Raw genomic sequence first — 54,377 nt, 5'->3', positions numbered from 1 at the left:
TAACACAAGCTCTATGGTAAAAATCATCAGAATGACAAAATCGATTTTATGCAGGATGGTGGCATTGTCTTTACCAAACTGAGTGGTCTCCAGACCTAAGGTCATGGCATTAAATAAAATGACCGCAATCAGAAAGTTCTGAAACCATTGGGCTTCAACGAGTGCCGTCAGTTTCGACATAAAGGAAGTAGAGGTTGTCATGGCTCTTTTTTAGGTAATTTTAAAAGTAAATTATGATGTCGGGAAAAAGCGGTTTTTTCAAGGCTTCCAGCTGCAGAGCACGCATAAAAATGAAAATAAAATCGACTTAGGGACTATTTCTTCCCAATTGAAATTCAGTCTGAAATCAATGCATTTGCTTATTGATTGGTGTGACATGAATACCTGACTATCTGTTTCTTCAAAATACAAGACATAACAATCCATCGGTAACTCAGTTATTATATGCCAGCTTATATCAAGGTTAATCTCAACAGGATTTTTTTATAACATGAATTCACTATTTAAGGTCGTTACGTGCATTTTCTTCTGTACTTTGGTTATGAATCTGGTTGCCTGTGGTGGAGGCTCTGACTCTGGTACGACACCGTTGGACTCGTCTGCTCAACCTTTCATGCCCGGCGAGCGACTGCAACTTGAAGCGATTTCCTCGACTAATACAGGGGTGTCGTATCCGTTAAGAATCTATTTGCCGCAAAATCGTACCGCCAACAAAACATATCCTGTGATTTACACGTTGGATGCTGAGTGGCGTTTTGAAACGATAGCCGATAGCCTGGATAAAAATAAGATGGAAGTGATCCTGGTCGGTGTAGAAAATTACGTAGATGAAGATTATCAGCACAGAGAGAGCTACTCACAGTGGCCCCTGGCAGAAGATTATTTTGCTTTTATTCGTAAAGAACTTGCGCCATATATAGAAACCCAATACCCAGTCAACCAAGCTGATCGGACAATTATGGGGCATTCTAATACCGGTTTGTTTGTTGGTCTGGTTTTGCTAATGGATGACCCTCATCAGCCATTTTTTCGCCGCCATGTGTCATTTGATGGCAGCTTCTGGGCGCATACCGAGTTGACCTCACAGATGGTTGATGACAGGCGGGCGCTAAGCCAGACTCTAAAGAGTCGCACTATTTTGGTTGGTGCCAATGGCAGAATTGGCAATGTCGTATATGTGCGTAAATTCGACTACTGGCTTGAACGCGCAAACTTCTCACAGCTGGATCTCACATATCTTGAATATGAACAAGAACATATTCCGGTGGTTGCATATTCGGTAGATGAAGTGCTGACTAGCTTGTATCGCTAATAACCACTGGTAGGGGCAAAGTTTGCATTCAGCCTACGCGCTCAAATGGCTATATAAATATGTCGTCAATAAATTTTAACTTTATGATTTAAAATAAATTAATATGAGTATAAGACTAGATAACACGCTTTGTGAGCAATTAGTTATTAAGGCTGATGAAAGTCCCAGAAAGCGCAGCCATTATAATTTACATCAGGCTCTTGATGAACCTGTGCAACGCTTGGCAATCGCACTAAAAAAAGGTTGAAAGTGATTTCGCCCAATGGGCGCCAGCAGAGGGCTGTGCACAGGTCGCGCACTTTTTAGATTGGGTAGACACGGCTTCCGTAGGTCAATCATACACATTGGCTCAATATTAAATCGGGCCAGTATCGCTGCATCTGACAATGCAAGTTGGTTAATACAGTCGTGAAACACCTTCGCTAATTGGATAACAGGCATTCAATATAGCGCTGTATTGGGTACGTCTGGCAGTTAAAATGAAGATATCAGAGACACAAAAACAGAGGTGAGTTTTCCCCATCTGTACATCCAACCAAGGAGACAACATGACACTGTGGCAGCTACTTTTATTTATTCCTGCCTGTTTTGCCCTCAATATGGCACCAGGCCCTAATAATTTATTGAGTATGAATAATGCGCGTTGTTACGGGTTCAGAACAGCGGTTATTGCAGGTGGTGGACGGATAGCCGCTTTTGCAATTATGATAGCGCTGGTGGCATCCGGTCTGGCAGTAGTTTTGTATGCCTCTGAAACGCTGTTCTTTACCATTAAAGTGGCTGGTGCCGCTTATTTACTCTGGCTTGCCATTGCACTTTGGCGATCAGAAGCCAGTCCACTGGCAGAGGTGGGCCTGAGTAAGAGCCGCCTTGGGTTGGTAAGGCAGGAGTTCCTGCTGGCAGCGGGCAACCCAAAGGCGATTTTGATATTTACTGCTTTTTTACCTCAATTTGTTGATAGTAAAGGGAGTGTGCGTGAGCAGCTATTCTCTCTGGGTTGCACTTTTCTGGTATTAGAGTTATGTGCTATTTCTATCTATGCCCTGTTTGGCCTATATCTGAGGCAATGGTTTTCTAAGCCGCACATGGTGAAGCGTTTCAATCGGGCATGCGCGGCATTTCTGGCGGTATCTGGAATAAATTTACTGTTTAGCAGGCAGTCTTAATTATCCTGAAAATCAAATACTAAAATAGGCGTCCAGGCGCTAAGATCTAACTGAGCGTTTGGTCATGAAGATGGCCAGTTCAGCGACCCCAACGGCCAGCAATGTTGCACTGAATTTAAAAATCATAAATGGGGTAAATGCGAGGATCAGCGCCATGTTGATGAGGCAAAGGACGGCAACTAACCACACAATCGCAAGCAGCTGGGTTTGGCTTCTATTTATTATTTCTGGTATTTGCATGGTTTTTAATGTGGTCAGCATGAGCATCTCCTGATTATTGTGTGAGAAAATTTGTATTTCATGGAGGTTAGTCGCAGCACGCTGGTGGTTTTTACAAATAATTTTATCTATTCTGCATTGTTTTATTTATCATTCTGATTCTTAAGCACTTTTAATTCTTATTCTAGTTATTAAATGATAGTGAATGAAAGCATTCAAATGTTTTGTAATGAATGTAAATTTGCGCCGACTAACAGAGCAGAATCAATACCAGGAATCGCTATGAAAAGCCTAAAAATGCTGTGTACTGCCTTGTGTCTGGCTATGTGCCAGAGTGCATTTGCAGTAGTTTTACCCTGTTTAGCCAGGTAAATGTGGTTAATGTTCGTCAAGGTGATGTTCTTAATAATGAGTTTATTGTAATAAACACCAAGTCATATCGACTAGTATAGGCAAGTTTATAGTGAGTGGAGCAGTATGCAGTGACTGAGCACATCAAGGAGCAGGACAGGTCGCACATTGTTGAGACGTTTTGGCCGCAGATCAGACGTGCGGCGAAGGGTTATGAGCAGCGCTCGGCGTTGTGTGAGGAGTTGTCTCAGGATATGGCCTTTGCACTTTGGCGGGCGCTGGGCAACTTTGACGGGCAATGTAAGTTAAACACTTATGTGTATCGGGTGATCCACAATGTAGCGGTTGATCATATTCGCAAGTACAGCAGGCAAAACGAAGATGAGTTGGCAGAGGAGCTGGTTCATAGCACTGATTCACCAGAAGTAAACATGCAACAACAGCAACAACAACAGCGGCTGGAAAGGGCTATTCAGCAGCTTCCTTTGAGTCACAGGCAGGTGATGATGCTAAAACTGGAAGGAATTGATACGGCTGAGATCAGTGATGTGCTGGGGATCAGCGAAGCTAACGTCGGGATCCGACTGCATCGTGCCAAAGCGCAACTCACAGAGCAACTAATGGAGAAAAACTAATGGATAATCATGATTTTTCGGATTTGGCGCAGCTTTGGCAGTCGACGCCTGCGTCCCCACCACCAGCATTGGAAAAATGCATTCAGCGTCATAAAAAGCAGCAGCTTCGACTCTTTTTTGGTATCGCTATTGAAACTTTCATCATGTTGTTAGTGGGTGTTTGGTTTGTACAGGCTTTGTTTGAGCCAACCCCTTTGGTCACACAACTTTGGCTCGGGTTTGGCTGCGTTTGGGGCGCAAGCATGTATGTAGTGGTGAATAGAAGTCGCATAACCAGCTTACGCATATTAAAAAATCAGCAGCTCTCACAGGCGCTGGAGGCGCATCAGCATCTGCTCAGGCAAGAGGCCTGGCGCTGGGATCTAAGCATAAAAGCCACTTTGCTATTTGCGCTGGTACTTGTGCTTTTGATTCTGGTTCAGTACGCGTTGAGCTCGATATTGTTGTCTAATGGCCTACTAGGCTTGCTGGTAGTGGCTGTCCTGTTACCTGTTTTTAAGGCCAAAAAACGCCGGGCACAGCAGGTATTGAAAAAACTGAGTGAGTAATTACTCAGTGTTTTTCGCAATTAAATTGCGTGTTCTCTGTTCTAAACTCATTTGCAAGCTTGGTGTGGTTATTGTGCGAATTCGCCAGCTCTGCCGATTGAATCGTTGTGGCTATCAGCGCTTCAAACAAGGCTAGCTGTCCAGCGGGTATCAATTGACTTTGTATGGCTTTTCGCTTGTTTGAGTCAAACAAGCGCTCGGCTAGCCAACCAATTAAATATATCAACGAAAGACAGCCACCGGCAGTTGCTATATTACCTTCTATTACGAGTGGTGTGTCCTGAACATTGCCTCCCAAACTTTGCAGGGCAGTCTTAGCATCTGGGTTTGTTGTCAAAGGCTTGCCCTTTAGTAAACCGAGCTCATGAAGGATGAATGAACCCGCACAAATCGAACCAATGAGTTGCTTATTTGGATCAAGATTCAATGCCGACATAAACTCGGCATTCTTCATGGCCGCTGGAATACCGCGCTTACCACTTGTGATAAGTACGGCATCTTGATCCGCCACTGCTGAAATGTGTCCGTCCGTTTTGACTTCTATTCCAAGGTGAGAGTGATGTTCAGGCTTGGTACCAAGTATGCTCACCGTCCAGCTATCGGCTGCTCGGCCAAGCAAGTCATACATAAGAAAGAAGTCCACATCCGTGAAATCATCAAACAAAACAATTCCGACTTTAAACATAGTATTCCTCCTTTGCATTACTTGGTTACGTGTTGACTAGCCATGCCGCTGTCACAAAGCAAGCAGAAGCGATTAAAATACCTGTGAACGGTACTTTAAACCAATATTTTACTGCCAACAGTAAGTAACTAATGCTTACAACCGATGGCAGAACTGAAAACCATATTGTGTCTGAGATAATATCAAAGTGGCTGATACACAAAGGAATGTAAAAGGCTGCAAATAACAACGCACCAAGGCTATGACTCGCGTTAAACCCGACCCAGGCTTGCCACATATTGGTTTGTTTGGTGATTCTGGGAGGGGTATTAAGCATGGCTTCTTTCACTTCCAGATTGCGGGGATCAAACTTATCAGAGAAGCAGGTATAAACCAGGTGAATCAACCCCAGAATGCCAAAAATTGATGCTCCTACAATGAATAATGCTTTTTCCATAATTTTTTGTTTCCCTGGCGCATAGCGCCTCACTCTGAGGCATCCCCAGAAATTAGATTTAAAGTCATGTGGTGTACGCGCGCGGCATTGTTTTAATTTACTTCGCTAAAAGCTAATTAGATAACAACACCATTTATGACTCCTCCATAGTACACGGTATGTTCAGAAAAAAATTGTCCCTAAATTAATAGTGGTGCACTTGGGTGATTGAAATCCCCACCAGCACCACAATTTTAGGGTGAGTGTCTTCCAAAAGCGTTTTCAAGCCAACGGCTTAACGCCCGTGTAAGTCAATCCCCATCAGGTATTTCAGCGAACTTACCTGATATTTTTTGACCTCTAATCTTATTTGAGTACCAATAGTAAAATGGAAACCCAAGTGTTCCAGACAAAGCTCCGCCAAGTGCTGAGGTAATGGGAGTAACAACTAAACCCACTATAGCCTGTTCAGGTTGTCCTGATTGCATTGCCGTGATAAAAACTAAAACCGCGCCGAGCAAGCCAGCACCAAACCCCAGAGTGGCGGATATAGTGATCACAGAAAGAAAGTCTAATTGGCTTCTAAAGCGTCTCTTCATTAATATTTCCAGAAACAAAATGGTTAGCAAATTGAGAATAATGTACGCGTTTTAGTAACTTGTTACCAGTGCCTATTTATCCAATGCCGGGGTTTTATTTTTTACGTGAAAACATCATGTTGCGAACAAACACATAAGTGTACAAGCCAATAACCGCCAGAAGCATAAAACTCATCACTAAAGGCCAATCTACTAAAAAGGATGAATAGGGCTTTTCTATATGATGAGGCGATGGGGCGTAGCCATCACCAAAGTAACCTCGAATGACAGCCAACGCTTTATCATGATCCAAACCACAGTAACTATTTGGCATTTCTAATGGACCATTTGCTTCTATTCGATTGGTAAACAGCAATGAACGGTTGGTGCCGCCGCTGACGTAAATATGTTCCCCGACAACACCTTTCCAGACGTTCAGCACTTTATGTTTTGTGGTGCTTGTGTCTGTCGGCTCGCCCGGCGCAACCAAAGCAACTATTTCACTTGCCTGTATTTGACCTATTACTAATTCTTTAAAGGCGGTGTCACTTTCTATTTTCCCACACACAATACTGAGTGCTTTGGCATCTATACAAACCAGAACACACAGCAATGTAGAATAAATTGAAACCAGAACTTTCTTCATTGGCGAAACTTTATGTATTGTCTTTGCCAAGACTTCTTACCACTAAAAAGTAATAAGATAGATATCCAACCCATGAAAACATAAAGGAGAGTAAACACCATACAATTTTTTGGGTCCTGGAAGTTTGTTTCGAAAATAAAGCCATTAAGACTGGCAAAATTGTAATACTAAGTAACACAGGAGTTATTAGTAACTGCCAAACACTGATACCCAAAAAGATCTCCTTAACTTAGATTTTTACGCAAACAGATAACACCGAATTCTGAGAGACCCCCAGATATTCATACCTAAAATCACCATGCGTGACGCCATCATCGTACACGAAATACCCAGAAAAAACTGCCCCTAAATTCGTTCCAGGTGTTTTGTTTCTTTAATGAAGGCAGTCGATACTTTGCCCGATAATAACCAACTTTTATTTACCAATTTCAATAAATGGACATGGCTGGAATATGGCAAACAGGTCGCCCTGGGAGCTACGAAAAAGTGGCTTTAGTTGCCTGTCCAAGATAGAGCGTCGTTACCTTAAACTTTTAGGCTCTGAGGCGATATCGTGTGGGAAGCGTCAAATGCAAAAGTTTAGCTGTTGACGACATAGTTTCTTGTTAGACGATATACTACCAGTGGGCTTTAACATACTTTAGTTTTCCTTGATGTTCAGTGATGTAGCTTGCCTCACCATTCTTGTACTCTATATTTTGCAGCGTGAACCTCAAACCATTACGAGTTCTCAATTCAAGGTTGAGCTTGCCGGATTCATATTCGCTATAAAACTTTACGGAATGTCCAGAGATTGGATCCCATTCAATACTGTTTACGTCGTATGTAATATGTTTGTTTTTCAACTCAACTGAAATCAGAGTAATTTCTATATCTGACATACCAGAAAATATTAGCTCAGAACACTCTGCATACGAGTCACGAGAGAGTGCAAAGAAGCTAGAGGCTATAATTATCACAATTACAGTAGTAAATTTACTCAAATTCATAGGCCTACTCTGGATGCTGGGAGTCGTCTATCGCTGAAAAATGGGATGCATAAATGCCTAGCCAAATTAGGAATGAAGTGACGCGAGTCAAGTTTTTTGCGTCCCATCATAATTGCTTTGTTAGTTTTCGAGTTTTGCGACAACCCAAGGTTCAATGCCTTCTTTTATTTTACTTTGTACTTCAAGTGGCAACTCGCTTAGAGGTACAGAAATAGTGCGATACTGTTCTGCTTCTCTCATGGCAAGTTTCTGCCAAATTTGAATATAAGCCTTTTCGTTTCTGACACCTAAAAACGAAGCATGTTTAACAGTTTCTGATTTACCGAATTTAGTAGATGCGTTTAAAAACTCTGCCGAAGTTACATTCTTATGGTTATTACAGCTTGTTAATAAGAGCAAACTAAAAAATATTGCAAGCAATTTACGCATAAATATCCCAAGAAAACTACCAATGTATTTAGCCTCAAGTTGTCGGAATATAAACCGACAAAACGCGCTGTATTACACCTCCTATAGTTCCATGGAATAAACGCATAGTAAACAATCTGTTGCAACTGTCAAAGTCATAGCTATGTGAAATTTGGACAAACTGGGCCGCAAAAACGTGATTAAACAACTAAGAGGGTACTGTCAAGGTCCGGTGTTGTGTGACTTGGAAAACCTGATTTGGATACGCTCCTAAGTTAGCGAAACCCTGGGTTGCTCGATAAAACAAGTGGGCAGAGCCTGCCTTGTTGCTGTTTTTCTCAGGTGTGGGTTTGCTGTTCTACTAGCTGGTAAATGCGGCTCAGTTCATTGATTAATTGGCTAATTTTTTCACCATCCGTAGAGTCCAATAGCACATTATCTAATTCAGATAGTAAGGCTCTTGCTTCTGACATCAGCTGCTCCCCCGCCCAGTAAACAGAATTTCTTTTTGTCGTCCTGAGATTTCATAAGACACCCTGCCCAGTGTTAATAAGCAGTTGCTTGGTACTTTCAAGTTTGTCCGCACTGCTCACAGGGCTACAGGCGAAAGAGCTGGGTGCTGAGGTTATCGAAAGGCCAAGTGAGTTGTCACTCGGCGCCTCTTATCTGAAATACAAATTCGCTGCCCTGGCCAAGTTGGCTGTTTACCTTGATTTCTGATTTGAGCAGTTTTAATAGTCTGGCGGTTATGGCCAGGCCGAGGCCAGCGTGGGTTTTTTTACAGCCTTTGCTGTTACTGGCCTGATAGCGCGCTTCAAAAATATAGGGTAGCTCTTTGGGACTGATCCCAACCCCTGTGTCCTGAACTGCGATATCGTAACCGCCATCCTTTGGATTTACGGCAATAGAGATAATGCCACCAGCCGGGGTGTGACGCAGTGCATTCTCTATTAAGTTACTCAGTACGCGTTCCAGTTTGGCAATGTCTGAGTACACCACATAGTCACATTCCGTGGGGGTGACGCGCAGGGTGATCTCAGCCTGCTGGGCTTTGAGGGCAAACTTGGCGAGCACATCGTATATGAGTTCACCCAGATTAAAGACCTCAAAATGCACCTGAGTATGTCCGGACTCCAGATGCGCCAGCTCGAAGATCTGGTCGATGAGATTTTTCAGTTGCGAGCAGTTTTTCAGGGCGATATTCATATAACGCTGCATGTCGCCGGTTGTCGCAGATCCTCGCTCAACCAGTTCAAGGTAGCCCTGTAAAGAGGCTAATGGCGTGCGCAAGTCATGTGACAGATGCGCCAGTAACTGGCGGCGTTGCTCATCTACCGCTGTTAGTTGGGACATCTGCTGATTGATGGTGTGCAGCATGGTGTTGATACCGTTGCCCAGCTGATGGATTTCATTATCCTGTTGCTGCCACTCAAGCATGGGTGCTTGTTTAATATCAAATTTATGCGCCTCAACGGTGCGAATGTACTGATTCAGACGCTTCAATGGTTTGGTCATAAAACGGAACAGCAACAGCAGGGTAATAAATAAAAGCAGCAAAAAGACACCCAGCCATACGGCTTGTTTTACCAGCTGATCAGAACTGTTGAGCTGCGCCACAATCGAGTCATAAATCGACGAACCAATAATAACGTACAGATATCCCTGCAACTTTTGTTCGTTATACACAGGCGCAACAGAAAAGATCTTTTGCCCTGTTAAAGCGCGCGGATCATCGCCATATACCGGGAGTCTGGCGGGGGCGTTGATCAGCTGTACCAGCGGGCTTAAATCAATCGATTCGCGTTTTACCTCACCAGGTTTGGCCGAATAGGTGAGCAGTTTGCCGCTGGGGTCAACAAAGTAGAATTCAAATGCCGGGCCCAACACCATCAGGGTATGAAACAGGTTCTCCAGCGCCTTATAGTCGTAGACTCCTTGCTGGAGTAGCGGGTTGTCCTGTGCTAGATGCTCAGCAAGCCCAATATGCAGTTGTTGCTCTGCCTGCGCGCGTGAAACCGATGACAGATTCTGGGTCCACCAGACAAACACCGACACGATAAGCATAAAAACGGCCGTGATTGTCAATGCGAGGCGGTGATAAAGAGAGAGAGTCATTGCATTTCCTGCTGTAGCGGTTTGGCATTAAGTTTGTAGCCCACACCCCACACGGTTTCTATGATCGTATGATCGGTAATTTGATCAAACTTGTTGCGAATGCGGTTAATATGGGAATTGACAGTGTGTTCATAGCCCAGATGATCATAGCCCCACACTGACTCCAAAAGCTGAGCCCGGGAAAACACCTGGTTAGGGTGGCGGGCAAAAAACAATACCAAATCAAACTCTGTGGCGGTGAGGTCTACGGGGGTTTGCTGTAAAGTCAGTTCATGAAAATGTGGGTCGATATGAAGCTGGCCAATCACTATCGGGCTGGGGGATGTTGCCGTTTGTTGCTGTGGTTCGCACAACAGCTTAATGTGTCTGAGCTGTGCCTTAACTCTGGCCTGAAATTCCCTGTAGCTGAAGGGCTTGCAGATATAGTCGTCGGCCCCCATTTCAAGGCCAATAATGCGGTCCATTTCACTGCTTTTCGATGTCATCATGATCACACTGACTTTGGGGTAGCGTGTTTTGATCTCCCGGCACAAGGTCAGGCCATCGACTTCTGGCAGCATGATATCGAGTATGACGATGGCATAATGATGATTGCTCAGATGTGGCATAACCCGCTCTCCACTGGCAAGGTGTTCGACGTCGAGATCCAGCTCGTTCAGGTGAACGCGCAGTAGCTCGGCAATATCGGCATCGTCTTCAACGATAAGCACTTTTTGCTGCATAGCAGGTCTCCGCACCGGTGGCTGACACCGGCTGTTCGCGCTCCGTAACCGCAACGGTCACGGAGCGGCTCGGAGACTACTTGGTTCTTGTAATGGTGACCGTCATCAGCGGGTTGTCGAACTTATGACTGCTCGTTAATACAGACGTTGTCAGTCCATCATCCATTCCAACCACACCAGGGTGCATAGCCACCTTGTTTAACGCTTCTCTGTCGGCACTAAATCCGGCGCCTCCATCCGCCGGGCCGGGTATGGTGCCCTGAGCTTCAGTATTGGCCTCTGTGCCCGCGTCGTAGGCATGTGTCGTGAACGTCATGGTTTGACCCACTGTCATTGCAGACACATCCAAAGCATTAAGACCGGTAAAGCCATCATTTGTATTCACCATCATGGAGATCAGAGATAACTTTTGCCCGTCAAGCGAGTCATGGGTCAGAGTTAGCTGGGCTTTTTGTCCCGGTGGTAAGGGGGCGGTTGCGCTCGCCTTACTCTGCACAACACCGAGTGCAAGCAGGTCGCTGTTATCGCCTCCCTCAGCCAGTACCTCCAGTGCATTGCTGGCCGGTTCGCCCACTTGCCAGAATTGCCCCTCCTGGTGCAGTGCAACTGCGATGGGAGACAAGGGCTGTGCGTAGGTCAGGTTTGTTGCCGTGATCGTTAACTCGACAGTCGTCGGGGTTGGGTCAGCCGGGTCGACCGGATCAACTGGGTCTGGATCGACAGGGGCAGGGTCATCGACCATTTGCATATCTTCATCCGGCATCGTAGTTGGCATAGGGTCGTCATTGTCACTGCCACACGCCGCCAAGACTAAGCAGGCTGCAGGCAGGGTAAGTCTGAGTAGTTTCATAATGGACCCCTTACTTAACCGTTACAGTCACTTTAGCAACTGGATTTAACCAGCGGTGAACGGTGTTGTGTAAATCGCTTTTACCGCCTGTCGAGTCGTCATCCCCCAGATTGCCGCGATGAATATGAACAAGCGTATTACTTTCTGTTTCTGTTACGCCGCTACCTTGAGTACCCGGATCGACACCCGGAGATGCGGGGATCCCTGGGGTATTGGGGGCGCCAGAGCCATTCACCACCAGCTCGTTGTTTGCCTCTGTTCCGGCATCATAAGCATTCAGGTAAATATGATATGTGCCAGGTGTGGTTGGAATGGGCCAGCTATTGAGGCCAACGAAACCGTCGTTAGTAGGCAGCATCATGGCGACAATTGATAGACGGTCGTTGCCCGCATCGGTTTCCAGGCTGGTCATTGTTGAAGCAACCGGGCCGAGCAGGCCTCCAGCCGGGTTTTCCATGGCGTTGGCATTGATACCCGTCAGTATTTCGCTCAGACCGGTTAGAGAACCACCTTCGGCCATCGCCTGAAGTGCTTCAGACGCTTGCTCTCCAGTTTGGAATAACATGGCGTTGCTGGTATGGGCACTCACCAGCAAGGGGGTAAAGTAGATCCCCTGTGTCAGGTTAGTGATCTTAACGTCCAGAGAAGCGGCGCTGGCTGTGCCAGATGCCAGTAAAATACCTGTGATGAGGGGGATGATGCGTGTTTTCATAATTTACTCTTGTTGTTTGGATTTGACCCTGACAAGCATGCAGGCAAATTATGGAAAATCGCTCCCGGAATTATCACAAAACCATCACAATGTTGTGACTTTTCTGTTTGGACCGGTTTTTAGGATGATTTTAGATTGAAATTTGATGCCAGAGCTGGTGGAAAAGCAAAAAGGTAAATTAGTGGTATGTATAAGAAGCTATACCGGGCTGATGCACTCGAACCTACAGGGGGCATATCCTTACGTTTAGTAGAATAAAGTTTGTGAACAGAGGGGGAGTTGTTTGAGTAAGAGCTGGGTAAAAGAATGTTTTAAATCAAGCTACCTGATAAGCCCGCCTGATAAGTGATTCGTTCAGCGGGCTTAAACTTCAGTGAGTGATTAGCACACCCAAGAAGTTTGTGTGCCTGGGCAGCGATGATCTGACCAGCAGTAGTAAGTTTGCTCTACACCACCAGCAACTTGTGGTGTCATGTTTGCAGGTACGCCCGCTTTGTCGTTAGATAGAGCTTTCATTGGTTTCTTTTTTAGTTTTAGTAACATAGTTATCTCCTTTGATTGTTACGATAATCAAACTAACATAGGATGAGTGTGAAAACAAAGTAAAATATTTAATTAATTTATCTGTGATACGCTTGGGTTGGTATTACCTAAAACAACTACAAGGAAACTGTGATGAAGCTTAATCTAAATAAAAAGCAGCTCAAACGTTTAACGTTCTCCGGCAAAGCGCTGGAAGGTCAAACACCGAATGTCGCTGGTGGCGCGGGTTCTTACTACGCTTGCTGGACAGAGCAAAAGTACTATTGCATGACGTGGGACGCAGATTGTCTGACACAACGTCGTTGCCAGACCTGGGAAGGATGTAATTAACAGGTTTGTATAAGAAGGGGTGACTGGTCACCCCTTGTTTGTTGATTTATACCGCCTGAGCAACTTCGTTTAGTGTCGGGTAATCCGTGTAACCCTTGGCGTCACCGCCGTACAGGGTGCTGTCATCCATTTCATTTAAAGGTGCGTTCTGCCTGACTCGTTCTACCAGATCCGGGTTTGCGACAAATAAAGCACCCAGACTCACTCCATCGCACAGATCTTGTTGCAATACCTTGTCAGCAATTGCTGGCGTGACGGGTCCATCTTCCCAGCGGTTATGTGGGTTCAGGATCAATGCCCCTTTCCATACTTGACGTATTGCGTCACTGGTTGCACGGGATGCAGCTTCCATTATGTGTAGATAAGCCAAATTAGTGGGCAGTGCTTGAATCAGCGCACTGTATAACTGTTCGCTGTCCGTTTCGGCGATATCGTTGAAGGTATTGTGAGGCGAAATACGCAAGCCGACGCGATCGGCGCCAATCGCGTCTGATACTGCCGCGACTATTTCCAGCGTAAAACGTGTTCGATTTTCAATGCTGCCACCATAGCAGTCTTGTCGCTGATTGGTATTGTTGGCCAGAAACTGGTGCGGCAGAAACCCGTTGCCAGCGTGGATTTCAACCCCATCAAAGCCGCCCTCAATGGCGTATCTGGCCGCTTGTACGTAGTCTGAAATTGTACTTTGGATTTCATCCATTGTGAGCGCCCGGGGTGGGGCAAAGTCTTTCATACCATCCGGCGTATACGTCTTACCTTGCGCTGTTATGGCACTGGGGGCGACAGACTGGTGTGCACTGGGATACAGGCTGGGGTGACCTATGCGACCACAGTGCATGAGCTGTGCAACAATTTTGCCGCCTTGTGCGTGTACCGAATCGGTTACTTGTTGCCAGCTTTTTGCCTGCGGCAGTGTGTGCAGTCCAGGCGAATTCATATAACCCTGACCAACCTGGCTGGGTTGTATGCCTTCAGAGATGATCAACCCGGCACTCGCGCGCTGACCGTAATAGGTTGCCATCAGCGCCGTTGCATGGCCGTGTTCTGTGGCCCGGTTACGGCTCATAGGTGCCATTACAAATCGGTTAGACGTAGCGATGCTGCCGTACTGAACAGGTTCAAATAAAGTGTGCATAGTATTTTCCTTATATTTTCCGAAAAGTATTAAGATGGTTTGGAACTTAGCTGGTTGTGGGTTTTGGTGCTTGAGCCTGCAACCTTCGAGGGGGCAAAAGCGTGGCGCTGAGAGATAACAATGGCCAGCACAATAGCCCCGGCGCCAAGCAATTGGTTAAATGTCAGGGTTTCATCGAGAATGAAATACCCCAATAATGCTGCACTCAGCGGGCTGGCGAACGACACAAAAGACACGCTGAATACGGGCAATTGTTCAATGGCTTTGAACCATATCAGATAAGCCAGCAGCGCACCGACCAGGCTCAGATACCCATATCCCAGCAGATTATTAACAGTGAATGTGGCGGGTAAGCCCTCTTGTATGAGCCCGAACGGGAGCAAAAAGAGTCCCCCAACGGTGAGTTGCCAACCTGTGAATGTAGCAACAGACACACCCTCTGGTTTCCCCCACTTTTTGGTCAGCACCAGACCAGTAGCCATCGACGCTGCACCAGCCAGCCCGGCCAGCACGCCTTGTGCAGGCAACACCATACTGGGTTCGAGAACCAAGATTGACAGGCCTGCAATGCCTGTCAGGCAAGCAATGAACTGATTAAGCTTAAGAGACTCTTTGAGAAATAACGCACCCAGTATCATGACCAGGATCGGTTGGCTCGACATTACCAGTGCTGCCACTGAGCCCGGAAGCTGGTAAGCCGTCACAAACAGGCAATAAAAAAATCCGCCAATATTCAGTACCCCGAGAATGAGTGTGCGTAACCACCAGCGTCCTTGAGGTAACACACGGGTAAAAAAGAGTAATAGCAGACCCGCAGGTAGCGCTCTGAATACAGCTGCCATTAAAGGGCTATCAGCTGGCAACATTTCTGTAGTGACAACGTATGTGCTCCCCAGATAACAGGAGCAACCATAGCGACGAGTAACCACCATAGGGTGTGCCCTGCACGTTTGTACTGCCATGGCATTGCTGATCTGAGCAATTCAATGGATCTGTTCATCGCTTTTCTCCGTTTTTAAAAATATCTTGTCGTGATTAATCTTGATATAGAGATTATTGGTGGGCTATCTTTTTGTCAAGTATCTTTATGTGAAGTTATTTGTGTTTGAAGAGGTCAATCTGATATTTACATAACTATCAATTGATTAAATTTTTAAGAGTTTCAGATAAAGTCAGGAAAGGTCACAGAGAAGTGCTGTGGCGCCTGGGTTCAGGTGGCTGCTTGTGGTGTGTAATAGCAGGCGAGGCCCTGCCAATGGTTAGTAACAGGGCAAACACGCAGGCTGTGAAGGCTTAGTCGTGCAGGATTAGCTGTTCCAAATCTCGGTGTAGTACATCATCATCACCCAGATTTAGCTCAATCAGTCGCTTCAAATGAGTCACACTGTCGAGATCAATCTGACTGCAATGTACGCCAAGGTGGCCTTCTTCGATGTGACGGATCTGCACTTCCATTGCAATCTGTATGTCACTTTGCGGTAGAGCAAAGCGCAAGCTGGCTGGCTCGTCTTTGAGGGGCACATATCCCACAGGCAAAGTCAGCAGGGCGCCATTCAGTGACAGGTCGATCACTTCGCACCTGTAGTCCCCACTGGCAGTCATGAGTACGGCCGGGTTGGAAAACAGTACGCGTGAAAATCGTCTACGTTCTTTCATTAGTCTTCTCTTAGCTTGTTTATCTATAGCTTAGCCAGTTTTTTGCTGAGTCTCCACTTCACGGGCTAATTTCTGGTTTAAATCAGACATAAAAAAGCCCTGAAAATCAGGGCTTTTTCTGGTGATTAACCAATTTTCTTGTACTTGATGCGCTTAGGCTCCGCGGCTTCTGCACCATAGGTCTTTTTCAGCCACTCTTCGTATTCGGTATAGTTACCGTCGAAGAAGTTCACCTGGCCTTCGTCGCGGTAATCCAGAATATGCGTCGCAATACGGTCAAGGAACCAACGGTCGTGCGAAATACACATTACGCAGCCCGGGAATTCCAGGATGGCGTTTTCCAGTGCACGCAGGGTTTCAACATCCAGGTCATTGGTCGGCTCATCCAGCAGGATTACGTTACCACCCGCTTTTAGCAGTTTAGCCAGGTGCAGTCGGTTGCGCTCACCACCAGAGAGCTCTTTTACGAACTTCTGCTGGTCGTTGCCCTTAAAGTTAAAGCGGCCTACGTAGGCACGGCTGGGCACTTCAAAGTTACCAATTTTCAGGATGTCCTGACCGTCTGACACTTCCTGGAATACGGTGTTGTTGCCATCCATATCATCACGGAACTGCTCAACGGTGGCCAGCTCCACGGTTTCACCCAGTACAATTTCACCACTGTCTGGCTGGTGTTGACCGCTTAGCATTCTGAACAGGGTTGACTTACCGGCACCGTTGGCACCAATAATCCCAACGATTGCACCTTTTGGTACAGAGAAGCTTAAGTTGTCGATCAGTACGCGATCGCCAAAGCTCTTGGTCAGGTTGTTCACTTCAATGACCTGATCGCCCAGACGAGGTCCAGGTGGAATAAACAGTTCATTGGTTTCGTTACGCTTTTGGTAATCCGACTGCTGTAGTTCACTAAACTGTGCCATACGAGCTTTAGATTTAGCCTGACGACCTTTGGGATTCGAGCGAACCCACTCAAGCTCTTTCTCAATAGACTTTTGGCGTGCTTTTTCAGACTTCTCTTCTTGCTTCAGACGAGCATCTTTTTGCTCCAGCCATGAAGAGTAGTTGCCTTCCCATGGAATACCATGGCCGCGGTCCAGTTCGAGGATCCAACCTGCAACGTTGTCGAGGAAGTAACGGTCGTGGGTAATGGCAACCACGGTACCTTCGTAATCGTGCAAGAAACGTTCTAACCAGGCAACCGATTCTGCATCCAGGTGGTTGGTCGGTTCGTCCAGTAACAGCATGTCTGGCTTTTCAAGTAACAGACGACAAATTGCAACCCGGCGACGCTCCCCCCCAGACAGATGCTCAATTTTGGCATCCCACTCAGGCAGACGCAGTGCGTCGGCTGCACGCTCTAGTGCGTTGTCCAGATTGTGGCCGTCATGTGCCTGAATAATTGCTTCCAGCTCACCTTGTTCTTTCGCCAATGCATCAAAGTCAGCGTCTTCCATTGCATACTCAGCGTATACTTCATCCAGACGGCTCAGTGCGCGTTTTACTTCACTCACTGCTTCTTCAATGGTTTCACGGACCGTTTTGCTTTCATCCAGCACCGGCTCCTGTGGCAGGTAGCCAATTTTTGTGCCCGGTTGTGGACGTGCTTCCCCTTCAAACTCAGTATCTACCCCAGCCATAATGCGTAGCAGGGTTGATTTACCTGCACCGTTCAGACCAAGGACACCGATTTTGGCACCGGGAAAAAAGCACAGAGAAATATCTTTTAGGATTGTGCGTTTGGGTGGCACTACTTTGCTCACCCGCGACATTGTATAGATATATTGAGCCATGAATTTTGCTTCTCTTTGTTTAGATGTGGTTATTTTAGTGAATGCCGTGCATTGGGGCAATCTTTGTCTGGTACACAGACCATTTTGTGCAGAACGCCCTCTTGAAATTTACAATTGTTAACTTTCTGCTCTGGTGTCAAGATCTGCAAGTGAGTTTCTATAAGAATCTGAGCTGAATTTTAACTTTATAATTGTTAGGGCATTTTTGACCTGTTTTGGACCAATGAAAAAGGTATTATAGCCCTAAGCTTGATAAAGCTATGACATGGAGTTGTAAACATGTGATGCGATTTCTGCATCAGCGCACTTTTCCTTCAGTCCCGGCGCCTGCACACTTATAACAGCGGATGTTACATGGAGTGAGTGAACAGCCTACTTAGTTCACTAACGCATCAGCTTAATTCAATGACCACAAATATAAACAGTGACCACGGTTGTCTGTGACAGCTTACTTTAGCTCGTCATTGCATACTGAGTGCTGCATACCGCAAGCCGCGTATAGGATGCTGTTTAGTTGAATGAATGACTTCACAGTATAAGGAAAACGATGAAGCAATATATGTATGCAAAGCCGCGGTTAACGCAGCAAAAAAGAACCCCTTTGGGTGCAGATATCCTGAGATTCGCCCGTCGTCTGAGAGGTTACACTCAGGCTGAGTCCGCGGCACATTATGGCGTTGAAGAGCGCACACTGAGACGGTGGGAAAATAAAGAATACAGCCCTAGGTGGAACGACGTTGTCGGTCTGGTCGAGGATGTTTACTCACTCGATATTTTAGAAGTAATAGGAAAGATCAATGATGATGACACAACCAACCATTAAGCAGCTACGCAGTGCTTTAAAACGCTGGGGTCGCTTCTGGCGAGCAAAAGAACTGGGAAAAGGATTCAGCCGTCAGGCTGTAACCGAGCGGATAGGTGACTCCAGCGCTCGCTATGTGAGCAGCGATATGATGAGTGTTCCCGAAGAAATAGAGGCACTGACGCAGCAAATTGCACAATTGCGGCCTGAATGCATTCGAGCACTGCGGGGCAAGTATCTGGTCGAAGGAGACATAGCTCAGGTTGCAAAAACACTGGGCTTTGACTCAAAGCGATCGTTAGAGTTTTGGCTGGTTAAAGCGGAACGCAGTTTATTGCAGACCTTGTGTCAGCCTTAAGGAGGGCACCATGACAATTATGAACACAGTTGAGCAGATAAAAAAGCATGAGGGATTTCGTCGTTTCCCTTACTACTGTACGGCTGGCAAACTCACAATCGGGTATGGCAGAAATCTGGAACAAAACGGCATAGCCGAAGAAGAAGCCGAGCAGCTGCTGGCACAAGACGTGGCCAATGCGCAGGCTGGAGTGCGACGGCGAGTGGATACCTCTTACTGTAATGAGGCCCGTCAGGCGGTATTGACGAATATGGCCTTTAACCTCGGCGTACAGGGATTGCTGGGCTTTAGTAACATGCTGGATGCAGTACAAAATGGTGACTTTGAGCGGGCTGCACTGGAAATGCTGGATAGCCGCTGGGCCAGGCAAGTTCCGGAACGTGCCCAGGAGCTGGCACAGCAAATGCTCAGTGGTCAGTGGCAGTCTTAAATTGGGGGTAACTATGAATGAGGAGGTGGCCAAACCATGCAAGCCGATCAATGGCAAATGAAAAAGGAGCTGAATCTGGCTCATATCCTGACCACCATAGCATTACTGGTGTCGGGTATTTTATATCTCAATGATCTGGACAAGCGGATCACCACAAACTCGCAGGAGTTGGCGCATCTGAAGCAGATCCGCAAAGAAGATCAGAAACGCATTGAAAAGCGTCTCGACTCTATAGACAAGAAACTTGACGCCCTGTTAAGTGCAAAGCGCAACAACAACTAATTCGTGACCCCGACGGTGACAGCCCTGTTACCAACCCGCTCTGTCAGTCTGAGCCTTATTTGCTAAGTCCAGGGTCGAACTGACCAGCTCTCAAATCAACAACGCATCTGCCTGAGAATGCTTGCTCAGGAAGGGATGGTTGTGCCAGAGGAAAAATCTATGAACACTGCGATTGACCTGTCACGCCTGGCACCGCCAGAAGTGATAGAAACGCTTAATTATGAGGAGATCCGCGCACAGCTGATGACAGCTTTGACGGATCAGATACCCGAGCAGGCTTTACTGGCCTCAGATCCTGCGGTGAAAGTGCTGGAAGTGGCCGCTTATCGTGAGCTGTTGCTCAGACAAAGAGTAAATGATGCGGCTCACGCTGTGATGCTGGCTTTTGCTACCGGCAGTAATCTGGATCATTTGGGCGTCTTGTTTGGGGTGAGCCGTGCTGAAGGGGAAAGTGATGAACGATATCGTGCCCGAGTGCCATTATCGCTGGAAAGTCACAGCATGGCTGGTACCGCCGGTGCTTATCAGTTTCAGGCTATGTCGGCCGACGCCAGAGTGCGCGATGTATATGTACAGTCCAATACGCCAGGCGTGGTCGATATCACGGTGCTAACAGAATCCGGAAGTGATACTGCATCAGTGCAAGCGGCGGTGTCTGCGCATCTAAATCACGAGGATATTCGGCCATTAACCGATCAGGTGCAGGTTTCGGTAGTCAGGCCCACAAACACGCTCGTTGAGGCACATCTTTACCTTAATCCAGGTGTCAGTGAAGCTCAGGTCAGGTTAGCAATTGATACGGCACTGGATGTCTTTAATCAGCAGCACACCCGCCTGGGTAAAGAGGTCCCCCATTCAGCCATTATCGATATGTTGCACCAGGGGGGCGTCCGCAAAATTAAGTTGTTGTCTCCGGCTGATGATATTACGCCCAGCGTGACTGGGGCGGTAAGCCTGTCGCTACAACTGAGTTTTTTCTAGGAGGGGGTTGTGAGTGAAACACCAAAGTTGCTACCGCCTGGATCGAGCGCACTGGAGCGAGGCTTACTGAACTCGACGTCTGATGGACGAGGCATCATTCCTGAGCACATAGCCACCCTATGGGATCCACAACACTGTCCTGAGTCACTGCTGCCCTGGCTGGCGTGGTCATTGTCGGTTGATGAGTGGGACGAAAACTGGTCGGTGGAAACCAAGCGGGCGTTGATCGCGCGCTCAGTACCCATCCATAAACACAAGGGCACAGTCGGTGCGGTGAAGCGGGCTCTGTCCTCTCTGGGTCTGGAGCTTGAGTTTTTCGAATGGTTTGAACAGACGGACGATGTCTATCTGGCGCCATACCTGAGCAAAGAGCCACATACCTTTGTTTTTGTTGCCTGGGCCAATGCGCTGCCTTACACCAGCCGGGCCATCAAACTCGACCAGGCTCTGTATGACGCCATTTATCGGGTGACTAATCAGACCAAGCCGCAAAAGGCCCACTTTGATTTTCTGGTGGGAATGAAAATGGCAAGTCATGCGGCGGTGGGCGGAATTATTCATCCGGTTACGCACAAGCGTGTGTATGGGGCGGTCGAGCCGTGTATTGGTGACAAAGCCAAACAGCGAGATAGCCAGGTTGGGCTGTCTGTGGCTGGCAACTTATCACGCGCGCGCTATCAGGTGCTCAGACACCGCAGCGCAGTGGATAAACTGCGCCACCGAGCGTGGCAATGTGGTTTACGTCAGGCAATGTGCATGACTCGTAAGCCTGTGCAGGTCGTTCGTTTCAGAGGGTTGACAGAGCAGCGTATTCCCGATGAGTTTATTAATAGTCGCAGTTGCGCTGCTGCGGTGATGCACATCAGTCGCCGCCGGGTGAGTGCTGTGCGTTGCTACGGCACGCTTAGCGTTTCTGCGTAAAGGAGTTTTTTAACAATGAGCATTTTACTACAACCCGTGATCACCTCGGCCGGGTTATCGGCGCTGTTCAGGGCGCAACAAGGTGGCTTTAAAGCCAAAATCAGCAAAGTAGGTCTGGGCAGTGGCAGCTATCAGCCACATGAGGGGATCACCCGTTTACAGGATGAAAAGTACAGACTGGAGCTGGCCAGTGCCAAAACCCTGGCCGATGGCAAACAGTTACATCTGACTGTGCGTGACGCTGAGCCGATCGCAGGTGAGGGGTTTTTCGTTAACGAAATCGGCTTCTACACCGAAGAGGAAGTCAATGGCGAAATTCAGCATGTGTTGTTCGCTGTGTATTCTTCCCCGACTGAATCAATTGCATATAAATCCAACGATGTTGAATTGCTGCTGGCATTTGACCTGGCCCTTACGGGTGTGCCTTCGGACTCAATCACGGTGATCGACCAGGGAGTTGAGTTCAATATTTTGGTCGCACCAGAGCTTGCCAAAATGGGCAAGGCACAAATTGGCAATATGCATCGTCACCTGAAAATGAAGTTTGCATTGATGGATCAGGGCGTGCTTTAGGCGCCTGAGCAGAATAAACAAGGAGGCACCATTATGACTCAGTACAAAACGGCTCCTGAGCGAGCACAACAGCTGGCCGAAGAGGCCATCAAATTACTCAAACAAGCCAAAGCGCTGCAACACCAGGCGCAGGTGGATGCCGCCCGGGTGCAGGCTTATCAACAACACAGTGATGGCCTGGCCTTTCAGTTTCTGGCTGCCTGCGCGGAATATGGCGAGCATAGCCCACAGGCGGGTAAAGCCCGTGAACGCTGGCTGGGGGCACGCAACACCATTAAAGCACAGTTTCCAAGAACCTAATTTTATTTAACTTTTTAATTCCAATTTTAAACGGAGAGATGTATGGCATTAGAACACGATATTGCCAGCCTGGTTGAAGCGTCAGAAGCGCTGACCAGCACGGTAGACAACAAAATTCAGAGTATTGATAGCGCCGTTAGCAGCAAAATGACGGAAGTGAATAACTTTGTTGCACAACAAAAGGCCCGAGTGGATAGTTCGCTGGATGATCTTAGGATTATCGGTGATGGAACAATGGGCACCCGTGCGATTGGAGTAGCCAATGCCTTCACGGGTGAACGCTTAGAAACCAATGTTCATTTAAAGCTGCCTTTTAAGGTATCTGAAGACAACCAGATGTTTCACATTACAGTGTCAGGGTATGCCTATGGTGAGAGCAAAGCCGTATCGGCAACCTTTGTAGGTTACTGCTATAAAAATGGTAACAAGCTAACCAATACTCAATGTACTGGTACGCATGCGCCATCCTTATACCGAGGAAAAGATGAGCATGTGTATTGTCGCCTTTCTTTCACGGATACTTATTTTCTAACAATAAGCGTAGACACAATGCAAATGGGAGGATACAGGCTCATTAAGCATGGAGATATCCAGGTTATTTTCTCACCTGAAGATGATGTAACAGTATCACCGGCAGATCAGGCATAAGGAACAATTATGAGTACTCAAACAGCAGAATTGGGCTCTCTAGAGCAACAGCAAACAGTACAGGAAGCTCAACAGCGTAACCAGCTACGTAACCAAATTAACTATTATATTGCCGACAATGGCACATTGGTTGGCACTGCCACCGACATTGCCCACATTTTACTCAATGAACTCAGTGGCTTTGTCAATAAACTGTCAGCAGCTCAAGACATAGACGACGTAAAAGCGTCAGTGACTTCACTGAAAGCCACCATTGGTGATATTGAAGGCAAAGTGGCAACGGGTGAGCTGACTTTCCCGTATCAAAGCAAAGGGCTGGATACCGTAAAACAGGAGATCATTGACCGCGCCAATGGCGTTAACGACCTGCTGTAATTCTTAACCCTTGCCCGCCTGCCGCATTCTTGCGCTGCCCTTTGCCTTTATTTCCAAACTTGTAATATCAGGAGCTGCTATGTCTCTGACCAATTTTAGTGCCATAGATATGGCACGTTTACCTGCGCCAAAACTGATAGAGCCGCTGAGCTTTGATGAGATAAAAACCGCCATCGTGGCGGACTTTTCACAGCGCTATGACGGCGGGGGGCTGGATTATGCCAGTGACCCCGCCATAAAGCTCATAGAGGCCTTTGCTTACCGGGAAATGCTCTTAAGGCAGCGCATTAATGAGGCGGCCGAAGCGGTGTTACTGGCCAAAGCCAGCAGCGCTGAGCTGGATTACCTGGGCGCGCGCTTTGGAGTCAGTCGTGCGATGCTCTTGGCAGGCGATAACTCTGTATCACCGCCTGTTCCCCCCAGTATGAAAGTGATGAGCGCTATCGCGAGCGAATTCGTCTGGCGCTGGAAGGATTCAGCACCGCAGGACCAGCCGGCGCTTATGTGTTTCACGCCTTGAAAGCATCGCCAAAGGTACGGGATGTGTATGTATCCGCACCTGAATTTGAGCGTGCTTCAGTGACTGATGGCAACGCGACAAGCGCATTCGTACTGAACTGTACATCAAACGCGGGATTGAGCGAGCCGATGCCGGGTGATGTGGCAGTGACTATCCTCAGTGATGAAGGCTCGGGTCTGGCATCAGACACTTTACTGAATACAGTGCAGACGTATCTCAATCAGGATGAGATCCGTCCACTGACCGATCGGGTGCGGGTGAAATCCGCAACAATAAAGCCGTTTACCATTAATGCGCGTTTGTATCTTTATCCCGGTATGGATAGCAATGCCATCCAACAGAAGGCATTAGACACTACCGCAGGGTGGCTCTCTGAACACTACAAACTCGGCCATGACATTTCGCTGTCAGCCCTGTATGCGGTACTGCACCGCGAAGGGGTTCAGCGGGTTGAGTTACTGGAGCCTCAGTGGGACATCGCGGTAGCGCAGGATGAAGCCGCTTATTGCACTGCGATTGAGGTCGACATCGGAGGCGAGCATGTCTGAATCACTCTTGCCCTGTCAGGCCAGCGAATTTGAGCAAGCACTGGATAAGGCTGGAAGTCGTATTTCTAAGGTGCCTGTGCCCATTTCGCAAATTTGGGATCCGTGGCGCTGCCCGGCGCATTTTTTGCCCTGGCTGGCCGATGGGCTCAGCGTAGATAGCTGGGATAGCCTCTGGCCCGAGCATATTCAGCGTCAGGTCATTGCCGACAGCGTACCTAATCACAGGATCAAAGGCACCGTCGGGGCAATTAAGCAGTCTCTGAATAGCCTGAATGCCAGTGTCGAGTTGCAAGAGTGGTGGCAAACCGGCAGCGTGCCGCACAGTGCTGAGTTACTGGCACTGGCCCATGACAACCTCGACCCGCAGGGCAACACCCTGCTAACGCCTAAGCTTCAGGCCCAGCTATGGCAAACCGTGGCGGCCACTAAACCATGTCGTAGTCAGATCCAGTTTAGTGTTGGTGTGATGCAACATAAGACGCTTGGTCTGGCTTCGGGCGCAAACTCACTGAGCGCTCAGACGGGGCGGTGGTCTGAACTATACGATTTTTCTTTTTCACCTTCATCAATATACCTGTCAGGAGCGGCACAGTCTTTGTCTGTGTCGACAAGCCGCTTAAGTCAGTCTGCCCAGATGCAACTGAGTAGCGCGGTGTGGGTGGCCAATGGGATGGCCACGACACAGCTGCAACAGGTCATGATGATAACTGTTTAGGCAACCTATGAGTATCTATACACCCATTATTACCCAGGCGGGGATCAATGCCGCCGTGAATGCCCAGACCCATGGCATTCAATTAGAGATCGGGCGCATCGGCGTGGGCGACAAAGGCTATGTGCCCAATCGCACTCAGACGCGCCTGCAAAATGAGCGTAACAACGTGCCGGTCACCGATGGTCGCGTGGTCGGCGATGGCCAGTTTCATTTGTCCGGCGTATTTACCGATGATACGCAATACGCGGTTCGTGAAGTAGGTTTTTATCTCAACGATCACTCTGATGATGCGCAGAAAACGCTATTTGCCATCTGGTCGCACCCGGAGCATGTACTGTTCTATCAGACTCCGGTTGCCCGCGTTGTACAGGGCTTTGACCTGACATTAACGGCGGTGCCCTTTGAGCATTTGACCGTCAGTACCAGCGGGGATCTGAACCTGTTTTACACCCCCGAATTTGTGGCCATGACCGAAGCGCAAACCAGTATGGCCATTGCCCAGCTGCAGTCAAACCACAGACAAATTCAATTTAACGACCGTTTACTCGAACTAGGAGTGTAACTATGAGTAATTCACAAACTATGTCGCTGGATCAGCGTATCGCTGCATTGCAGCAAACCAATGGAGAGCTGGTGGCGTCAAACAACACGCTGACCCAAACTGTCACTGGAAAAATAGGCGCGATTAACGCCACAGTCGCCAGTGCTGAGGCACGTATGGACCAGGCCATCGCTAACCTGGCTGCCAGTCATTCGGACATGCGTATCAATTATTATGATGGTGTTGCGCACTCTAAAGCATCTATGGAGATTGAGGCCGATCCACAACAGCCACATATGTCTAAGTGGAAGCTTGTGCCTGTAAGTGGTATTGGTTATCACCAATATCCGGTAGCAGGCGCTTTAACGCGAGTCCATTTAAAAAATGGCTACAGCTATGAGCCTGGTTACTCAGAGTCTCCCACCCAATATGCCGCGGACTGGAGTCGTTCTAATATGCAGTTCGTACTGGCAAATGAACATGCGAACAGTGAGCAGATCGATGCAGCAATAGAGGCTCAGGGCGCAACTGTTTACACAACTGGTGGATGGAATAGTTGCGCTAAGATGGTGATGATCCCCTGTCTGAGTATTGCCGGACTACACCCCTATACTCGGCTTTTTGTTCGTTTTGTCAACGCAGTCAGCCCTCAGGTTCCGGCTGACAAGCAGCCACAAAACATCGTCGATTTTGGTGGAAACACGACATTTGCCGTTGACCGCGTTGTTAACTATCCGCATATCAAAGTATAGGAGTATCGAAATGGATCAAATTCCAACCCCAGAAGCACATCAGGCCATACTGGCAAGCCTGGAAAAGCAAGTTAAACGTGGCCAAATCACGCAACAAGTCGGCGACAGTGAGTCACTGTTAGGTACGACTTCAGATACGGCCCATTTGTTATTGGTGGAGCTTTCCAAACTGGTGTCTGCAATTGCCAGTGCAAATTCTCTGGATGACATTAAACCCACGGCACAAAACTGTGTCGATCTTATTGGTACAATCAGTGAGCAAGTTGATTCTGGTGCCCTATATTTTCCCTATCAACAAAAAGGGACGGAGGTGGTTTTGTCTGATATTCAAAACCGCGCCAAAGGGGTGTCTGAGATTTTAGCATCCTAATCACTCCATTCCAGAAGCACTTCAAGGCAGTCTCTAAGGCAGCCTTTACTCACCCTGAGGCACTCCATGACCGATCTTTTCGATTTTACGGCGCTTCCTGCGCCCGATATTTTAGAATCTATTGAATTTGAAGACATTTATCAGGCGCGGGTGGCGCGGTTTAAAGCCCTTGCGCCTCAGTATGCAGACGCACTGTCCCTGCAAAGCGACCCGTTATCGGTGTGCCTGCAGGTCGAGAGTTACCGTGAATTACTGCTACGCCAGCGTATTAATGAGGCGGTGCAGTCGAACTTACTGGCGACTGCACAGGATGCCGACCTGGATCAGCTGGGGTTGTTCTACGGTGTTCTGCGGGCGGCAAATGAAGCTGATAGCGGGTTTCGCCAGCGGATCCGACAAAAGACACTGGCATCCAGCACGGCGGGCAGTAAAGATCACTATCGCAATGCAGCTCTGACCGCGGCTCCCAGCGCGATCCGCGATGTGGAAGTCGACAGTCCCGAGCCCGGTAAGGTAAGGGTGGCGGTGCTCTTTCATACCGAACAGGAGCCTACATCGGCATTACAAGAGGTTCGAAGCTATGTACTCAGCGATGAAGTCAAAGTACTGACAGATACGGTAGAGGTTGAGCTGGCTGAGGCCATTGAGGTGGATGTCCACGCTGATATTTATCTCAATCCAAATACCCCATTACGGGTGTTTGAACAACTGGAAAGTAAGCTACGTGCCGCATGGCAGACTGAGCTGGCGTTGGGCACAGTGATGACCCCCAGCTGGCTTAGTGCGCAGTTGCATGTCGCAGGTATTAAGCACGTGGAGATCCATACGCCGGCCACTTTGGTTGAGGTTGCGGCAAATCAATATGTCCAGCTCAAGCAGGTAAGCTTATGTCTGAAAACTTAACTCCGAATACGCCCTTAGTGCCACCCAATCACACCACATTGCAATGGACGCTGGATCAGCACGGACAACTCACTCAGACACTGGAAACAGGCATTTCACTGCTGAGAGGGTTTAAGTCTCACCCCAATCCGAACCTGTTACCCTGGCTGGTATGGGAATATGGCTTGGATCCGCTGGAACCTTATCTGGACAATTTGGATGAGGTGCTGTTGCAGGGCCTAAGCTGGCAACGGATCCGGGGTACCCGGGCTAGTCTGGCTATGGCAGTAGGCTGGCTCGGTGTGCCCTTATTGCAGATTGAAGAGTCGGGGTCACTGCGGCACTTTTACCGTTATCAGTTGCACCTTGATAGTGTCCCCGGAGAGTGGCAGCTCAATCGGCTGGCGCAACTTAGCGAGCTTAGTGCACCGGCTCGAAGTCAGCTGGTCAGGGTAACCTATCAGCTTGACATTCGTGAACTGGCACTTTCGTCAGGTCAGTTTGGCGACTTGCTCAGTGATCGGTCCGGCTTTCGCTATACCTTGCAAGATGGCAAACAAATAAGGCTGTCCCGCCAGCGTTCCCACTGCGATGGAACTGATATATCTGCACACAGCGGGAATGGCGTAGTTCGCAAGCGAGGGCAATTGTGGGGTCAAGTCCACAGCAGTCGCCTGGGCTCATTGGTACTCAGTGAACCGACTACCTGTAACCTTCTCGCTGGTATCTCACATCAACGTAACGTTGCCAGTCACATCCATACCCAACCCGGACTCTGGCAGGGAAGCTGGTCAACGGTGAGCTGGTCACACAGCCAGACACCTCAGCTTGTCCAGTGTCATTACTCACTTACTTAACCTCTAAACAAGGAGTTACATTGTCTATTTTCACCTTTAACGGGCGGACTCTGCTTGCACGCAGTGTCGCCCAAACCCCACTTTATCTGGCATGGGGCCGTGGTGATGGCAACTGGCAGACGCCACCATCCGAGCCAATCAGTGCTGCGCATCTGGCCGACCCTCTGGGATATCGCAAAGTCAAAGTGCAAGGTTTTTGCGAACCGCACGAGCAGGGCGAGATTGAAGTGCAGGGTGCGCGTTATCGCCACAGCGCTGAGCCTACACGCCATGTTTACTGTCAGTTTGTTTTTGATTTTGAAGATGCTCAGGGCGAGACCGTTCGTGAGCTGGGGATCTTTTCTGGCACCACGTTCACAGCCGATGTGGCAGCAGGGCAGGTATACGTGCCGCCGGAGCAAGTTGCATCCCCGGGAACCTTGTTGTTACTGGACCATCGCGCACCTTTGGTGAGAGAGCCTGGGGTGCGAGAAAGTTTTGAATTTGTGATGAGTTTTTAGGAGAGCCCATGCTACAGGATTATTATCACAACTATGATAAAGCCAATGGTTATGAGCGGCTGTTGTTTCGCTCCGGGCGAGGGTTGCAAAGCCGGGAACTGAATGACCTGCAGTCTCAGGTTCAGCATCAGGTCAAAGACATTGCCGATGTTTTGCTAAAAGACGGCGATCTGGTGTCTGGCGGCGACGTGGTGATCGATACACAATCGGGTGAGACGCAACTAAGCGCTGCTCAGGTTTATCTGGATGGTCATATCAGAAGCCTGCCAGCAGCCACACTTAGCATTGCGTTGCAAGGCGGTGTGGATATTGGTGTCTGGCTGACCCACAGTGTGGTGACGGAAGTGGAAGATCCATCGCTCAGAGATCCCGCTGTTAATGCGCTCAACTACGACGAACCTGGTGCTGCCCGGTTACAGCAGCATTGCCAGTGGGGTTTGCGAGACGACGCGCTGGCCGAAGAAAATGCGTTTTATCCGGTACACCGCATTGAAGATGGGGTGCTGATCATCAAACAGCCGCCGCCTCAGCTGGATGCTGTGACCCAGGCGCTGGCCCGCTATGACCGTGAAGCCAATGGTGGCAGTTATGTCGTTGAAGGCATGGCGCTGAGCTATCGTGACCGCGAAGCCGATCAGCAGGTATTCAGCCTGCAAGAAGGGAAGGCGCATATTCAGGGCTATGAGGTGGCCTTTGATACCGCACGTAGCGCGGCTTTTGACTGGGATCCGGATATTGGCACTGTCAGGGAAGAGCCTAAAGCCTTTATCAGTGTTCCAACATCGGGTGATGACACACGCAGTATGCGGGTTGACCTGGATTTCTTCCCGGTGAAAACCGTAGAAGAAGTGAATGTCAGCATCGAAAAAAGTGCCACACTGACGCGTGCTCAGCTGGCGGGGGGAGAAGACCTGCTGCCGGATGAATCGGTGCTGGAGATCCTCAGCGTTACTCAGGGCGAGACTGAGTTTGTGGCCGGGGTCGACTTTCTCTTTTTGCGCAATCACATCAGCTGGCAGCTCAGTGGGGCAGAGCCTGCACCGGGCAGTCAATTTGAGGTACGTTACCGCTTTCGTACCCAGGTGGCAGTGGAGCCCGATGAATTTGGTTTTACCCTGCAAAAGCAACAACCACAGGGAGAGCTGGTTGAGAATGCACTGATCACTGTGGACTATCAATGGTATCGACCGCGTATTGATTTAGTGGTACTGGACCGTTTTGGCCAGCTTAAACGCATTAAAGGTCAACCGGCCCACCAGTTGCCCGTAGCACCAAAGGTACCAGCCAACCATTTACCTCTGGCACAGGTGAGTCAGAGTTGGTTTGCCGAGCAGGCGCCGGAAATTGAAAACCTGGCGGTCAGAGCGGTATCTATGTCTGAGCTGGAACAAATGCAGTCTCAGATCAGTGATTTGTATCAGTTACTGGCGATTGAGCGACTGCGTAATGACGCCAATAGTGAAGAGTCTTCCAGCAAGTTTGGTGTGTTTGTCGACCCCTTTATTGACGATGATATGCGCGATGCAGGTATTGAACAAACGGCGGCCATTGTCGATGGTGAGCTTATTCTGCCCTTAAGTGCTGATATCGTTGAACTGCCTTTGCCGACAGGCAATGTGCTGACCTTACCCTATGAGCTCGAAGACGTGCTGGCGCAAACCAAGCAAACCGGCAGCATGAAGGTCAATCCCTATCAGGCGGTTGAACCTATCCCTGCCACCGTGCGTTTGTCGCCCAGTGTCGATCACTGGACTCAGACAAGCCGCAGCTGGACCAGCCCAATTACCCGGCGCTTTGATATTGGCCGGGGCCTGCGCAGGTTAACCCGCACTCGCACCAGCACTCAGGTATTGAGCCGAACCACGCGTCAGGCTCAGTTTATGCGTTCACGTTGGGTGAACTTTACCATCTCCGGATTTGGCCCACAGGAAACCCTGGACAGGGTGACCTTTGATGGGATCAGTGTTCAGGCTCAGGAGGCTTAATGATCAAGGCAGATAACAATGGTCAGGTACGTGGCCGATTTTTGATCCCCGGCAATGTGCCGGTGGGCAGTAAAGATGTGCGCTTTAGTGGCGCCATGGGATCGGTGGGGCAGGCCCGTTATACCGGCAATGCGACCATTCGCAGTGAAACGGTCAGACGCATCAACTCCATCGTGACGGTGCGCTACGACCCGCTGGCACAAACTTTTACTTTGCCAGAACGTCGCTTTATTGCGGCTGTGGAACTGTGGTTTAAAAAGACCGGCAAGGAAGCGGTGCGAGTGCAGATCCGCGAGACCGAGCTGGGGATCCCTAACCAGACCGTACTGGCGGAGGCGACCTTGCAGCAAAGTGACATCAAACTCGGTGGCGAGTCGACCTTGTTCGAGTTTACGCCGGTGTCGCTTAATGCCGGTGAAGAATACGCGATAGTGGTGCTCACGGATGGTGACGAGCATGAAGTAGCGATTGCTGAACTGGGTAAGTTTGACAGCCAAAGTGGTTGGGTAACCAGCCAGCCTTATCAGGTCGGTGTGTTGCTGTCTTCAAGTAATGCGTCAACCTGGACGCCACACCAGAATCGCGATCTGGCGTTTCGCCTTAAAGCGGCGCGCTTTACGCAAACTGAGAGTCTGGTGGCTTTGGGTGAGGTGGCGCTGGATGGCCACACAGATTTGCTTGCGCTGGCTGTTGCAGAGCGTCCTGGCAGTGATACTCAGCTACAACTTGAGTTCTCAGGTGAAAGTACAGGCACATTCAGCTTGCAGGAGTTGCAATCTGTACGACTTGCCAATAAGGCTACAGAAGCGCTCAGTGTCAGCGCCAGACTGACTGGTACGGCAACTCAATCTCCGGTGTTGTTTGAAAGTGTACAGGCTGCGCTGGGCAAAGTCGCAGAGCAGGCTGATTACGTGACCCGGGCTATTCCCTGTGAACTGGATGGCAGCCTGAAAGTGAGTTTTGAAGCCCAGCTGCCCGGCGTGGCCAAGGTCACTGTCTTGATTGAGCAGGGCGACACCTGGACTGAGGTACCACTGAAGTCGACACAGGCCGCGGATGAAGGCTGGCAGCTGTGTCACTATCAGCTGGACAACCTGACCGAGCGCAGTGCCCGGGTAAAATTATTGTTGTCTGGCAGCCATACCGAGCGCCCCAGAGTGCGCGCTTTGCGGGCATTTTCTATCTAAGGAGGCGGCATGAATAATCCACTAACCCCGTATTTTTCACTGCCTTTGCCGCACCCGGACAACCTGTTACAGCAAGATGTCTCGCGACTGGCCAATGCCCTGACGGCAGTAGACACGCAGTTATATCAGCAACAACAGATTCAACAGCAACAGTATCAGGCGGTGCAGGAAAAGCTGCGCCGCAGTCGTCTGAACCAGCTGCTGGGTGAGCCCTTGCTTGCGCTCTAGTGCAGGCCCCTTCATTTACTTTCTACATTATTCAACGAGGAATTTATGGCAAGTATACAAACTGCCGTGCAGGTCATGGTCGACAAACTGGTCGCCGACATGCAAGGCGAACAACCGCTTAGCGCCGAAGAGCAGGCGCTGGTTAGCAATGCAATCACTAAACTGGCCGATAACGAACGACTGGAACAGGCTGTTGTGGCCGTCGCTGAATCACATATAGATGAGGCGACAACGGCGCTGCAACAGGCCGCTCAGGTCGGTCAGACCAGCCTGCAGCAGGCTGCTCAAACACTTAATGACAACGGCACTGCGCTCGAAGGTAAAGCGGCCAAGCTGGACAGATTGGATACCATGGCACCGAGCCTGGCACGGGTTGAGGCATTGCAGGGGCGGGCTTTTAATAATCAGATCAGGCCTGTATTTGGATTTGTGCCTGTGGAGACCGCAAACTCAAACGTCCAGTACAAACGATCAACAGCGGTTTGGGCTGTATATGATCATAGTGGAAAAACGTATTTAGTTCGTCCGGGAGCCTCCCACGGTGCTAACCAGGAACAATGCAGACTTGAGCATTTGATGCTTGAACATAATGGCAGCGGTAAAGTTACGACTAGTACTAGTTACTTATACTCGAATGTCTTTGAGCAAAACCCAACTAGTAAAGTGTATATGTATGGCGCAAGCGCCTTTTTACCTTTGGGTACAAAAGACAACCCTGCTGACATTGACTACGATGTTGTCTATAGCACTCAAGATTCTCAGGCGACAGCCGCTGTAAACTATGGTGGTGTGTTTGTGCGTTCACAGGGGTTTACTTCTCTGACCAAGCCTAAGCAAAACCTTAATGCAAGGGACCAATATGGCGTATTAACCGATACCAGCCATAACTATGCCCATGTTGCTGTGTTGTACGATAATCAGAAGCATTGCTTGGTTATGGTGGATGAAAATACTTCGTTGCTTATTGAGAAGTACCGCGATGGTAATATTGTTACCAATACTGCTATTGCAAATCAGTCGGAACTGCAAGCCTATGTAGACGCCAGAGATTTTACAACGGTTAATTTCATTCATCATTTGTTGGATCAACCTTACGGTAACCAGCGTTATACCAATAAAGAACAAAAGATAAATACATCAACGAACAGCTACTTTGGCTATTTTGGCGTGTTTAACAGTTCGGTGAAAATGGGGGGCAACAAGTACAGTGCACATTACCGCTTTACAGAAGCGCAAAAACTGGAGCCGGTTAACTACTTTTTCACAAGTAATTCAGCGTGTTATAAAGTACAGAACTCGAATGGAACTATGAATGGTGAAGGTGAAGTCACTGTTGCTTTGGAAAGCATGTCGGGGGAGTTGTTAGGTATGTATAGTTACCGTACCAGAGCTGCAAATGCAGGTTATGATGGCGGTATTGCTGCGACAGCGATTAATTGCATCAATCCCTATAGTCATATCGGTTTACTTAATGAGCATTATATCTACAACCAATACGGCCTGGGCCGCACCTGTCGCGCATTTTAAGGAGAGATCATGAGTTGCGAATATTTTGCCGATAAAGGCATGAAGATCGAAGGAAACTACTGGCTGGTGCACCCGCAAACGGGCGAAGCCTGGGATGAAGAGTCAGCAGCCGCCTTTATTGCGGGCTATCAGCCGCCACACCTTAGTGAAGAGGCTATAGCTGCACGTAAAGATGAGCTGGTAGACGAGATCAAACGTGCCGTGTATGCATGCCTTGAGGCGCAGCAGTGGCGTGTCACTAAGGCGCAGGAGCACTTGTTGGCCGCAGAACTCAGTCGTGATGACGCACAGCAGCAAGAGGCCAAGACGTCATTGCAGGCTGAATTAGCAAAACGTGAAGCGTTGCGTCAAAAAAGTGATGAGGCGGAGCTAGAGGTTGCGGAGCTGACGTCTATTGAGGCAATTGATGCGTTCTCATTTACGGCTGAGCTTTAGATCCGCTCAGCTGGCGAATTAAAAACGTAGAAATATCTAACCCGGTCAGAATTGACCGGTTTTCTGCCCAGAAAATCAGTAAGATACACCTAAGCTTGAGAAAGTTAAGTCAGGCAACCAGGTAAACGGTTACTTTGCAAATAAAGCATCCGCAAGTTAAAAACCACCGGCTCGTATTGCGACTGGTGGTTTTTTTATGTCTGGTTCACAGTGGATGACACTGCGGCATTTAAACCGGTCAGAATTGACCGTTTTTAATCCCATAAAATCAGTAAGATACACCTAAGCTTGAGAAAGTTAAGTCAGGCAACCAGGTAAACGGTTACTTTGCAAATAAAGCATCCGCAAGTTAAAAAACAACTGGCTCGTATTGCGACTGGTGGTTTTTTTATGCCCGGTTAACAGTGGCTACCTCTGTGGCATTTAAACCGGTCAAAGTTGACCGTTTTTAATCCCTGAAAATCAGTAAGATACACCTAATCTTGAGAAAGCTAACGAAAGATTAAAAACAGACTTCCCGTGATAAACCCGATGCGGTGCTGTGTTGTGCAGTGCCAAGTCGGGTTTTTTATTTTTGCAACAAACGAGGATGAGATGAGCCAATTTCTAACACCAGACCTGTCCCGGGTGCCCATGCCAGAGCTGTTACAGGATGTGGATTTTGAGCACCAGCTAAACGAAATCAAACAGCGTTTTTTAGCGTCACATCCTCAGTATGCCGATGCCCTTAAACTGGAAAGCGACCCGCTGATGGCCTTGTTGCAAACCCTCGCCTACCAGCAGGTATTGAATACTCAGCAGGTAAATGATGCGGTCAAAGGCGTGATGCTGGCAACGGCCAGTGGCGCAGACCTGGATGCCATCGCATCGCGCTATAACCTGCTGCGCGACGAAGGTGAAAGCGATACCCGGTTTCGCCAGCGCATTCAGCTGGCCTTTGATGGCTTAAATACAGCAGGCAGCGCATCGGCTTATGCCTTTCATACTTTGTCGCTCGACCCGGCCATTCGGGATGTCACAGTTCACAGCCCGGCGCCCTGTGAGATTGTACTGACTGTTCTCAGTACAGAAGGCAATGGTACACCGTCACAGGTGCTGCTCGATAAAGTAGCCAAACACTTTGCTGCCCAGGGATGGGAGCACCAGCAAGCCTCTCGAGTCAGGCCCCTGGGTGATCGGGTGACGGTGAATGCGGTGCAGATTGTGCCTTACACAGTTAAAGCGCAGCTGATTGTATTGCCTGGGCCCTCAGCCGAAGCAATCCGCCAGGCCGCTGTGAAAAGAATGCAAGTGTATCTCGCCAGCCGACAGAAACTCGGCAAAAAAGTGACCCGAGCAGGGCTGTTTGCAGCCTTGCACCTGGAGGGCGTGGATGAAGTCAATCTGACTTCTCCTGCGTCAAATATATCCGTGACAAATACTCAATCTCCCTGGTGTGAGCATTACGAAGTAGAGGTAGTCGTCAATCATGAATGAGCTGCTTCCCAGTAATGCAACACCTTTGGTACGGGCAATTGAAAGCGAATTTTCCCGGCCCGACAAAATACGGTCTTTGCTGCTTAAAGTTTTGAACATCAAGGCGTTGAGCGAATCTAAGAGGCAAAGTCTGGCCGAACAATGGCAGCTAACGTCCTGTAGTGAAAGCGCTTTTTATCAGGCCGATATTAACCAGCTACTCACCGTGCTGTGGGATGACGTACTCTGCCCAGCGGCGATGTTACCGGCGCTTGCAGAGGCTTTAAAAATAGCCGACTGGGAAAGTTATCTCGATGACAGAGCGCGGCGGCGTGCGTTACAAGATGCCTGTATTTTACAGGATATTCGTCTGTTACTGCGTGCGATATGGGATCCTATGTTGTGTCCGGCCTCCCTGTTGCCCTGGCTGGCCTGGGCTATGTCGGTGGATGAATGGGATGAAACCTGGTCAGAAACACTGAAACGCCGGGTGATCCGCGACGCTTTTGCAGTGCACCAATACAAAGGCACGCCCTACGCGCTGCAAAAAGCACTCGACAGTTTAAATATTGCTACTGAAATCAAGGAATGGTGGCAGTCCGAAGGAGCGGACACCCCCTCTGATGAGGTCATGCCGCCTGGTACGGTTAAAGTGTGGGCACTGGTGAACCAGAATTTGGACGACCATCAGCAAGGACTGCTGACTCCCCAAATGCTGAAAAAAATCCGCCGGGTGATCAATGCCGTTAAGCGCGGCGCTATTCACGTGGATTTACAGCTGGGTATAGCACTGAGTGAATCTTTGGCACCTTTTGGGGCTGCACAATCGCCGCTCAATCTTATCGACCATGAAGCCACGGGGTTGGGGTGACACCAGACTCGACACTGGGAGCTGTGGCTACGGCCGCAGCGGGACACTTGCTCAATTGTCAGCACTGGCGTGCTGAGGGCGAGGGGATTACGCCGGATCCGAGCAACGGGGCAATGGCTGCCCATGCACTTGTTCAGTCATTAAATACCGCTAGCCTGAAGACCGAAAGTTCGGGCGTGATACCCGATTCTATGGCTGGCGCACTGGCGCTGTCTTCAGGGTTAGATGCGCTGAATATTCAATCTTTTCATTTCCAAGGAGTGACGTAATGTCAGCATTAACCTTGCAATTTACTCAGGTGGGGCTGGATGCGCTGTTGTCGGCGCGCGCCAGAGGCTTTAAAGGGCAAATCAGCCATATGGCCTTTGGCGATGCAAGCTACACCCCGTCTAAAAATCAAACCACGCTGCGTAGTCAAAAAGAGCTGGTGGAAATTGCCGACTCGGATTATACCGACGGTGAAAGCAGCAGCTTGAAAGTGGCCGCTAAATTCGAAGCGCCGCTGGAATACGCCATTGGCGAAATTGGTGTGTTTCTGGATTCCGGCGAAAAGCTTTCCAACGGTCAGCCCAAACTGATTTTGCTGGGCGTCTATTCTAAACCTAACACCACGCTTGGGTATCGCACGCCAGACGTTAAGGTGTTGCAGTGGCTAACCCTGAGCCTGACCCAGCTGCCCTCCGACAGTGTTGAGGTTAAACTCGGTGTCGATAACCTCAACCTGATCCTCGACAACGAGCTGGCCGAGCTGACCCTGGTGCAGCTAGATACCATGCACCGTCAGATCAATCAGGAATGGCGCTTAGTGGCGCTAGAGCAGGCTTGAAGATAGAGACTTACAAAGTTCAAAGGAAACTATATGACAACTGAAACTAAACCAATCTCGCAGCAGCTTACTGAGGTCGCAGGGCGTGCCAACGCATTGTGTCAGACTGTGGCCGATAAAGCCGGTGAAATAACAACCACACTGAATGCCAAGCTAGCGCAGGTTGATGCGCGTGTAACAAACGCTGAAGCGTCGCTCAATACTGAAATGGCTCAGGCTCAGTCTGAGTTTAATAGCTGGAAAAGTGGCCATACTGAGCTGGTTAACGGCTTGGATGTCCATAAGCAAGGCAAAATAAAGCGCTACTTTTTTGCGACTACTCTGGGTAATGGTGGATATACAGCAGATAGAGATGGACCTGACGCGGCTTTTCCGCATTGCGCCTCACCACAGGAACCCTATTACATCAATTTACTTGAATTTGATGCACAAAATGGCGGTGGTTTCGGTGCAGCCGGTGACTACTTTAAATGCGAAGTTATCATGACCCACCGGGGGATGTTTGCAACCAGTTACACTGAACACTTAGTGTTTACCGGTACGTCATTTCAGGACTGTGTTTCTGCCGTAATGGAAGCAAAAAGCATTGTACACAATAACCATTTGAGCCTGTTTATTTCGGAGCCGGACAACCCAGCGAAAGAAATTCCTTTGGGTTCGGATCTGGCTGGTTCTTCGGTTCCTGTGAATTTCAGGGCAATTGGTCAGGGATATGACTCGGGCATCGCGAGGTTAACTCTTAAAGTTGACCCAAGGTTCCATTGCGGCGCATCTCGAGCTATTAGCGTAAGCACTGAGTATACGTCGGAGCGCGGTCGCCCGAGTGCTGAGCGCATCAGTCAAAACCAACCAACATGGGAGCAATAAACATGGACATAGCAGAAAATGAAGCGCAAATGCCTGTTCAGCAACTTGCAGATGAGAGTCAATGGTACTCAATCAGGGCAATGCGCGATGCGTATTTGCGTTCAACGGATTGGTTAGTACTGAAATATCAGGAAACACAAGGCGCGATACCGGATGAGTTGAAGCAATATCGTCAGGCGTTGAGGGATTTACCGCAGGCATATAGCTCGCCGAGCGAAGTCGTGTGGCCGGCCAGGCCTGAGCTGTAATATCGTCCCCTTCGGGCACGTCGCCCGCCCTGACTCACTGATTGTCTTCGAGTCTTTTTAATCTAAGAGCAAGTCTATGCAACGAACGACCTTAATCACCCAGGTGCTTGAGCGCCTGACGACGTCCCTGGCACAGGTGGCTCAGGTGGATTATCTAATCCCGAGCCAGGTTGCCCCGGACCTGACCCAGCAAGCCCAACTAACAGTAACGCCGACACAGGAACGCCAGGCCAGCGAGCTGCAAAGTAAAGGCACCGATAAAGGTGTCAGCTATGGACCAGCGTACAACAAAAACCTCAGCCCAAACTTGCTTGACAGGCGGGTGCTGAGTGTGCAGCTCGATATTGCGTTGATGGATGGCGATAAAGCCAGGCTGCTGGAGAGGCTGGATGAGGTACTCAGCAAAGGCGAAGCCGCGATGTTGGCGGACGACGTGCCCACCCACTGGCAACATTTTATTGCCGAGCAAACGACCTTTGCGTTTAGTCAGCACAGTGAAGGGATTAAAGCACAGTTACAGCTGAGCTGGTCATTTTACTATCAGGTTGAACAGAGCGAGTCACCTGGTACGCCCATCACGGATGTTTATCTGGGGCAGCAGGGCTATGAGCACAAGTTAATCTACAGCACGCAAACGCCTGCTGGGGAGGTACTATGAACCTGGATCCCGCTCAATCTGAGCTAGCGCTATCTGACTTACAGCATCGTTTAAGCAAGCTGATCACGCTTGGTACGGTGCATGAAGTGGACTATGAAACGGCCCGGGTGAAAGTCAAAATCGGTGACTGGATCACAGCTAAGCTACCCTGGCTGACCGATATGGCGGCGCATAATATGACCTGGCGTGCACCGGAAATTGGTGAGCAAGTGATTGTCCTTGCGCCCTGCGGCGACACTGCCCAGGGCGTGATCCTGGGCAGTGTGTATAGTGCGGCAGCTGATCACCATAAACCCGACCATGTGTTAGGTGCGGGTGAAGGGGAAAGTTACGCTGTGGCAAGCAGTCGTGAACATGTGCACCGCACCCGCTATCAGGATGGCGCGCTGGTGGAGTATGACAACCAAAATCATGCTTACCATCTTTATGTGCCGGACACGGACGGTGAACAAACCGCGAAAATCACAATACATAGTGAAAGAGACCTTCGCATTGAGTGTGGGTTTAATGCGACGGTCGAAGTGGGCAATAACGCCTCAATTAATGTGGTTAAGGATGCCACTCTGACGGTGGGTAATGACGCTTCTGTCAGCGCCGAAAAGAACATTCATGTAACGGCAAAAGAAACACTGAACTTAAAAGGTAAGCAGATCAATATCAGTTCAACGGCACAGGGAATTGCTATCGCGGCGGAGACTGACTTGTTGCTCAATGCGAAGAATATGATCAAAGCACAGGAGTAAGCATGCCAGATATTGCATTAAACAATGCCAAGACCAATTTGCACAATGATTATAACCCAGCCACGGTGGCCGCAGCGCAAAGCACCTTTAAGGTCAATAAAGAAGCCGTGTTGTGTGTCAAAGACGTATTATCTGAGCACTTACACAGCAAAGACAGCAAGATACCGCCTCATGTTGGGCAGACAGTAACAAAAGGTGCGCCGGGTTTTACGATTGGGGGCAACGCCGTTGCCCGTGTGGGCGATCCCAGCGGCTGTAACGCATTGATTGAAGATGGGTATGCAAAGTTCATTGTGGGTAATAAAGGAGGTGAAGCATGATTGGCATGAATGCCCAGACAGGTAAGCCGCTGGGCGGCGTTGAACACCTGAAACAAAGTATTCGCGATATTGTAACGACCCCCAAGGGAAGCCGGGTGATGCGTCGCGATTATGGCTGCGGTTTGTTTGAACTTATTGACCGGCCGTTTTCACACTCTCTGGTTGGTGATATTACCATTGCCATTTCCAATGCACTTGAGCAATGGGAGCCGAGATTCGCACTTGAAGGGGTGGCGGTGCACCCGGCTGGAGACGGCAAATTATCAATCGCCATTGAAGGTTTATATCTTATCAATGGTGAACCGGTAACCATCGAAGGGATCCAAATCTAACTTCTGATTTTTAATTTTCTCAATTTATTTTTCAACTTAAGCCACAGTACCTGGGCTGCGTTTTGTCGCTGCTCGTCTGTGGCTTTTTTATTAGCTAATTGACATACCTTTAAAGGAGATATCTATGTCTGAATTTCTACACGGTGTAGAAGTCATCGAGGCGCAATCTGGTACGCGCCCTATTAAAACTGTAAAAAGCTCGGTTATTGGTGTTATAGGTACTGCCCCTGGCGCAGATACAGACGCTTTCCCGGCCAATACACCAGTATTAATCGCAGGTAAACGTAGTGAAGCCGAAAAGCTGGGAACTGACGGTACACTGCCTGCTGCACTGAGTGGCATTTTTGACCAGGCTGGCGCCGCTGTGGTTGTGGTACGTGTTGAAGGTGCCGATGAAGCCGCTGTGATGGCAGCGATGACAGACGATTCAACGGATGACGGCAAGTATAAAGGGGTATTTGCCTTTTTAGGTGCAGAGTCTGTACTGGGTGTTGCGCCACGTATTCTGGTTGCGCCGGGTTACACGCATCAACGTGATGGCGGTGCTAACCCTGTGGTCAGCAAACTAGTGGGCGTGGCTGAGCGACTTCGTGCGGTGATCATCGCAGATGGTCCAAATAGCACAGATGCGAAAGCCATTGAATATCGTGGTGATCAGAGTTCACGTCGTGTATTCCTGGTTGACCCACATGTTCGCGTGTTCAAAGACGGTGTTGAAAAGGTTGAGCCAGCCAGCGCACGTGTTGCCGGTATGATTGCCAAATCGGATAACGACCGCGGATTCTGGTGGAGTCCGAGTAACACTGCCATGAATGGCATCGTCGGTACTGCTCGTCCGGTGGACTTCCAGCTGGGTGATAAACAGGCGCGTGCTAACCACCTGAACGAAAATGATGTAGCAACTATTATCCGCCAAAACGGCTTTAAGCTGTGGGGTAACCGTACGTGTTCTGGCGACCCGAAATGGGCTTTCCTGTCAGTGGTTCGTACCGCAGACATGATCAATGACTCACTACTGCGTGCCCATATGTGGGCGGTTGACCGTAACATCACCAAAACCTATATCGAAGATGTGAAACAGAGCGTGCAGTCTTACCTGGACAGCCTTAAAGCACAAGGTGCAATCCTGGGCGGCGAAATCTGGGCAGATGAAGAGCTGAATACACCGGAAAACCTCCAGGCTGGCAAGGTGTACTTCAGCTTTGACTTTACGCCGCCAACCCCGGCTGAGCACATCACCTTCAAGAGCATTCTGACAAATAACTACCTAGAGGAAATCGTATAATGGCAATGTCTCCTAAAATCCTTAAAAAATTCAAACTGTTCGTAGACGGCAAAGGCTACCTGGGCATTGCAGATGAAATTCAGCTGCCAAAAGTCACAGTCAAAACCCGCGAAGTGACATCGGGCTTTCAGGCACCGATTGAGCTGGACGTGGGCCAGCTTGAGAAACTCGAAGGCAACATCACTTTACTTGAATACAATGCTGACATGATGAAGCTGCTGGGAGACTGGAGTGGGGCTACCACACCATTGACAGCACGTGGTGCGATTCAGGCACAGGGTCAGCCACCACAACCTGTGGTTGTGACCCTGGAAGGCTTCTTCAAAGAAGTGGACATGGGTAACTGGAAAGACGGCGAAGAAGCTAAGCTGACGCTGCAATATACAGTGCAGAAGTACAAGCTGGAGATCAACAACGAAGTGATCTACGAAATTGACCTGTACAACGACGTACGCAAAATCAACGGCACAGATCAAATGGCACTGTTACGCGCTGCCATTGGCGCTTAATTCGCGTTCTTGCCTTGAGATGGCGGGTGCTTCTTACCGGTTTAGTAAGTGGTAAGGAGTGCCCACCTGCGCACTGAAAAAATAAAAATAGGAGCAAAAGCATGAAAGAAATCATTACCCTGGCATTTCCAATTACGGTTGACGGGCATGAGTATGCCGAATTAACTATGAGACGACCTAAAGTACGTGACCGGTTAATGGTGGATAAGGCAGATATCAGCGAGTCGGAAAGTGAAATTCGTTACTTCTCCAATTTGTGCGAAGTCTCGCCGGATATCATCGAAGAGCTTGACTGGAGCGACTTTGTGAAGCTCAGAGAGACCTTACAGGCTTTTCTCGTATCCCGCCCAGGCGCTTAAGAGCTATGGTGATCGCCTTAGCCAAATACACTGGCTGGGGCCTGGCCGAACTCAATGCATTGACCGAGGATGAATTAATCGACTGGTTCAATGCTGCGGTTGACTACAAAGAGGCAACCTCTGCGTCCTGATCCGTTGCGGGTCATCCCTCTGCAAACATGCGTTTTTGCGCATGTTTGTAGTTTCAATTGCCGGCATTGCTCAGTGGCTTTTTTCAGGCTGTTTAGCAATGCCACACTCCACCTCCTTTCATTCTCTGGTATCACTTCTTAACTCTTTCAGGTAAATCTATGAAACAAGGAACTGTCGAACATCTTCGTGCTCCCGGCGGAGCCAAAAATAAAGTTAAACATCGCCTGGCGCAGAGCAATGGCGTGGACCAGCGACTGGCGAAACTCGGCCGGGCACTACATTCTTTGCAGCTACAAAGTGATGCCAGTGCAGCCTCTATCGGGCAATTACTTGCACAACTTCAGGCGCTGGCGTTATTAGCCCCTCAAAGTAGCGATTTGCACAAGCGTCTGCAATCTGTGATGGCACAACAGGTGCCGTCGGGGCAGCCTGCGTCAGGTGAGGGGACTGTCAATCTGAGTGTGGATAATGCGCTTTCTTCTGGGGTATCAGACGCCTTGCTGGCGTCCTTGGATAACCTTGGCGCTGTGATTACACGCCTTGTTGCTCAAAATGAACAAGCCTCTCAGCCCGGTGGTGCCAGTCAGATTGCAAGCGCAACGGCGCCTGGCTTTGCACCGGTAAACACGTCCGAGGATCGTCAAAGCTCGGTTGAACTGAATACCTTCGCGGATGCTGACAGTGGTGCTACAGCGATACCTGTCTTTGAAGGTGCCGTAGATGTATCGGCCGTGACTGCATTGTCTCAGTCTGTAAATGCTGAACTGAACGGCCTGACCACATTGATGCCTGAAGTGGCGCGCTCTCTGGATCTCGGCCAGGCAGTCGCTGCGTTTCAATCCGCATTACCAGTATTGCAAAATCAGGACCTCAAGGCGTTGCTCGAAGGGGGCCTGAGTGGGCTAAAAACGGCTTTACCCGCGTTGATTGACGCCGTCGACTTGTCTCAGCTACAGCAGGCATTGGCTTCAGAATTACCGGCACTGGCGCAGTTAGACTTGTCTGGTGCATTGCGTGGTGATGTACAGGCTTTAGCAGCAGAGCTGCCGCTCATGCTCAGTGCGTTGCAGCTGGATGGCGTCTCGGCCAGTGTTTCACAAGCCTTACCTGCACTTGCACAATTGGATATGCCTGCGATTGCCTCTGGAGAGCTGGATTCACTGGTTCAGGCGGCACCGCAGCTATTTCGGGCTTTGAACATGCCCGGTGCATCACAGGCGATGAAAAAAGCCCTGCCGGTACTGAGTAAACTTAACGCACCAGCGATCGTTGAAGGCGACCTCAGCAGTTTACTGGACGCTGCGCCTGAGGTTCTGCGCGCATTTGAGTTGGAAGGGGCCGCAGATAAATTGCAGGCCGCAATACCCAGCCTGATCCAGCTTGATCTCAAAGGTATTGCGCAGGGCGATGTGTCCACTTTGATGAACGTGGCGCCTCAATTGCTGAGTGCGCTGGAGTTGGGTGATGCCGGCACAGCTATGGCTGCCGCGCTTCCTGCGTTACAAAAATTTGATGTTGACGGGTTACTCAGTGGCGATCTGACCTCGCTGGCCGAAGCAGGCCCGGATCTGCTCAATGCCCTGGGCATGGAAGATGCGGCAGCCCTGTTGCAACAACACGCTGGTATTGTACAAAAGCTGGACATTCGGGGCGTGATGAGCGGCGATTTAGCCTCGCTGGGAGAGGTTGCACCTGCGGTATTTGATGCACTGGATATGCCCGGCGCATCGGCTGCAATGCAAAAGGCGATGCCGGTGCTGAGCAAGCTTAATGCCCCGGCCATTATGGAAGGCGACCTGAGCAGTTTACTGGACGCAGCGCCTGAAGTGTTACGTGCGTTTGATCTGGACGACGCCGCTGATAAGTTGCAAACCGCCATTCCCGGGTTGGCCAAGCTTGATCTGAAAAGCATCGTGCAGGGGGATGTCTCCAGCCTGATGAACGCCGCTCCTGACTTGCTCAAAGCACTGGACCTGGGAGATGCTGGCGCTCTACTTGAGTCGGCTTTACCAGCGCTACAGAAATTCGATGTGGACGGGCTTTTGAGTGGCGATTTGTCGTCTCTGAGCGAAGCTGGCCCTCAGTTGCTGAGTGCTTTTGGTATGGATGATGCGGCCTCGTTGCTGCAACAACATGCTGGGGTGTTCCAAAAGCTCGATGTAAAAGGCGTACTGGATGGCGATTTGTCATCGCTGGTTTCTGCTGCACCGGATCTGCTCAATGCGTTTGGTATGGATGGCGCGGCATCTTTGTTGGCGCAACATGAAGGAGCGCTCAGCAAGCTGGATTTTAAAGGACTGATGAGCGGTGATTTGTCGTCTCTGGGCGACGCCGCATCTGAATTTTTGAGTGGTTCCGGTTTATTTGGCGAAACGGATGGGGGCGCTGAGGGGGCGAGTGTTTTTGATGACCTTGACGGGCACTTAGAAGACGAGCCTGAAGAAGAGAAAAAACGGCCTGGTAAACGCAAAAACAAGGGCAAACCTAAGGGTAAGTCAGGTTCTAAACGAGGGCGAAATAAAGGGAAAGGCCGAGCTGATTCAGAGTCAAAAGAGGACACCAGCAGAAAAAACAAGCGCAAGCCAGCGTCACAGGGCAATACAATTCGTGCGCTCGATACTGGCAGGCAGCTCCCCAATGCGACATCGAAATCAATAGCAGTGCAGGCTGCGGCAAATGACGCCAAGTCTGGCAAGCTGGGGCAGTTTGCAGGTAAAAAAGGCGGGCTGTTCAGTCGTCTGCCCGGGGCTAAAATGCTCGGTAAACTGGCAGCCCCTTTGAGTGCGGTGATGGGGGCCGTTGATGTTGCAACCACCTTGTCGGATGACAGCCTGAGTGCTGAGCAGAAAACTCAGCAGGTTGGCAGTGCGGTCGGTGGAGCAGGCGGTGCCTGGGCAGGGGCAGCAGCAGGTGCTGCAATAGGCTCAGTGATCCCGGGGATAGGCACTGCCATAGGCGGTTTGGTCGGAGGCGCCCTGGGTGCGATGGGGGGGGAGTCTGTAGGCGGCTGGCTGGGTGAAAAACTCGGAGGCTGGTTTGCTGACGATGAACCTGCTAAATCTCAGGCGACATCAGACACCGGAGGTAATGTCGGGGCAACTCTCGTTCAATCCAATGAAGTTGGTGCGCCCGACACGGCCTCACAAAGCAGCGCTAATAACACTGTGCTGGGCCTGGCCGAAGGTTTTATCAAAAACCAGTTTATCAATCCGTTTAACCTGGCCGCAGGCACCGCATCTGCGTTTGCTGGATTAACCGGGAATGATCAGAGTCGCGTACATAAAGTGGCTAAAGCAGGCAATTTTGTCGGTGATGCGTTGAACTATCACACTGTGTGGCAGGCCGCCAACGATGAGTCTTTAAGTGGCTCACAAAAAGCTGGGGTGATTGGCGGCACGCTCGGGGGCATGTTCTCAGCCAAGGCCGTCTCTGGGTTAATGGAAAAAAGTCGTAACCCCTGGTTGAAAATGGCTGCGCCACTGGCTGGATTTATTACCAATGCTGCGGTGGGGTCGCAAATTAGTAGCTGGTTTAGTGCTGATAAATCGACCGACTCGGAAGGTGTGGCAGCCGACAAGGCCAACATTGCAAGCACGCCAGAAGCGCTGTCAACCTCGCTGGGCTCACCATTAACACACGCAGGATCCGCGCCTGTTAATGGTGACACAGCGCATCAGGGCGCACAGGTAACGGTCAATGCCAATATCACAGTTAATGCGCGCAGCGGCGAACAAGCTCAGGACATTGCTATTCAGGTTAAGCAGATCCTTGAACAGCAACAACAACAGGCCGTTCACGATTTGAATGCGCGCTATTTCAATCAGGTGGCTTAAACCCACATTTCATTCTTCAGGTGAATAATGAGCAATACCAATCATGCCAGGCATATGATGCAGCTGGGTGACTACAAGTTCTCGGTCAGTACAGCGGCATTTAACAAGCTGAAATACGACACCCAGTATCGCTGGAAGTCGCTTGACGCCCCGACAAACAAAAACAGCCCATTGATGCAGTTTATTGGGGTGGGAGAACAAACACTGGATCTGGAAGGCACTATCTTCCCGCAAATCGTCGAAAACGGGCTAAAGCAGCTCGATTATATGCGTGAAGAGGCGGCCAAAGGGCAGCCTTTGACGCTGGGTTATGTAGAAGAAAGTGGCAAGACCAATCCCAGCGTGGGCAGGGTCTTGGGGAAATGGGTGATCAACAGCATCAGTGAAACCCGAACTTTATTCTTTAATGATGGCATCCCCCGGGAGATTCAGTTTTCCATGCGCCTGAGTCGTTATCAGGCGGCACTTAAAGAGCCCGAATAAGGAGAAGTCATGAAAGGTGTAAATTATGTGACTCGTGATGGGGACTGTCTTGATCTCATTTGTTATCGCCATTACGGGCAAAGCGTCGGCACGGTTGAAAAAGTACTTGGGGCAAATGCGGGCCTGGCTGCGCTGGGCGCGATTTATCCGGCGGGTGTGGAAATTTTTCTTCCCGAGCTGCCTAAGCCGAAGACCAAACATGTGATTAATATTTGGGATTAACCATGAAGCAACAGCCCTATTTTTCTATTAAAGCGAATGGTAATGAAGTCACCAAGAGTCTGAAAGATCGGATCGTTGAAGTGAGTGTAACGCAGCGGACTGGGTTGCTCAGCGATGTGTGTATGGTGCGCTTCGATAACCTGGAGGAGCTGCCAATTCAGCTCCCAGAGCCTGGCAATGTACTGGAAATTGCGCTGGGGTACAAAAACGGCACGCCAGACAGCCATGCTGCACTTACTCCGGTTGGTAAGTTTGATGTCGGGGCATACGAACTCACTGGACCTGCCCGGGCGCTCACTTTGTATGGCAACAGCATAATGTGGGATGCCGACTTTAAATCGCCAAGATACCGTTCCTGGCCTGAACAGGGGAGTGACGAACCAATCACACTTGGCGACCTGGTGGCTCAAATTGCCTCGGAGTATGGGCTGCAAAGTGGCGTGAGCGAGGCACTGCAGAGCATTACCCTGGAGCACCTGGAGCAAAGTGAAAGTGATATGCAGTTGCTTACACGGCTTGCCCGACGCTACGACGCGGTGATGAAAATTGCGGCAGATAAATTGTTGTTTGTTACCAAGGGTGACGGGCAGTCTTTGTCAGGACAAACCGTGACTTCGGCCGCACTCAGCAAGCACCACTTAATACACTGGTCCAGGGCAACCAGCCACTATCGCTTAGTGGCTGGTGTGCTTTGCTATTACTACGATACGCAGCAGGCACAGCGGATTGCGGTCCAGGCTGGTTCAGGGACGCCTGTGGTGACTTTACCGTATCTCTATCCGGATGAAGCGGCTGCTCAGGCCGCAGCAAACAGCCACCTGACTCGCCTGAAACGTGCCCATGGAGAAGTGTATTTATGTGTGCCTGGTGACCCAGACATTGTCGCCGGTGCTTTGCTCACGGTGGATGAAACGGTGGAGTACCTCGAAGGTGAATGGTTTATCAAAGAAGTAACCCACCAGCTAACGTCACAGGGGTATGTGTGCCAGATCAAAGCAGAGCAACCCAATTAACCCTGCCTTCATGTCGGCCAGACGTGATTTCGTCCTTTCTCATTTCCTGCCCCCTCCCATTACCTGGCGTGACTAATACGTCGGGTAATGCCCTACCTGTCGCTAAACTAAAATAACTCTATATCATCATCTGGGTTTGCTTTTTCCTGCCTCTCCTGCAACATATCCAGCACTTCTGCTAATTGCTCCTCAATCACTAAGCCGGATTTTATTTTTTCTTCAGCAGCGGTTTTGGCTGTTTGGATCATGTTGACCAACAGCTCCTCTGAGGCTTCTGAAATGTCGTTGTCGACACTGAGGGTAGAGAACAAAACTTCTAATTGGATTTCCATATCGTCAATTAAAGTGGCTATCCCATTCTTAATGTCGGTATTTTGTGCCCTGAAGTCCAGAATGGTTTGTTTCATAGTTTGTTCCGCCAGGACTTTGCCTGTGCACTGTTCCAGCCCGTCCATCATGTAGGCAAGATAGTCTCGCATCGAGCCGGCTCTGTCCGGATCTTCAGGCATATTTTTAACCAGCAAAGACGCATGGCGCCAGTTAAATGCGGCTCTGTGCTTGCCAAATGTCATAATCCGATTTGCACCTTGTAAAGACTCAAGTAAAGCGGCATCAATATTCTTGGCTATCCCGTCATCAAAAAAACAAGGGTTGGTTCTCAGATCGCGAATGATCAGCGAACACTTTAGTCCAAATCTGCGGGTGAGTTTAAAAACTGCCCGGGCAAGATACGTTAAATCGTGACAATGAAAACTGTCCCGATAAAACCCCATCACAACGCCTAGTGACGACAGATCTCCCAGCGCCTTAACAGCGACTTCTTCGGCATGGACTGACCCCGTTTTACGTGCTTTGAGCAAGATAGACACTTTTGTGAGCAGCTCCTGCTCATCAACTGGTTTGGCAATAAAATCGTTGCCACCGGCATCATAGGCCTTTAAGCGCTCTTCTAATGAGCTTAAGTCTGAAAAAAACAGAATGGGCATAGTATGGCCGGCAAGCCTTATTTTGTATGCAGCTTCATAGCCATTCATATGTGGCATCTGAATGTCCATCAAAATGAGGCTAGGCAAGCATGAATCGACCAGTTTAAGTGCCGCTTCGCCATCTTGTGCAACTTCTACCCGGTACTGTGATGACAGCATATGTGTATGATATTCGATTACAAAGTCGTCATCATCAACGATCAGGATTGTCTCCATTCAGCTCACCAGTTTCGTTTACATCGTAGTGGCTGACAGGTGCAATACGCTGCAATTTTCTTCCTTCAGCCCCCCAAGTTCTCAATTCAAGACTAGAATACAAAAAGAAACTTTACCAATGACCTATTGGATGGGGAAAGCCGTGAAACTTTGGTTACTTGCACTGGCGTTTACGCTGATTGCCGGGTGCTCTGATACATCTCGCACACAGCTCAGAGTCGGGTTTAACCTCTGGCCGGGTTACGAAACACTTTATTTGGCGAAGCAAAACGGTCTGTTGAATGAGAATATCAAGCTGGTTGAGTTACTGTCTGCGACCGACACCATGGATGCATTTCGTCATGGCCGAATCGAAGTAGCTGCACTGACACTTGATGAAGCCCTGTTGTTGGTAACTGAGGGAATTTCACTCAAAATCGTCCTGGTTATGGACATATCAAACGGAGCGGATGCCGTGGTTGTGCGTGGATCCGTCTCTGAGTTGGCACAACTCAAAGGTAAGCGGGTAGCCTATGAACAAACTGCCGTTGGTGCTTTGATGTTGCATGAAACTCTGGATGCGGCACAGTTGAGCATGGCGGATATTGATGCCGTCCACCTGCCGGCAAATCAGCATTTTAGGGCTTTTCAGTCACGTGCCGTTGATGCGGTAGTGACGTTTGAACCGGTCACGACTCAGCTTGTGAATCAGAATCATAAAATTATTTTTGATAGTGCGCAGATCCCGGGCAAAATCGTTGATGTGCTGGTGGTCAGAACCGCACACCTAAGCCATTATCATGAAGCGCTACAGACATTGGTTTCGGCCCAGTTTTCGACACTAGAATATATAGAAAAATACCCTGAAAACGCAGCTCAGCTAATGTCTCCCCGGCTTGGCCTGCAACCGCATGAGCTGTTAACCGCACTCGATGGTATTACACTGGCTGATGCCCCGACCAACCGTTCTTTGTTAGTGGGTAAGGGAACAGAGCCCCCTTTGCACTCAACCGTAGAGCATCTGCTATCTGTGCTGGTAGAGCATAATATGATTGATGATGTGGCTGATGTGCAAGGTCTGGTTGATACGAGGTTTATACTGCAATGAGGCAGCCAGGAGTGCCAACGTCCCTGGCATTTTGGGTGCCTGTGGGCGTTTTGTTACTGTGTCTGGCTGTACTGAGCCTCAGTACTATGGTGATTTATACTGGCAGCCGGGATGCCTCTTATGCAAGCCATCAGTCACATGCTAATTATTTGCTGATGACATTGAAGCGCCATGTAGAAGTAAACCTGAGTTCCGACAGGCCTGAAGAGATCCGCCATGATTTATCTGTTATAGGCACTGTGCCGGAAGTCATCAGTATTGTGGTTGCGGATCATACCGGGCGCATACGATTCAGTAATCAGTTTGCCGAAATTGGTAAACCCCTCCAGGATATTACCAGTCATGGTTCTGATAAGGCAGTTAAAGCCGCCCGAAGCAGCAGTATGCCACTGTTGTCCTTTACTGCTGACCACACACAGATAGAGGCGTTTCAGCGCTTTGCTTTGCCCTCCAGTACAGAGTTGCGCTCTACTCGCTTTGGCACTATTTATCTGCGCTATAATCTTGCGCTGAGTGAACAGGCGTTATGGCACAATATCCGGTTAAATCTGGCCCTGATGTGGATAGGGTGCGGGATACTCATTCTGATGGTAATGATACTGCTCAGGAAGCGGGTTATTGCGCCTCTGAGTGACCTTGCCAGGCAGGCCTCTTTGCTTGCTGAAGGCACTTATACACATCAGAAAGTGGAGTCCGGATTCAAAGAGATAGCAGCGCTGAGCAGGACGTTCAACTGGGCAGCCAGTGCCATTCGTGAACACATATCTTTGCTGGATAACAATCAGCGAGAACTCGAATCCCGCGTTAGATTACGTACAGCGGAGCTACAAAGTGCCAATCTGAATTATGAACAGGCACAAAAAATGGCGCGTCTGGGGCGTTGGGAGCTGGAACTGCAAAGTGGTCTGGTCCACTTGTCTCAGGAGGCTTACGACATCATAGGTGCTTCTGCGGCGCAGCCGGTAACCGTAAATACCCTGTTTGGTCATACCGATGTCGCCTCTGATACGGCGTTACAGGCTATTTTTGATAAGCAGCAACAGCATCATGATTTTAATTATGAGTTGCATAATAACGGGAGCTGTCGTTTTATTCGGCTGGTGGCTGAGCGCTCTTTGGACAGTAATACTGGTCACTACAAGCTTGTGGGTATTGTGCAGGATATTTCTGAGCAAATGCGCAAAGAGCGCTCGCTAATAGAAAATCAGGCCATGACTCGCGCCATTATTGATACGGCAGCCGATGCCATCATAGTGATCAATATTCAAGGAGAAGTTCAAGAGTTTAGCCCGGCTGCGGAGGAAATGTTTGGTTACGCGCGAGACGAAGTGTTAGGAAACAATTTGCGTATGCTGATGCCAGAACCAAATCGAAGCAGCCATGATCAGTATATGCAGAACTACTTTGATACGGGCATTAAAAAAGTCATCGATAACAAACGTGAGGTGACCGCACGCAAGAAAAATGGCCAGTGTTTTCCCATCGACTTGGCTGTTGCAGAAACTAAAGTGGGGGAAGTGAATTATTTCACCGCCATCATTCGGGATATTACAGACCGTAAAGAGGCAGAGAAAAAGCTCCTTAAAGCAATGGAGGCCGCACAAAGTGCGACCCGTGCTAAGTCGCAGTTTCTTGCCAATATGTCTCATGAGATTCGTACTCCCATGCATGCAATCACCGGGTTAACCCATTTAGCGCTCAAAATGGATGCGCCACCAAAAATGCATAACTATCTGAAAAAAATACGTTATGCCGCGGATAACCTTTTGGTGATCCTGAATGATATTTTGGATATTTCTAAAATTGAGGCGGGCAAATTGAGTGTGGAATCTGTGCCGTTTCGTCCACAAATACTTATTGAGCATATTTGTGGTCTGATTGCTGCGCGTATTGATGAAAAACAGCTGGATTTTGAGGTAAACCAGGACCCCGCGTTACCCGAGGTCCTGATGGGAGATTCACTCAGGCTCAGTCAGATATTGCTCAATTTACTCAGTAACGCAGTTAAATTCACACCTCATTATGGCAGTCTATCTTTGCAGTTGGCGATTAAGACCCTGACGGAGTCCAGTGCAAAAATTGTGTTCACCGTATCTGATTCCGGCATAGGCATTTCACCGGAGCAGCTGCAAACCTTGTTTACTCCTTTTACTCAGGCGGATGCATCAACAACTCGTCAGTACGGTGGAACCGGCCTGGGTCTGGCAATCAGCAAAAACCTGGTGAAACTGATGGATGGCAGGATTTGGTGTGAAAGCTCTGTGGGGAAAGGTACACGTTTTTTCGTGGAAATCGACTTTCCCATTGCAACCGCCACGACTGAATCTCCACCGCAAATTGGTACGCAGATTGAGCAGGGGGCCTTGCCAGAACTACTAGGAGGAGCACAGGTACTTCTGGTTGAGGACAACGATATCAATCGGGAAATTGCACAGGAGATACTGACTGACGCGGGTATGCAGGTGCTTACTGCCGAACATGGAGAAGAAGCGCTGGAGCTATTACAGGAAACTCCAGTTGATCTGATCCTGATGGATTGCCAAATGCCGGTCATGGACGGTTATACCGCAACCCGGGAGATTAGAAAAAGCGCAGTCTGTCGAGAGGTGCCGATCATCGCGCTGACCGCAAATGTTATGCAACATGATCTGCAGGAAATCAAAGCCTGTGGTATGGACGATCATATCGCCAAGCCAATAAACGTTGAGTTGGCTTATCAAAAAATATATCAATGGCTTAGCCGTAAACAGAAGCCGACTCGTGATGAGGTGCCTGTGGTCACAGAGTCTGCCGATATGCACTTATCAACGATAATACCAACGCAGGATAATGCACAAAGTGAATTGCTCGATGTGGCGCAAGGGCTCAGACATGTTAATGGCAACGAGGCGTTTTATCATAAAATGTCTGATAAGTTTATTGATGCACAGAAAGGGTTTTGTACACGGCTGAGGCAAAGGCTGCAAGTAGAGGATATTGAAGAGGCAGCCAGAATGGCACATACATTAAAAGGACAGGCTGGTTATCTTGGGCTGGTGCGCTGTGCTGAGCTTGCTGCGCAGTTGGAGCTGGCCATTGTGCAGCAAAGTCCCCAGCAGGCAAATTTGATTCTGGAACTCGAAGACGTATTGACGCGTTCCTTCCATCTGCTCAAAGCGGCATTTTAGGAGGTGAGTAAAAGAGGGTTTATTTGGACGGCTAAACATCTAGAAGTTGAAATTTATTCCTGTTGCTTCATAATGTCTCAAGTTAACGGATCTATCTTTAACGGTCCTAGTCACTGAGGGGAATATCATGCCAATCACAGTCACCGACGACTTACCTGCCATTAGCCATTTGCGCCACGAAAATGTCTTCGTGATGCCACAAAGCCGTGCCAGTACGCAGGAGATCCGACCAATGCGGCTGGC

69 protein-coding genes (2 of these 69 cut by a window edge) are annotated in these 54,377 nt (G+C 49.2%); 50 read left to right on the top strand and 19 right to left on the bottom strand.

Going from position 1 to position 54,377, the window contains the following annotated elements:
- Positions 1-201 carry the 5' portion of an ion transporter gene (locus tag ELR70_RS19735; protein WP_054015416.1) on the bottom strand. Its footprint begins 600 nt before the window's first position, so only the first 201 of its 801 coding nucleotides appear in the window; it begins with the start codon at positions 199-201; its stop codon lies off the left edge, out of view.
- A 289-nt stretch (positions 202-490) separates the two neighbouring features.
- Here ELR70_RS19735 and ELR70_RS19730 point away from each other — a divergent pair, with 289 nt between their 5' ends.
- Both ELR70_RS19730 and ELR70_RS19725 read left to right on the top strand, forming a co-directional pair.
- Positions 491-1,312, top strand: coding sequence for an alpha/beta hydrolase-fold protein (locus tag ELR70_RS19730; RefSeq protein WP_082353193.1), 822 nt, complete (start codon positions 491-493; stop codon positions 1,310-1,312).
- A gap of 548 nt (positions 1,313-1,860) precedes the next feature.
- Positions 1,861-2,478 carry a LysE family translocator gene (locus ELR70_RS19725; RefSeq protein ID WP_054015414.1) on the top strand — a complete coding sequence of 206 codons (618 nt, stop codon included), beginning with the start codon at positions 1,861-1,863 and terminating at the stop codon, positions 2,476-2,478.
- 39 nt (positions 2,479-2,517) lie between these two features.
- On the opposite strand, the gene ELR70_RS19720 is transcribed toward ELR70_RS19725, so the two are convergent.
- Entirely contained in the window at positions 2,518-2,739 is a 222-nt protein-coding gene (locus ELR70_RS19720) for a hypothetical protein (protein ID WP_054015413.1), read from the bottom strand.
- 440 nt (positions 2,740-3,179) lie between these two features.
- Here ELR70_RS19720 and ELR70_RS19715 point away from each other — a divergent pair, with 440 nt between their 5' ends.
- Complete coding sequence (locus ELR70_RS19715; RefSeq protein WP_160317378.1) at positions 3,180-3,683, top strand: sigma-70 family RNA polymerase sigma factor; 504 nt, start codon at positions 3,180-3,182, stop codon at positions 3,681-3,683.
- Positions 3,683-4,231: a hypothetical protein gene (locus ELR70_RS19710; protein ID WP_054015411.1), complete on the top strand. Its 549-nt coding sequence runs from the start codon at positions 3,683-3,685 to the stop codon at positions 4,229-4,231. Before ELR70_RS19715 ends, ELR70_RS19710 begins: the two co-directional genes overlap by 1 nt.
- A 4-nt stretch (positions 4,232-4,235) precedes the next feature.
- On the opposite strand, the gene ELR70_RS19705 is transcribed toward ELR70_RS19710, so the two are convergent.
- The 12 genes from ELR70_RS19705 to ELR70_RS24950 form a co-directional block, all read right to left on the bottom strand.
- Positions 4,236-4,916 carry a DJ-1/PfpI family protein gene (locus ELR70_RS19705; protein WP_054015410.1) on the bottom strand — a complete coding sequence of 227 codons (681 nt, stop codon included), beginning with the start codon at positions 4,914-4,916 and terminating at the stop codon, positions 4,236-4,238.
- A gap of 25 nt (positions 4,917-4,941) precedes the next feature.
- Positions 4,942-5,352, bottom strand: a complete 411-nt coding sequence (locus ELR70_RS19700) for a hypothetical protein (RefSeq protein ID WP_054015409.1) — start codon at positions 5,350-5,352, stop codon at positions 4,942-4,944.
- Positions 5,353-5,642: 290 nt separating this feature from the next.
- Entirely contained in the window at positions 5,643-5,930 is a 288-nt protein-coding gene (locus ELR70_RS19695) for a hypothetical protein (protein WP_054015408.1), read from the bottom strand.
- 94 nt (positions 5,931-6,024) lie between these two features.
- A complete protein-coding gene (locus ELR70_RS19690) occupies positions 6,025-6,555 on the bottom strand; it encodes a hypothetical protein (protein WP_054015407.1) in 531 nt (176 codons plus the stop codon).
- Between the two features lie 617 nt (positions 6,556-7,172).
- Entirely contained in the window at positions 7,173-7,544 is a 372-nt protein-coding gene (locus tag ELR70_RS24955; RefSeq protein ID WP_054015406.1) for a hypothetical protein, read from the bottom strand.
- A gap of 120 nt (positions 7,545-7,664) precedes the next feature.
- Positions 7,665-7,973 (bottom strand): hypothetical protein, encoded by a 309-nt coding sequence (locus tag ELR70_RS19680; protein ID WP_054015405.1) that lies wholly within the window; start codon positions 7,971-7,973, stop codon positions 7,665-7,667.
- Positions 7,974-8,290: 317 nt separating this feature from the next.
- Positions 8,291-8,425, bottom strand: a complete 135-nt coding sequence (locus tag ELR70_RS25745; RefSeq protein WP_268795160.1) for a hypothetical protein — start codon at positions 8,423-8,425, stop codon at positions 8,291-8,293.
- A 175-nt stretch (positions 8,426-8,600) separates the two neighbouring features.
- Positions 8,601-10,067 (bottom strand): HAMP domain-containing sensor histidine kinase, encoded by a 1,467-nt coding sequence (locus ELR70_RS19675; protein WP_054015403.1) that lies wholly within the window; start codon positions 10,065-10,067, stop codon positions 8,601-8,603.
- Positions 10,064-10,789, bottom strand: a complete 726-nt coding sequence (locus tag ELR70_RS19670; protein WP_054015402.1) for a response regulator transcription factor — start codon at positions 10,787-10,789, stop codon at positions 10,064-10,066. The genes ELR70_RS19675 and ELR70_RS19670 overlap by 4 nt, the downstream gene beginning before the upstream one ends.
- Positions 10,790-10,865: 76 nt before the next feature.
- Entirely contained in the window at positions 10,866-11,639 is a 774-nt protein-coding gene (locus ELR70_RS19665; RefSeq protein WP_054015401.1) for a spondin domain-containing protein, read from the bottom strand.
- Positions 11,640-11,649: 10 nt separating this feature from the next.
- Positions 11,650-12,351, bottom strand: coding sequence for a spondin domain-containing protein (locus tag ELR70_RS19660; protein ID WP_054015400.1), 702 nt, complete (start codon positions 12,349-12,351; stop codon positions 11,650-11,652).
- Positions 12,352-12,732: 381 nt separating this feature from the next.
- Complete coding sequence (locus tag ELR70_RS24950) at positions 12,733-12,894, bottom strand: hypothetical protein (RefSeq protein WP_160317377.1); 162 nt, start codon at positions 12,892-12,894, stop codon at positions 12,733-12,735.
- Between the two features lie 132 nt (positions 12,895-13,026).
- Between ELR70_RS24950 and ELR70_RS19655 the strand changes: the two genes are divergently transcribed.
- The gene (locus ELR70_RS19655) at positions 13,027-13,224 is read left to right on the top strand and encodes a hypothetical protein (protein ID WP_054015399.1); all 198 of its coding nucleotides are present in this window, start codon (positions 13,027-13,029) and stop codon (positions 13,222-13,224) included.
- 46 nt (positions 13,225-13,270) lie between these two features.
- Here the strand turns inward: ELR70_RS19655 and ELR70_RS19650 are convergent, their stop codons facing one another.
- From ELR70_RS19650 to ettA, 4 genes are all read right to left on the bottom strand, one after another.
- Positions 13,271-14,359: an alkene reductase gene (locus ELR70_RS19650; protein WP_054015398.1), complete on the bottom strand. Its 1,089-nt coding sequence runs from the start codon at positions 14,357-14,359 to the stop codon at positions 13,271-13,273.
- Positions 14,360-14,388: 29 nt separating this feature from the next.
- Positions 14,389-15,321 carry a DMT family transporter gene (locus tag ELR70_RS19645; protein WP_241566330.1) on the bottom strand — a complete coding sequence of 311 codons (933 nt, stop codon included), beginning with the start codon at positions 15,319-15,321 and terminating at the stop codon, positions 14,389-14,391.
- Between the two features lie 331 nt (positions 15,322-15,652).
- Complete coding sequence (locus ELR70_RS19640; RefSeq protein ID WP_054015397.1) at positions 15,653-16,015, bottom strand: PilZ domain-containing protein; 363 nt, start codon at positions 16,013-16,015, stop codon at positions 15,653-15,655.
- Positions 16,016-16,140: 125 nt separating this feature from the next.
- Positions 16,141-17,805: an energy-dependent translational throttle protein EttA gene (gene ettA / locus ELR70_RS19635; protein WP_054015396.1), complete on the bottom strand. Its 1,665-nt coding sequence runs from the start codon at positions 17,803-17,805 to the stop codon at positions 16,141-16,143.
- A gap of 547 nt (positions 17,806-18,352) precedes the next feature.
- On the opposite strand from ettA, the gene ELR70_RS19630 reads away from it, so the two are divergent.
- From ELR70_RS19630 to ELR70_RS19435, 42 genes are all read left to right on the top strand, one after another.
- On the top strand, positions 18,353-18,628 hold the full coding sequence (locus ELR70_RS19630; protein ID WP_054015395.1) for a helix-turn-helix transcriptional regulator: 276 nt from the start codon (positions 18,353-18,355) through the stop codon (positions 18,626-18,628).
- Entirely contained in the window at positions 18,603-18,965 is a 363-nt protein-coding gene (locus ELR70_RS19625; protein ID WP_054015394.1) for a hypothetical protein, read from the top strand. The genes ELR70_RS19630 and ELR70_RS19625 overlap by 26 nt, the downstream gene beginning before the upstream one ends.
- Positions 18,966-18,975: 10 nt before the next feature.
- Positions 18,976-19,395 carry a glycoside hydrolase family protein gene (locus ELR70_RS19620; RefSeq protein ID WP_054015393.1) on the top strand — a complete coding sequence of 140 codons (420 nt, stop codon included), beginning with the start codon at positions 18,976-18,978 and terminating at the stop codon, positions 19,393-19,395.
- A gap of 36 nt (positions 19,396-19,431) precedes the next feature.
- Positions 19,432-19,677 (top strand): hypothetical protein, encoded by a 246-nt coding sequence (locus ELR70_RS19615; protein WP_054015392.1) that lies wholly within the window; start codon positions 19,432-19,434, stop codon positions 19,675-19,677.
- 159 nt (positions 19,678-19,836) lie between these two features.
- On the top strand, positions 19,837-20,658 hold the full coding sequence (locus ELR70_RS19610; RefSeq protein WP_054015552.1) for a baseplate J/gp47 family protein: 822 nt from the start codon (positions 19,837-19,839) through the stop codon (positions 20,656-20,658).
- A 9-nt stretch (positions 20,659-20,667) separates the two neighbouring features.
- Positions 20,668-21,579, top strand: a complete 912-nt coding sequence (locus tag ELR70_RS19605; protein ID WP_054015391.1) for a phage tail protein I — start codon at positions 20,668-20,670, stop codon at positions 21,577-21,579.
- 15 nt (positions 21,580-21,594) lie between these two features.
- Entirely contained in the window at positions 21,595-22,152 is a 558-nt protein-coding gene (locus tag ELR70_RS19600) for a phage tail protein (protein ID WP_054015390.1), read from the top strand.
- A 33-nt stretch (positions 22,153-22,185) separates the two neighbouring features.
- The gene (locus ELR70_RS19595) at positions 22,186-22,452 is read left to right on the top strand and encodes a hypothetical protein (protein WP_054015389.1); all 267 of its coding nucleotides are present in this window, start codon (positions 22,186-22,188) and stop codon (positions 22,450-22,452) included.
- Between the two features lie 42 nt (positions 22,453-22,494).
- The gene (locus tag ELR70_RS19590) at positions 22,495-23,100 is read left to right on the top strand and encodes a hypothetical protein (protein ID WP_054015388.1); all 606 of its coding nucleotides are present in this window, start codon (positions 22,495-22,497) and stop codon (positions 23,098-23,100) included.
- Between the two features lie 9 nt (positions 23,101-23,109).
- Complete coding sequence (locus tag ELR70_RS19585; protein WP_054015387.1) at positions 23,110-23,475, top strand: hypothetical protein; 366 nt, start codon at positions 23,110-23,112, stop codon at positions 23,473-23,475.
- 79 nt (positions 23,476-23,554) lie between these two features.
- Positions 23,555-23,995, top strand: coding sequence for a hypothetical protein (locus tag ELR70_RS25535; RefSeq protein WP_241566329.1), 441 nt, complete (start codon positions 23,555-23,557; stop codon positions 23,993-23,995).
- Positions 23,878-24,543 carry a baseplate J/gp47 family protein gene (locus ELR70_RS25530; RefSeq protein ID WP_347232139.1) on the top strand — a complete coding sequence of 222 codons (666 nt, stop codon included), beginning with the start codon at positions 23,878-23,880 and terminating at the stop codon, positions 24,541-24,543. Before ELR70_RS25535 ends, ELR70_RS25530 begins: the two co-directional genes overlap by 118 nt.
- A complete protein-coding gene (locus ELR70_RS19575) occupies positions 24,536-25,258 on the top strand; it encodes a phage tail protein I (protein ID WP_054015385.1) in 723 nt (240 codons plus the stop codon). The genes ELR70_RS25530 and ELR70_RS19575 overlap by 8 nt, the downstream gene beginning before the upstream one ends.
- Before the next feature lie 7 nt (positions 25,259-25,265).
- The gene (locus ELR70_RS19570; RefSeq protein ID WP_054015384.1) at positions 25,266-25,820 is read left to right on the top strand and encodes a phage tail protein; all 555 of its coding nucleotides are present in this window, start codon (positions 25,266-25,268) and stop codon (positions 25,818-25,820) included.
- A gap of 2 nt (positions 25,821-25,822) precedes the next feature.
- Positions 25,823-26,551 (top strand): hypothetical protein, encoded by a 729-nt coding sequence (locus tag ELR70_RS19565; RefSeq protein ID WP_054015383.1) that lies wholly within the window; start codon positions 25,823-25,825, stop codon positions 26,549-26,551.
- Positions 26,552-26,561: 10 nt separating this feature from the next.
- Positions 26,562-26,921: a hypothetical protein gene (locus ELR70_RS19560; protein WP_054015382.1), complete on the top strand. Its 360-nt coding sequence runs from the start codon at positions 26,562-26,564 to the stop codon at positions 26,919-26,921.
- 66 nt (positions 26,922-26,987) lie between these two features.
- On the top strand, positions 26,988-27,824 hold the full coding sequence (locus ELR70_RS19555) for a baseplate J/gp47 family protein (protein ID WP_054015381.1): 837 nt from the start codon (positions 26,988-26,990) through the stop codon (positions 27,822-27,824).
- Positions 27,809-28,660, top strand: coding sequence for a phage tail protein (locus tag ELR70_RS19550; RefSeq protein WP_054015380.1), 852 nt, complete (start codon positions 27,809-27,811; stop codon positions 28,658-28,660). Before ELR70_RS19555 ends, ELR70_RS19550 begins: the two co-directional genes overlap by 16 nt.
- A 20-nt stretch (positions 28,661-28,680) precedes the next feature.
- Positions 28,681-29,160: a hypothetical protein gene (locus ELR70_RS19545; RefSeq protein ID WP_054015379.1), complete on the top strand. Its 480-nt coding sequence runs from the start codon at positions 28,681-28,683 to the stop codon at positions 29,158-29,160.
- A gap of 8 nt (positions 29,161-29,168) precedes the next feature.
- Entirely contained in the window at positions 29,169-31,145 is a 1,977-nt protein-coding gene (locus ELR70_RS19540) for a DUF4815 domain-containing protein (RefSeq protein ID WP_054015378.1), read from the top strand.
- Positions 31,145-32,332: a hypothetical protein gene (locus tag ELR70_RS19535; protein WP_054015377.1), complete on the top strand. Its 1,188-nt coding sequence runs from the start codon at positions 31,145-31,147 to the stop codon at positions 32,330-32,332. Before ELR70_RS19540 ends, ELR70_RS19535 begins: the two co-directional genes overlap by 1 nt.
- A 9-nt stretch (positions 32,333-32,341) precedes the next feature.
- The gene (locus ELR70_RS19530; protein WP_054015376.1) at positions 32,342-32,560 is read left to right on the top strand and encodes a hypothetical protein; all 219 of its coding nucleotides are present in this window, start codon (positions 32,342-32,344) and stop codon (positions 32,558-32,560) included.
- 45 nt (positions 32,561-32,605) lie between these two features.
- A complete protein-coding gene (locus tag ELR70_RS19525) occupies positions 32,606-34,087 on the top strand; it encodes a hypothetical protein (protein ID WP_054015375.1) in 1,482 nt (493 codons plus the stop codon).
- A gap of 9 nt (positions 34,088-34,096) precedes the next feature.
- Positions 34,097-34,522 (top strand): hypothetical protein, encoded by a 426-nt coding sequence (locus tag ELR70_RS19520; protein ID WP_054015374.1) that lies wholly within the window; start codon positions 34,097-34,099, stop codon positions 34,520-34,522.
- Between the two features lie 594 nt (positions 34,523-35,116).
- The gene (locus ELR70_RS19515) at positions 35,117-35,998 is read left to right on the top strand and encodes a baseplate J/gp47 family protein (protein ID WP_054015551.1); all 882 of its coding nucleotides are present in this window, start codon (positions 35,117-35,119) and stop codon (positions 35,996-35,998) included.
- Positions 35,991-36,848, top strand: a complete 858-nt coding sequence (locus ELR70_RS19510; protein WP_128064685.1) for a phage tail protein I — start codon at positions 35,991-35,993, stop codon at positions 36,846-36,848. Before ELR70_RS19515 ends, ELR70_RS19510 begins: the two co-directional genes overlap by 8 nt.
- Positions 36,845-37,117, top strand: a complete 273-nt coding sequence (locus tag ELR70_RS19505) for a hypothetical protein (protein ID WP_128064684.1) — start codon at positions 36,845-36,847, stop codon at positions 37,115-37,117. Before ELR70_RS19510 ends, ELR70_RS19505 begins: the two co-directional genes overlap by 4 nt.
- Entirely contained in the window at positions 37,117-37,674 is a 558-nt protein-coding gene (locus ELR70_RS19500; protein ID WP_054015372.1) for a hypothetical protein, read from the top strand. Before ELR70_RS19505 ends, ELR70_RS19500 begins: the two co-directional genes overlap by 1 nt.
- Positions 37,675-37,707: 33 nt before the next feature.
- A complete protein-coding gene (locus ELR70_RS19495) occupies positions 37,708-38,541 on the top strand; it encodes a hypothetical protein (protein ID WP_054015371.1) in 834 nt (277 codons plus the stop codon).
- 2 nt (positions 38,542-38,543) lie between these two features.
- Complete coding sequence (locus ELR70_RS19490; protein ID WP_054015370.1) at positions 38,544-38,789, top strand: phage tail assembly chaperone; 246 nt, start codon at positions 38,544-38,546, stop codon at positions 38,787-38,789.
- 76 nt (positions 38,790-38,865) lie between these two features.
- A complete protein-coding gene (locus tag ELR70_RS19485) occupies positions 38,866-39,447 on the top strand; it encodes a hypothetical protein (protein WP_054015369.1) in 582 nt (193 codons plus the stop codon).
- Positions 39,444-40,190: a phage baseplate assembly protein V gene (locus ELR70_RS19480; RefSeq protein ID WP_082353190.1), complete on the top strand. Its 747-nt coding sequence runs from the start codon at positions 39,444-39,446 to the stop codon at positions 40,188-40,190. The genes ELR70_RS19485 and ELR70_RS19480 overlap by 4 nt, the downstream gene beginning before the upstream one ends.
- A gap of 2 nt (positions 40,191-40,192) precedes the next feature.
- Positions 40,193-40,510, top strand: a complete 318-nt coding sequence (locus ELR70_RS19475) for a PAAR domain-containing protein (protein WP_054015368.1) — start codon at positions 40,193-40,195, stop codon at positions 40,508-40,510.
- Positions 40,507-40,842, top strand: coding sequence for a GPW/gp25 family protein (locus ELR70_RS19470; protein WP_054015367.1), 336 nt, complete (start codon positions 40,507-40,509; stop codon positions 40,840-40,842). Before ELR70_RS19475 ends, ELR70_RS19470 begins: the two co-directional genes overlap by 4 nt.
- A gap of 124 nt (positions 40,843-40,966) precedes the next feature.
- Complete coding sequence (locus ELR70_RS19465; protein WP_054015366.1) at positions 40,967-42,127, top strand: phage tail sheath C-terminal domain-containing protein; 1,161 nt, start codon at positions 40,967-40,969, stop codon at positions 42,125-42,127.
- Positions 42,127-42,636, top strand: coding sequence for a phage major tail tube protein (locus tag ELR70_RS19460; RefSeq protein ID WP_010385144.1), 510 nt, complete (start codon positions 42,127-42,129; stop codon positions 42,634-42,636). Before ELR70_RS19465 ends, ELR70_RS19460 begins: the two co-directional genes overlap by 1 nt.
- A gap of 101 nt (positions 42,637-42,737) precedes the next feature.
- Positions 42,738-42,995 carry a phage tail assembly protein gene (locus tag ELR70_RS19455; RefSeq protein ID WP_010385143.1) on the top strand — a complete coding sequence of 86 codons (258 nt, stop codon included), beginning with the start codon at positions 42,738-42,740 and terminating at the stop codon, positions 42,993-42,995.
- Positions 42,996-43,000: 5 nt separating this feature from the next.
- Positions 43,001-43,126, top strand: a complete 126-nt coding sequence (locus ELR70_RS25740; RefSeq protein ID WP_268795159.1) for a hypothetical protein — start codon at positions 43,001-43,003, stop codon at positions 43,124-43,126.
- A 159-nt stretch (positions 43,127-43,285) separates the two neighbouring features.
- A complete protein-coding gene (locus ELR70_RS19450; RefSeq protein ID WP_054015365.1) occupies positions 43,286-46,960 on the top strand; it encodes a hypothetical protein in 3,675 nt (1,224 codons plus the stop codon).
- Between the two features lie 27 nt (positions 46,961-46,987).
- Positions 46,988-47,443, top strand: coding sequence for a phage tail protein (locus tag ELR70_RS19445; protein ID WP_054015364.1), 456 nt, complete (start codon positions 46,988-46,990; stop codon positions 47,441-47,443).
- A gap of 9 nt (positions 47,444-47,452) precedes the next feature.
- Positions 47,453-47,665 carry a tail protein X gene (locus ELR70_RS19440; protein WP_054015363.1) on the top strand — a complete coding sequence of 71 codons (213 nt, stop codon included), beginning with the start codon at positions 47,453-47,455 and terminating at the stop codon, positions 47,663-47,665.
- Between the two features lie 2 nt (positions 47,666-47,667).
- Positions 47,668-48,678: a contractile injection system protein, VgrG/Pvc8 family gene (locus ELR70_RS19435; protein WP_054015362.1), complete on the top strand. Its 1,011-nt coding sequence runs from the start codon at positions 47,668-47,670 to the stop codon at positions 48,676-48,678.
- A gap of 107 nt (positions 48,679-48,785) precedes the next feature.
- On the opposite strand, the gene ELR70_RS19430 is transcribed toward ELR70_RS19435, so the two are convergent.
- The gene (locus ELR70_RS19430; RefSeq protein WP_054015361.1) at positions 48,786-49,880 is read right to left on the bottom strand and encodes a response regulator; all 1,095 of its coding nucleotides are present in this window, start codon (positions 49,878-49,880) and stop codon (positions 48,786-48,788) included.
- Between the two features lie 142 nt (positions 49,881-50,022).
- On the opposite strand from ELR70_RS19430, the gene ELR70_RS19425 reads away from it, so the two are divergent.
- From ELR70_RS19425 to metA, 3 genes are all read left to right on the top strand, one after another.
- A complete protein-coding gene (locus tag ELR70_RS19425; RefSeq protein ID WP_160317376.1) occupies positions 50,023-50,967 on the top strand; it encodes an ABC transporter substrate-binding protein in 945 nt (314 codons plus the stop codon).
- Between the two features lie 11 nt (positions 50,968-50,978).
- Positions 50,979-54,134, top strand: coding sequence for a PAS domain-containing hybrid sensor histidine kinase/response regulator (locus ELR70_RS19420; protein WP_160317375.1), 3,156 nt, complete (start codon positions 50,979-50,981; stop codon positions 54,132-54,134).
- 127 nt (positions 54,135-54,261) lie between these two features.
- Positions 54,262-54,377, top strand: partial view of a homoserine O-succinyltransferase gene (gene metA / locus ELR70_RS19415; RefSeq protein WP_054015358.1) — the 5' portion only. The gene runs 832 nt beyond the window's last position; only the first 116 of its 948 coding nucleotides appear in the window; the start codon lies at positions 54,262-54,264; the stop codon falls past the right edge of the window.

The sequence above is a fragment of the Pseudoalteromonas sp. R3 genome (assembly GCF_004014715.1).
GTDB lineage: Bacteria > Pseudomonadota > Gammaproteobacteria > Enterobacterales > Alteromonadaceae > Pseudoalteromonas.
Note: the sequence above shows the minus strand (reverse complement) of the source record. Positions and strands in the feature narration are given on the sequence as shown.

What these genes read in the sequence shown, in the direction of transcription:
- ELR70_RS19730 (WP_082353193.1), top strand. Translation starts at nt 491, where the DNA reads ATGAATTCACTATTTAAGGTCGTTACGTGCATTTTCTTCTGTACTTTG.
- ELR70_RS19725 (WP_054015414.1), top strand. Translation starts at nt 1,861, where the DNA reads ATGACACTGTGGCAGCTACTTTTATTTATTCCTGCCTGTTTTGCCCTC.
- ELR70_RS19720 (WP_054015413.1), bottom strand. Translation starts at nt 2,739, where the DNA reads ATGCTGACCACATTAAAAACCATGCAAATACCAGAAATAATAAATAGA.
- ELR70_RS19710 (WP_054015411.1), top strand. Translation starts at nt 3,683, where the DNA reads ATGGATAATCATGATTTTTCGGATTTGGCGCAGCTTTGGCAGTCGACG.
- ELR70_RS19705 (WP_054015410.1), bottom strand. Translation starts at nt 4,916, where the DNA reads ATGTTTAAAGTCGGAATTGTTTTGTTTGATGATTTCACGGATGTGGAC.
- ELR70_RS19700 (WP_054015409.1), bottom strand. Translation starts at nt 5,352, where the DNA reads ATGGAAAAAGCATTATTCATTGTAGGAGCATCAATTTTTGGCATTCTG.
- ELR70_RS19695 (WP_054015408.1), bottom strand. Translation starts at nt 5,930, where the DNA reads ATGAAGAGACGCTTTAGAAGCCAATTAGACTTTCTTTCTGTGATCACT.
- ELR70_RS19690 (WP_054015407.1), bottom strand. Translation starts at nt 6,555, where the DNA reads ATGAAGAAAGTTCTGGTTTCAATTTATTCTACATTGCTGTGTGTTCTG.
- ELR70_RS24955 (WP_054015406.1), bottom strand. Translation starts at nt 7,544, where the DNA reads ATGAATTTGAGTAAATTTACTACTGTAATTGTGATAATTATAGCCTCT.
- ELR70_RS19680 (WP_054015405.1), bottom strand. Translation starts at nt 7,973, where the DNA reads ATGCGTAAATTGCTTGCAATATTTTTTAGTTTGCTCTTATTAACAAGC.
- ELR70_RS25745 (WP_268795160.1), bottom strand. Translation starts at nt 8,425, where the DNA reads ATGTCAGAAGCAAGAGCCTTACTATCTGAATTAGATAATGTGCTATTG.
- ELR70_RS19675 (WP_054015403.1), bottom strand. Translation starts at nt 10,067, where the DNA reads ATGACTCTCTCTCTTTATCACCGCCTCGCATTGACAATCACGGCCGTT.
- ELR70_RS19670 (WP_054015402.1), bottom strand. Translation starts at nt 10,789, where the DNA reads ATGCAGCAAAAAGTGCTTATCGTTGAAGACGATGCCGATATTGCCGAG.
- ELR70_RS19665 (WP_054015401.1), bottom strand. Translation starts at nt 11,639, where the DNA reads ATGAAACTACTCAGACTTACCCTGCCTGCAGCCTGCTTAGTCTTGGCG.
- ELR70_RS19660 (WP_054015400.1), bottom strand. Translation starts at nt 12,351, where the DNA reads ATGAAAACACGCATCATCCCCCTCATCACAGGTATTTTACTGGCATCT.
- ELR70_RS24950 (WP_160317377.1), bottom strand. Translation starts at nt 12,894, where the DNA reads ATGTTACTAAAACTAAAAAAGAAACCAATGAAAGCTCTATCTAACGAC.
- ELR70_RS19655 (WP_054015399.1), top strand. Translation starts at nt 13,027, where the DNA reads ATGAAGCTTAATCTAAATAAAAAGCAGCTCAAACGTTTAACGTTCTCC.
- ELR70_RS19650 (WP_054015398.1), bottom strand. Translation starts at nt 14,359, where the DNA reads ATGCACACTTTATTTGAACCTGTTCAGTACGGCAGCATCGCTACGTCT.
- ELR70_RS19645 (WP_241566330.1), bottom strand. Translation starts at nt 15,321, where the DNA reads ATGGCAGTACAAACGTGCAGGGCACACCCTATGGTGGTTACTCGTCGC.
- ELR70_RS19640 (WP_054015397.1), bottom strand. Translation starts at nt 16,015, where the DNA reads ATGAAAGAACGTAGACGATTTTCACGCGTACTGTTTTCCAACCCGGCC.
- ettA (WP_054015396.1), bottom strand. Translation starts at nt 17,805, where the DNA reads ATGGCTCAATATATCTATACAATGTCGCGGGTGAGCAAAGTAGTGCCA.
- ELR70_RS19630 (WP_054015395.1), top strand. Translation starts at nt 18,353, where the DNA reads ATGAAGCAATATATGTATGCAAAGCCGCGGTTAACGCAGCAAAAAAGA.
- ELR70_RS19625 (WP_054015394.1), top strand. Translation starts at nt 18,603, where the DNA reads ATGATGATGACACAACCAACCATTAAGCAGCTACGCAGTGCTTTAAAA.
- ELR70_RS19620 (WP_054015393.1), top strand. Translation starts at nt 18,976, where the DNA reads ATGACAATTATGAACACAGTTGAGCAGATAAAAAAGCATGAGGGATTT.
- ELR70_RS19615 (WP_054015392.1), top strand. Translation starts at nt 19,432, where the DNA reads ATGCAAGCCGATCAATGGCAAATGAAAAAGGAGCTGAATCTGGCTCAT.
- ELR70_RS19610 (WP_054015552.1), top strand. Translation starts at nt 19,837, where the DNA reads ATGAACACTGCGATTGACCTGTCACGCCTGGCACCGCCAGAAGTGATA.
- ELR70_RS19600 (WP_054015390.1), top strand. Translation starts at nt 21,595, where the DNA reads ATGAGCATTTTACTACAACCCGTGATCACCTCGGCCGGGTTATCGGCG.
- ELR70_RS19595 (WP_054015389.1), top strand. Translation starts at nt 22,186, where the DNA reads ATGACTCAGTACAAAACGGCTCCTGAGCGAGCACAACAGCTGGCCGAA.
- ELR70_RS19590 (WP_054015388.1), top strand. Translation starts at nt 22,495, where the DNA reads ATGGCATTAGAACACGATATTGCCAGCCTGGTTGAAGCGTCAGAAGCG.
- ELR70_RS19585 (WP_054015387.1), top strand. Translation starts at nt 23,110, where the DNA reads ATGAGTACTCAAACAGCAGAATTGGGCTCTCTAGAGCAACAGCAAACA.
- ELR70_RS25535 (WP_241566329.1), top strand. Translation starts at nt 23,555, where the DNA reads ATGTCTCTGACCAATTTTAGTGCCATAGATATGGCACGTTTACCTGCG.
- ELR70_RS19575 (WP_054015385.1), top strand. Translation starts at nt 24,536, where the DNA reads ATGTCTGAATCACTCTTGCCCTGTCAGGCCAGCGAATTTGAGCAAGCA.
- ELR70_RS19570 (WP_054015384.1), top strand. Translation starts at nt 25,266, where the DNA reads ATGAGTATCTATACACCCATTATTACCCAGGCGGGGATCAATGCCGCC.
- ELR70_RS19565 (WP_054015383.1), top strand. Translation starts at nt 25,823, where the DNA reads ATGAGTAATTCACAAACTATGTCGCTGGATCAGCGTATCGCTGCATTG.
- ELR70_RS19560 (WP_054015382.1), top strand. Translation starts at nt 26,562, where the DNA reads ATGGATCAAATTCCAACCCCAGAAGCACATCAGGCCATACTGGCAAGC.
- ELR70_RS19555 (WP_054015381.1), top strand. Translation starts at nt 26,988, where the DNA reads ATGACCGATCTTTTCGATTTTACGGCGCTTCCTGCGCCCGATATTTTA.
- ELR70_RS19550 (WP_054015380.1), top strand. Translation starts at nt 27,809, where the DNA reads ATGTCTGAAAACTTAACTCCGAATACGCCCTTAGTGCCACCCAATCAC.
- ELR70_RS19540 (WP_054015378.1), top strand. Translation starts at nt 29,169, where the DNA reads ATGCTACAGGATTATTATCACAACTATGATAAAGCCAATGGTTATGAG.
- ELR70_RS19535 (WP_054015377.1), top strand. Translation starts at nt 31,145, where the DNA reads ATGATCAAGGCAGATAACAATGGTCAGGTACGTGGCCGATTTTTGATC.
- ELR70_RS19530 (WP_054015376.1), top strand. Translation starts at nt 32,342, where the DNA reads ATGAATAATCCACTAACCCCGTATTTTTCACTGCCTTTGCCGCACCCG.
- ELR70_RS19525 (WP_054015375.1), top strand. Translation starts at nt 32,606, where the DNA reads ATGGCAAGTATACAAACTGCCGTGCAGGTCATGGTCGACAAACTGGTC.
- ELR70_RS19520 (WP_054015374.1), top strand. Translation starts at nt 34,097, where the DNA reads ATGAGTTGCGAATATTTTGCCGATAAAGGCATGAAGATCGAAGGAAAC.
- ELR70_RS19515 (WP_054015551.1), top strand. Translation starts at nt 35,117, where the DNA reads ATGAGCCAATTTCTAACACCAGACCTGTCCCGGGTGCCCATGCCAGAG.
- ELR70_RS19510 (WP_128064685.1), top strand. Translation starts at nt 35,991, where the DNA reads ATGAATGAGCTGCTTCCCAGTAATGCAACACCTTTGGTACGGGCAATT.
- ELR70_RS19500 (WP_054015372.1), top strand. Translation starts at nt 37,117, where the DNA reads ATGTCAGCATTAACCTTGCAATTTACTCAGGTGGGGCTGGATGCGCTG.
- ELR70_RS19495 (WP_054015371.1), top strand. Translation starts at nt 37,708, where the DNA reads ATGACAACTGAAACTAAACCAATCTCGCAGCAGCTTACTGAGGTCGCA.
- ELR70_RS19490 (WP_054015370.1), top strand. Translation starts at nt 38,544, where the DNA reads ATGGACATAGCAGAAAATGAAGCGCAAATGCCTGTTCAGCAACTTGCA.
- ELR70_RS19485 (WP_054015369.1), top strand. Translation starts at nt 38,866, where the DNA reads ATGCAACGAACGACCTTAATCACCCAGGTGCTTGAGCGCCTGACGACG.
- ELR70_RS19480 (WP_082353190.1), top strand. Translation starts at nt 39,444, where the DNA reads ATGAACCTGGATCCCGCTCAATCTGAGCTAGCGCTATCTGACTTACAG.
- ELR70_RS19475 (WP_054015368.1), top strand. Translation starts at nt 40,193, where the DNA reads ATGCCAGATATTGCATTAAACAATGCCAAGACCAATTTGCACAATGAT.
- ELR70_RS19470 (WP_054015367.1), top strand. Translation starts at nt 40,507, where the DNA reads ATGATTGGCATGAATGCCCAGACAGGTAAGCCGCTGGGCGGCGTTGAA.
- ELR70_RS19465 (WP_054015366.1), top strand. Translation starts at nt 40,967, where the DNA reads ATGTCTGAATTTCTACACGGTGTAGAAGTCATCGAGGCGCAATCTGGT.
- ELR70_RS19460 (WP_010385144.1), top strand. Translation starts at nt 42,127, where the DNA reads ATGGCAATGTCTCCTAAAATCCTTAAAAAATTCAAACTGTTCGTAGAC.
- ELR70_RS19455 (WP_010385143.1), top strand. Translation starts at nt 42,738, where the DNA reads ATGAAAGAAATCATTACCCTGGCATTTCCAATTACGGTTGACGGGCAT.
- ELR70_RS25740 (WP_268795159.1), top strand. Translation starts at nt 43,001, where the DNA reads ATGGTGATCGCCTTAGCCAAATACACTGGCTGGGGCCTGGCCGAACTC.
- ELR70_RS19450 (WP_054015365.1), top strand. Translation starts at nt 43,286, where the DNA reads ATGAAACAAGGAACTGTCGAACATCTTCGTGCTCCCGGCGGAGCCAAA.
- ELR70_RS19445 (WP_054015364.1), top strand. Translation starts at nt 46,988, where the DNA reads ATGAGCAATACCAATCATGCCAGGCATATGATGCAGCTGGGTGACTAC.
- ELR70_RS19440 (WP_054015363.1), top strand. Translation starts at nt 47,453, where the DNA reads ATGAAAGGTGTAAATTATGTGACTCGTGATGGGGACTGTCTTGATCTC.
- ELR70_RS19435 (WP_054015362.1), top strand. Translation starts at nt 47,668, where the DNA reads ATGAAGCAACAGCCCTATTTTTCTATTAAAGCGAATGGTAATGAAGTC.
- ELR70_RS19430 (WP_054015361.1), bottom strand. Translation starts at nt 49,880, where the DNA reads ATGGAGACAATCCTGATCGTTGATGATGACGACTTTGTAATCGAATAT.